At 46.3% G+C, this 57,671-nt stretch carries 49 protein-coding genes and 1 pseudogene (2 of these 50 cut by a window edge); 42 read left to right on the top strand and 8 right to left on the bottom strand.

Annotated features, from left to right (window positions below; all coding sequences use genetic code 11):
• The 11 genes from NLX78_RS17830 to NLX78_RS17780 all read left to right on the top strand — a co-directional run.
• Positions 1-1,123, top strand: partial view of a sensor histidine kinase gene (locus tag NLX78_RS17830; RefSeq protein WP_069291170.1) — the 3' portion only. The gene continues 11 nt to the left of window position 1, outside the view; 1,123 of the gene's 1,134 nt are visible here — the last part of the coding sequence; its start codon lies beyond the left edge, outside the window; it ends in the stop codon at positions 1,121-1,123.
• Positions 1,120-1,719 (top strand): response regulator transcription factor, encoded by a 600-nt coding sequence (locus NLX78_RS17825; protein ID WP_017426246.1) that lies wholly within the window; start codon positions 1,120-1,122, stop codon positions 1,717-1,719. The genes NLX78_RS17830 and NLX78_RS17825 overlap by 4 nt, the downstream gene beginning before the upstream one ends.
• A gap of 145 nt (positions 1,720-1,864) precedes the next feature.
• On the top strand, positions 1,865-2,485 hold the full coding sequence (locus tag NLX78_RS17820) for a deoxynucleoside kinase (RefSeq protein WP_254351154.1): 621 nt from the start codon (positions 1,865-1,867) through the stop codon (positions 2,483-2,485).
• Complete coding sequence (locus tag NLX78_RS17815; RefSeq protein WP_013308920.1) at positions 2,485-3,126, top strand: deoxynucleoside kinase; 642 nt, start codon at positions 2,485-2,487, stop codon at positions 3,124-3,126. The genes NLX78_RS17820 and NLX78_RS17815 overlap by 1 nt, the downstream gene beginning before the upstream one ends.
• A 197-nt stretch (positions 3,127-3,323) precedes the next feature.
• A complete protein-coding gene (locus tag NLX78_RS17810) occupies positions 3,324-4,325 on the top strand; it encodes a Gfo/Idh/MocA family protein (protein WP_302057424.1) in 1,002 nt (333 codons plus the stop codon).
• Positions 4,326-4,649: 324 nt separating this feature from the next.
• Positions 4,650-5,675, top strand: coding sequence for a methionine ABC transporter ATP-binding protein (locus NLX78_RS17805; protein WP_254351153.1), 1,026 nt, complete (start codon positions 4,650-4,652; stop codon positions 5,673-5,675).
• Positions 5,665-6,327, top strand: coding sequence for a methionine ABC transporter permease (locus NLX78_RS17800; protein ID WP_069291173.1), 663 nt, complete (start codon positions 5,665-5,667; stop codon positions 6,325-6,327). Before NLX78_RS17805 ends, NLX78_RS17800 begins: the two co-directional genes overlap by 11 nt.
• 43 nt (positions 6,328-6,370) lie before the next feature.
• Complete coding sequence (locus tag NLX78_RS17795) at positions 6,371-7,258, top strand: MetQ/NlpA family ABC transporter substrate-binding protein (RefSeq protein WP_023987134.1); 888 nt, start codon at positions 6,371-6,373, stop codon at positions 7,256-7,258.
• Between the two features lie 64 nt (positions 7,259-7,322).
• On the top strand, positions 7,323-8,531 hold the full coding sequence (locus tag NLX78_RS17790; RefSeq protein WP_254351152.1) for a M20 family metallopeptidase: 1,209 nt from the start codon (positions 7,323-7,325) through the stop codon (positions 8,529-8,531).
• Positions 8,532-8,787: 256 nt separating this feature from the next.
• Complete coding sequence (locus NLX78_RS17785; RefSeq protein WP_254351151.1) at positions 8,788-10,227, top strand: purple acid phosphatase family protein; 1,440 nt, start codon at positions 8,788-8,790, stop codon at positions 10,225-10,227.
• Between the two features lie 202 nt (positions 10,228-10,429).
• Positions 10,430-11,656, top strand: a complete 1,227-nt coding sequence (locus NLX78_RS17780) for an RtcB family protein (protein WP_254351150.1) — start codon at positions 10,430-10,432, stop codon at positions 11,654-11,656.
• 116 nt (positions 11,657-11,772) lie between these two features.
• Here NLX78_RS17780 and NLX78_RS17775 read toward each other — a convergent pair whose 3' ends face one another.
• Positions 11,773-12,663, bottom strand: a complete 891-nt coding sequence (locus NLX78_RS17775; RefSeq protein ID WP_254351149.1) for a shikimate dehydrogenase — start codon at positions 12,661-12,663, stop codon at positions 11,773-11,775.
• Positions 12,664-12,692: 29 nt separating this feature from the next.
• On the bottom strand, positions 12,693-13,883 hold the full coding sequence (locus NLX78_RS17770; RefSeq protein WP_254351148.1) for an MFS transporter: 1,191 nt from the start codon (positions 13,881-13,883) through the stop codon (positions 12,693-12,695).
• Between the two features lie 216 nt (positions 13,884-14,099).
• Here NLX78_RS17770 and NLX78_RS17765 point away from each other — a divergent pair, with 216 nt between their 5' ends.
• The 3 genes from NLX78_RS17765 to aroD all read left to right on the top strand — a co-directional run bounded on the left by NLX78_RS17765 (position 14,100) and on the right by aroD (position 17,272).
• Complete coding sequence (locus NLX78_RS17765) at positions 14,100-15,011, top strand: LysR family transcriptional regulator (protein WP_254351147.1); 912 nt, start codon at positions 14,100-14,102, stop codon at positions 15,009-15,011.
• Positions 15,012-15,141: 130 nt separating this feature from the next.
• A complete protein-coding gene (locus tag NLX78_RS17760) occupies positions 15,142-16,404 on the top strand; it encodes an MFS transporter (protein ID WP_254351146.1) in 1,263 nt (420 codons plus the stop codon).
• A gap of 103 nt (positions 16,405-16,507) precedes the next feature.
• Entirely contained in the window at positions 16,508-17,272 is a 765-nt protein-coding gene (gene aroD / locus NLX78_RS17755) for a type I 3-dehydroquinate dehydratase (protein ID WP_254351145.1), read from the top strand.
• 104 nt (positions 17,273-17,376) lie between these two features.
• On the opposite strand, the gene NLX78_RS17750 is transcribed toward aroD, so the two are convergent.
• Entirely contained in the window at positions 17,377-17,949 is a 573-nt protein-coding gene (locus NLX78_RS17750) for a shikimate kinase (protein WP_029517614.1), read from the bottom strand.
• 554 nt (positions 17,950-18,503) lie between these two features.
• Here NLX78_RS17750 and NLX78_RS17745 point away from each other — a divergent pair.
• The 4 genes from NLX78_RS17745 (at position 18,504) to NLX78_RS17730 (ending at position 21,782) form a co-directional block, all read left to right on the top strand.
• Positions 18,504-19,196: a pectate lyase gene (locus tag NLX78_RS17745; RefSeq protein WP_061830632.1), complete on the top strand. Its 693-nt coding sequence runs from the start codon at positions 18,504-18,506 to the stop codon at positions 19,194-19,196.
• A gap of 145 nt (positions 19,197-19,341) precedes the next feature.
• Positions 19,342-20,379, top strand: coding sequence for an aminoglycoside phosphotransferase family protein (locus NLX78_RS17740; protein ID WP_254351195.1), 1,038 nt, complete (start codon positions 19,342-19,344; stop codon positions 20,377-20,379).
• Between the two features lie 54 nt (positions 20,380-20,433).
• Positions 20,434-21,432 carry a glycosyltransferase gene (locus tag NLX78_RS17735; protein WP_025721310.1) on the top strand — a complete coding sequence of 333 codons (999 nt, stop codon included), beginning with the start codon at positions 20,434-20,436 and terminating at the stop codon, positions 21,430-21,432.
• The gene (locus tag NLX78_RS17730) at positions 21,420-21,782 is read left to right on the top strand and encodes a hypothetical protein (protein WP_254351144.1); all 363 of its coding nucleotides are present in this window, start codon (positions 21,420-21,422) and stop codon (positions 21,780-21,782) included. Before NLX78_RS17735 ends, NLX78_RS17730 begins: the two co-directional genes overlap by 13 nt.
• 4 nt (positions 21,783-21,786) lie before the next feature.
• Here the strand turns inward: NLX78_RS17730 and NLX78_RS17725 are convergent, their stop codons facing one another.
• The 3 genes and pseudogenes from NLX78_RS17725 to NLX78_RS17720 form a co-directional block, all read right to left on the bottom strand.
• Positions 21,787-21,939 carry a hypothetical protein gene (locus NLX78_RS17725; RefSeq protein ID WP_237166202.1) on the bottom strand — a complete coding sequence of 51 codons (153 nt, stop codon included), beginning with the start codon at positions 21,937-21,939 and terminating at the stop codon, positions 21,787-21,789.
• 19 nt (positions 21,940-21,958) lie between these two features.
• A pseudogene (locus NLX78_RS26760) lies at positions 21,959-22,111 on the bottom strand (DUF1036 domain-containing protein); the annotation flags it as partial.
• A 195-nt stretch (positions 22,112-22,306) separates the two neighbouring features.
• A complete protein-coding gene (locus NLX78_RS17720; protein ID WP_254351143.1) occupies positions 22,307-23,515 on the bottom strand; it encodes an MFS transporter in 1,209 nt (402 codons plus the stop codon).
• Between the two features lie 216 nt (positions 23,516-23,731).
• Here NLX78_RS17720 and cysK point away from each other — a divergent pair, with 216 nt between their 5' ends.
• Both cysK and NLX78_RS17710 read left to right on the top strand, forming a co-directional pair.
• On the top strand, positions 23,732-24,655 hold the full coding sequence (gene cysK, locus NLX78_RS17715) for a cysteine synthase A (protein WP_028542041.1): 924 nt from the start codon (positions 23,732-23,734) through the stop codon (positions 24,653-24,655).
• A 132-nt stretch (positions 24,656-24,787) separates the two neighbouring features.
• Positions 24,788-25,765, top strand: a complete 978-nt coding sequence (locus NLX78_RS17710; RefSeq protein WP_254351142.1) for an aldo/keto reductase — start codon at positions 24,788-24,790, stop codon at positions 25,763-25,765.
• A gap of 157 nt (positions 25,766-25,922) precedes the next feature.
• Here NLX78_RS17710 and NLX78_RS17705 read toward each other — a convergent pair whose 3' ends face one another.
• On the bottom strand, positions 25,923-26,723 hold the full coding sequence (locus NLX78_RS17705; RefSeq protein WP_069291186.1) for a WYL domain-containing protein: 801 nt from the start codon (positions 26,721-26,723) through the stop codon (positions 25,923-25,925).
• Entirely contained in the window at positions 26,698-28,023 is a 1,326-nt protein-coding gene (locus NLX78_RS17700; RefSeq protein ID WP_254351141.1) for a helix-turn-helix transcriptional regulator, read from the bottom strand. Before NLX78_RS17700 ends, NLX78_RS17705 begins: the two co-directional genes overlap by 26 nt.
• A 315-nt stretch (positions 28,024-28,338) precedes the next feature.
• On the opposite strand from NLX78_RS17700, the gene NLX78_RS17695 reads away from it, so the two are divergent.
• The 22 genes from NLX78_RS17695 to NLX78_RS17590 form a co-directional block, all read left to right on the top strand.
• Positions 28,339-29,157, top strand: coding sequence for a nucleotidyltransferase domain-containing protein (locus NLX78_RS17695; RefSeq protein WP_250267516.1), 819 nt, complete (start codon positions 28,339-28,341; stop codon positions 29,155-29,157).
• A gap of 21 nt (positions 29,158-29,178) precedes the next feature.
• Positions 29,179-30,633 carry a 3' terminal RNA ribose 2'-O-methyltransferase Hen1 gene (locus tag NLX78_RS17690; RefSeq protein ID WP_254351140.1) on the top strand — a complete coding sequence of 485 codons (1,455 nt, stop codon included), beginning with the start codon at positions 29,179-29,181 and terminating at the stop codon, positions 30,631-30,633.
• Positions 30,630-33,239 carry a polynucleotide kinase-phosphatase gene (locus tag NLX78_RS17685; RefSeq protein WP_254351139.1) on the top strand — a complete coding sequence of 870 codons (2,610 nt, stop codon included), beginning with the start codon at positions 30,630-30,632 and terminating at the stop codon, positions 33,237-33,239. The genes NLX78_RS17690 and NLX78_RS17685 overlap by 4 nt, the downstream gene beginning before the upstream one ends.
• A 20-nt stretch (positions 33,240-33,259) precedes the next feature.
• The gene (locus NLX78_RS17680) at positions 33,260-34,057 is read left to right on the top strand and encodes a TatD family hydrolase (RefSeq protein WP_254351138.1); all 798 of its coding nucleotides are present in this window, start codon (positions 33,260-33,262) and stop codon (positions 34,055-34,057) included.
• A 404-nt stretch (positions 34,058-34,461) separates the two neighbouring features.
• Entirely contained in the window at positions 34,462-35,058 is a 597-nt protein-coding gene (locus NLX78_RS17675; RefSeq protein ID WP_061830613.1) for an ECF transporter S component, read from the top strand.
• Positions 35,058-36,521, top strand: a complete 1,464-nt coding sequence (locus tag NLX78_RS17670) for an ABC transporter ATP-binding protein (RefSeq protein WP_254351137.1) — start codon at positions 35,058-35,060, stop codon at positions 36,519-36,521. The genes NLX78_RS17675 and NLX78_RS17670 overlap by 1 nt, the downstream gene beginning before the upstream one ends.
• On the top strand, positions 36,496-37,287 hold the full coding sequence (locus tag NLX78_RS17665) for an energy-coupling factor transporter transmembrane component T family protein (RefSeq protein ID WP_254351136.1): 792 nt from the start codon (positions 36,496-36,498) through the stop codon (positions 37,285-37,287). Before NLX78_RS17670 ends, NLX78_RS17665 begins: the two co-directional genes overlap by 26 nt.
• Before the next feature lie 139 nt (positions 37,288-37,426).
• Positions 37,427-38,152: a methionine ABC transporter ATP-binding protein gene (locus tag NLX78_RS17660; RefSeq protein ID WP_254351135.1), complete on the top strand. Its 726-nt coding sequence runs from the start codon at positions 37,427-37,429 to the stop codon at positions 38,150-38,152.
• Positions 38,145-38,816: a methionine ABC transporter permease gene (locus NLX78_RS17655; protein ID WP_013308947.1), complete on the top strand. Its 672-nt coding sequence runs from the start codon at positions 38,145-38,147 to the stop codon at positions 38,814-38,816. The genes NLX78_RS17660 and NLX78_RS17655 overlap by 8 nt, the downstream gene beginning before the upstream one ends.
• Positions 38,817-39,093: 277 nt before the next feature.
• Positions 39,094-39,951, top strand: a complete 858-nt coding sequence (locus NLX78_RS17650) for a MetQ/NlpA family ABC transporter substrate-binding protein (RefSeq protein ID WP_061830605.1) — start codon at positions 39,094-39,096, stop codon at positions 39,949-39,951.
• 345 nt (positions 39,952-40,296) lie between these two features.
• Entirely contained in the window at positions 40,297-40,716 is a 420-nt protein-coding gene (locus NLX78_RS17645; protein WP_235307395.1) for a hypothetical protein, read from the top strand.
• Positions 40,717-40,731: 15 nt separating this feature from the next.
• The gene (locus tag NLX78_RS17640; RefSeq protein ID WP_254351134.1) at positions 40,732-45,699 is read left to right on the top strand and encodes a DUF4132 domain-containing protein; all 4,968 of its coding nucleotides are present in this window, start codon (positions 40,732-40,734) and stop codon (positions 45,697-45,699) included.
• 230 nt (positions 45,700-45,929) lie between these two features.
• Positions 45,930-46,424: a GNAT family N-acetyltransferase gene (locus tag NLX78_RS17635; RefSeq protein WP_254351133.1), complete on the top strand. Its 495-nt coding sequence runs from the start codon at positions 45,930-45,932 to the stop codon at positions 46,422-46,424.
• A gap of 142 nt (positions 46,425-46,566) precedes the next feature.
• On the top strand, positions 46,567-47,550 hold the full coding sequence (locus NLX78_RS17630; protein WP_254351132.1) for a Gfo/Idh/MocA family protein: 984 nt from the start codon (positions 46,567-46,569) through the stop codon (positions 47,548-47,550).
• 607 nt (positions 47,551-48,157) lie between these two features.
• Complete coding sequence (locus NLX78_RS17625; RefSeq protein ID WP_254351131.1) at positions 48,158-50,887, top strand: glycoside hydrolase family 3 C-terminal domain-containing protein; 2,730 nt, start codon at positions 48,158-48,160, stop codon at positions 50,885-50,887.
• Between the two features lie 175 nt (positions 50,888-51,062).
• Positions 51,063-52,580, top strand: a complete 1,518-nt coding sequence (locus NLX78_RS17620) for a glycoside hydrolase family 30 protein (protein WP_254351130.1) — start codon at positions 51,063-51,065, stop codon at positions 52,578-52,580.
• A gap of 359 nt (positions 52,581-52,939) precedes the next feature.
• Complete coding sequence (locus NLX78_RS17615) at positions 52,940-53,320, top strand: hypothetical protein (RefSeq protein ID WP_254351129.1); 381 nt, start codon at positions 52,940-52,942, stop codon at positions 53,318-53,320.
• A gap of 264 nt (positions 53,321-53,584) precedes the next feature.
• Complete coding sequence (locus tag NLX78_RS17610; protein ID WP_061830591.1) at positions 53,585-54,586, top strand: ABC transporter substrate-binding protein; 1,002 nt, start codon at positions 53,585-53,587, stop codon at positions 54,584-54,586.
• A 93-nt stretch (positions 54,587-54,679) separates the two neighbouring features.
• Positions 54,680-55,693: a FecCD family ABC transporter permease gene (locus NLX78_RS17605; protein WP_254351128.1), complete on the top strand. Its 1,014-nt coding sequence runs from the start codon at positions 54,680-54,682 to the stop codon at positions 55,691-55,693.
• The gene (locus NLX78_RS17600) at positions 55,690-56,733 is read left to right on the top strand and encodes a FecCD family ABC transporter permease (protein WP_254351127.1); all 1,044 of its coding nucleotides are present in this window, start codon (positions 55,690-55,692) and stop codon (positions 56,731-56,733) included. Before NLX78_RS17605 ends, NLX78_RS17600 begins: the two co-directional genes overlap by 4 nt.
• A gap of 13 nt (positions 56,734-56,746) precedes the next feature.
• A complete protein-coding gene (locus NLX78_RS17595) occupies positions 56,747-57,568 on the top strand; it encodes an ABC transporter ATP-binding protein (protein ID WP_254351126.1) in 822 nt (273 codons plus the stop codon).
• A protein-coding gene (locus tag NLX78_RS17590; protein WP_254351125.1) for an IucA/IucC family C-terminal-domain containing protein crosses the window boundary here: on the top strand, positions 57,537-57,671 show its beginning. The gene runs 648 nt beyond the window's last position; only the first 135 of its 783 coding nucleotides appear in the window; its start codon is at positions 57,537-57,539; its stop codon lies beyond the right edge, outside the window. Before NLX78_RS17595 ends, NLX78_RS17590 begins: the two co-directional genes overlap by 32 nt.

The raw sequence follows: 57,671 nt of genomic DNA, 5'->3' as shown, positions 1-57,671 counted from the left end.
GTATCAGATTTTTCAAAGAAATACTGGACTTAGCCCTTATGTGTGGGTCGTCTTTTATATCCTGCCCTTTTACTACTTTAGCTCTTCATCTACAAGTCATATTATTCTGGGTACTGCTATTATTTTGGTGTTTTTTGCATGTTATGTATTGGCTTTTGTCTCGAAAGGCTGGCTCATATACTTTTGGACCAGTGTACAAATTGCCATATCGATTACCATGACACTGCTGTTTAGCTATATGTATTTTTCCATATTTATCGCCTATCTGATCGGTAATATTAAAAGTAAGGCTGCATTTACGACGCTGTATATTATTTTAATGGTTATTACGATTGGATTGATCAATTACGGTTTTGTTTCTCAGAATCCCGTTTTTATTAAACAGATTCCTTTTATCCTGCTCAATCTGATCGGTGTGATTCTCCTTCCGATTACGAATTTTAATCGCAACAAAAGCGATCGGCTCCAAGTCCAATTGGAGGATGCCAATAAGAAAATATCGGAATTGATTAAGCTGGAGGAACGGCAAAGAATTGCGCGTGATCTGCACGATACCTTAGGTCAGAAGCTGTCACTCATTGGGCTGAAGAGCGATTTGGCGGGCAAACTGATGGATCAGTACCCGGAGCGGGCTCATGCTGAAATTAACGATGTTCGTCTCACGGCGAGAAGCGCACTAAAAGAGGTGCGGGAAATGGTTACTCAAATGCGCGGTATGCGACTAGAGGATGAACTGCTACGTATTCGGCAGATTTTAAAGGCTGCTCACATTGAATTGACTCTAGAGGGCGACCCGAAGCTGGAGCATACATCATTAATGAATGAAAATGTCCTTAGTATGTGTATGAAGGAAGCAGTGACAAATGTGGTTAAGCACAGTGGAGCCACCGCTTGTTCCATCACCATTGAGCCGTCTCGTAAGGAATTAACCCTTCGGATTCAGGATAATGGAGTCGGTATTACGAGAGAAAATGGAACCTTTCGTGGAAACGGCCTGAAAGGTATGAAAGAAAGGCTCGAATTCGTGAACGGATGTATGGAGCTGCGTTCAGATCAGGGAACGACCTTGGTCATTAAAGTGCCCAATATCACTGAAAAGCCGAATGAGGAGGTGGGGCCATGATTCGAATTGTCATCGCGGAGGACCAGCGTATGCTGCTGGGTGCTCTAGCCTCCCTGCTGGACTTGGAAGAGGACATGAAAGTAGTCGGAAAAGCAAGCAACGGGGAAGAAGCTATAGAACTGGTGAAGCTGCATCAGCCCGATATATGCATTATGGACATCGAAATGCCGATCAAGAGCGGGTTGGATGCGGCTGAGGAACTCAAAGGCTTGAACTGTAAGGTGCTGATTTTAACTACGTTTGCCCGTCCCGGGTATTTTGAACGAGCGATCAAGGCGGGGACACACGGTTATCTGCTCAAGGACAGTCCTAGTGAAGAGCTGGCTTCCTCCATTCGAAGCATTATGGCAGGTCGGCGTATCTATGCCCCGGAACTGGTCGATGATGCTTATGCCGAAGTCAACCCGCTAACAGAGCGTGAAAAAACCGTTTTGGCGCTCATCGCTGACGGAAAGAACACAAAAGAGATTGCTGGTGAACTGTATTTAACGACAGGGACGGTGCGCAATTATATTTCAGTCATTCTCGATAAGCTGGGTGTCAGTAACCGGATTGAGGCAATTACACGTTTTAACGAAAAAGGTTGGTTTAAATGAGAAACAGGGACGCTATGAAGCAAAATGTAGCGCTCTGTTTTTTTGTTTTATCCATAGATTTGGTATGCCTTTAGCGTACTACCTTGTGATACAATAGGATAGTTGTCCACAGGATGGACTGGAGTACAAGGAGGAGCAGAACCCCATGAAACAAGCCCCATTTATAGCCGTTGAAGGGCCGATCGGAGCAGGTAAAACGACGTTAGCTTCGATGCTTTCAACCGAGCTACATTTGCCGATGATCAAAGAGATTGTCGAGGAGAACCCATTTCTCGATAAATTTTATCAAAATATAGATGAGTGGAGTTTTCAGCTGGAAATGTTCTTTCTCTGCAATCGGTACAAGCAGCTGGAGGATACCGGTCTGCGATATATCGAGAAAGCTCAGCCCGTTATTTCTGATTACCATATCTACAAGAATTTAATTTTTGCCGAACGTACGCTTAAGGGTGTGAAGCTCGAAAAATATCGTCAAATCTATCATTTGCTCACCGATGATATGCCTAAGCCGGACATTATCATTTATATTAGAGCAGATTTGGATACCTTGCTGGGGAGAATTCGCAAGCGTGCACGCTCTTTTGAACAGGAGATGGACCCCGCCTATCTGGAGCAATTGATCATAGATTATGATAAAGGCATGCAGTTTCTCGCTGAACAGTCCCCTTCCCCTCGTATATTGACCGTGAACGGGAATGAAATTGATTTTGTAGAAAATCAGGCACAATTTAAACAAATTGTTTCCGATGTAAAGGAGCTTATATAGTGAATAATTACAACATTCCTGCGAATGCCCTGATTACGGTAGCGGGCACAGTGGGTGTAGGCAAATCTACGCTGACTGGTGCTTTGGCCGGACGTCTTGGTTTTAAAACCTCTTTGGAGCAGGTTGATCATAATCCCTATCTGGAGAAATTTTACCACGATTTCGAAAGATGGAGCTTTCATTTGCAAATTTATTTTCTCGCGGAACGCTTCAAGGAACAAAAGAATATTTTCTTGTCTGGTGGAGGTTTTGTACAGGATCGTTCTATTTATGAGGACACAGGCATTTTTGCGAAAATGCATGCCGATCAGGGAACGATGAACCCTACCGATTATGAAACGTATACTAGCCTGTTTGAGGCGATGGTGATGACACCGTTTTTCCCACACCCTGATGTGTTGATCTATTTGGAAGGCAGCTTGCCTTCCATACTGAGTCGGATTGAGGAGCGTGGTCGCGAGATGGAGATCCAGACCGAGCGATCCTATTGGGAGCAAATGCATCGCAGATATTCCAATTGGATCAACGAATTTGATGCCTGTCCTGTACTGCGTCTGAACATTGATGAGTATGATGTACACGACCCAGCTTCCATGGATGCCATTTTGGAAGAAGTAGGAAAAGTGATATCAAAAAAATAGAGATATAACCCCAAATAAATGACAGGGACTGTGGTACAATCAGTATAAATTATGCTGATAGGCTACAGTCTTTTTTTGTCGAATGAACATGTTGAGGCATGAGATATGAATAACGGTATAGTGGACAAGTTTAGGCTGGAATGCGAGAATAGGTACATATGAATTGTAATGACTCACGGGAAGGATGGGATACTGTGATGCGTTTTGGTATTGTTGGAACCAACTGGATAACAGAGAGGTTTATTCAAGCTGCGATGGAGACGGACGAATTTTCCCTGACGGCGGTATACTCACGCACAGAGGATAAGGGCAAAGCTTTTGCTGACAAATATAACAGCCAGCCGGAGGTTTTTACAGACCTGGCGCAAATGGCCGCAAGTGATCAGGTCGATGCCGTATATATTGCCAGCCCCAATTCCTTACATGCGGAGCAGGCGATCTTATGTATGAATCACGGAAAGCACGTGTTGTGTGAGAAACCCTTTGCGTCTAATGCAGCAGAGGTGAAGATCATGATCGAAGCCGCGCGCAACAACGATGTTCTGCTGATGGAGGCCGTGAAATCCACACTGATGCCTAACTTTAAAATAATAAAGGATCATATGTATAAAATAGGGCGGGTTCGGCGTTATTTTGCAAGCTATTGTCAATACTCCTCACGCTTTGATGCTTTTAAGCAAGGTAAGGTATTGAATGCATTTAATCCGGCCTTTTCCAATGGTTCCTTGATGGACCTTGGAGTATATTGTTTGTATCCTATGGTGACTTTGTTCGGAAAACCTGAGGAGGTTCGGGCGGTTGGTGTACTTTTATCCTCTGGTGTCGATGGCGAGGGCAGTATCGTGATGAAGTATCCTGATATGGATGCTATCGTCATGTATTCCAAAATTACAGATTCCTATCTGCCTGCTGAAATTCAGGGTGAGAATGGAACGATGGTGATCGACAAAATCAGCCAGCCCTATGAGGTGAAAATTCATTATCGGGACGGCACGATTGAGGATCTGACCAAAGCTCAGACGCGTGAGCCAATGTATTATGAAATTCAGGAATTTATTGATTTGATCAAGAGTGGTGAACGCAACAGTTCCATTAACTCCTTGGAGTGTTCACTTACAGTCGCTGAAGTGATGGAGGAGGCAAGACAACAATTCGGCCTTCGTTATGAAGCAGACTTAAAAAATACTTCTGCACATTAGTCTGTGGAATGATCGAGATTGCAATGCACAAAGGGCTGCCGGTTTGCAAACTTTGCAAATATACGGTTAGCCTTATTTGGCTTTGTAGCCCTAAAAGTGTAAGCAATTGTGATGACAGGAGTCAGAAGGCTATATTCATTTTTTATTGACAGATTCTCCTTCTTGTCTTAAGGTGTTAACAATGCAATATACAGTTAAATAATCCCACTTTCGGTCAAACGAAGATTAGGGAGTTTTTTTTAGGGTATAAATCCGATTAAATCCACCGGATTACTAAAATGGGATGGAGGAATACATACATTGTAGACGTAAGGAGGAAGCAGTTTGATAAAGTTTGAACAAGTTAGCAAAATATTTACCTTACCCAATCGTAAGGTAAATGCTCTCGAAAAGGTTTCGTTATCGGTTGAAAAAGGAGAAATTTTCGGCGTGATTGGTTTTAGCGGTGCAGGTAAAAGTACGCTGCTGCGGCTTGTCAATTTACTGGAACGCCCCTCAGAGGGACGAATTGTCGTTAATGATCAGGATGTTACTCAGATACGTCCTAAGGAACTAAGGAATTTAAGAAGACGGATCGGGATGGTATTCCAAACCTTTAATTTGTTTAACTCTCGTACTGTATATGGGAATCTGGCTTATCCTCTAAAACTGGCTAAACTGCCCAAGACACAGATAGATGCTCGTGTTAAGGAGCTGCTGCAATTTGTTGGATTGGAGGACAAAGCGGATTCCTATCCTGAGCAGTTATCTGGCGGGCAAAAGCAACGGGTCGGCATTGCCAGAGCACTGGCGAATTCGCCCGATATTCTCATCTGTGATGAAGCGACCTCGGCCCTCGACCCGGAAACGACAGAAGATATATTGAGGCTGCTGAAAAAAGTAAATGAAGAGTACCAGATTACGATCTTGCTCATTACCCATGAAATGAATGTGATTCGCAGTATTTGTGACCGTGTGGCGGTGATGGAGAATGGTAGGGTGATTGAGCAGGGCAGTGTGTTCGATGTATTTGCCAATCCACAGACGAAGACGACGAAAAATTTTATTCGCTCTGTACTGAATGATCAGCTTTCACCCAAACTGCTGAACAAGATTCGGGAGCATCATGCCGGCCGATTGTACAGACTTGTTTTTCGGGGTGGGGCGACCAGTGAACCGGTGCTTTCTAGAGCGACACGGAAGCATAATCTGGATTACAACATTGTATATGGAAGTATTAATGAGCTACAGGGAGCGCTGTTCGGAAGTTTAATTGTCGAGTTAATCGGTGCAGACGATGAAGTTAACAAGGTCGTGGAGGAACTACGAACGACGGTGGAAGTCAGGGAGGTCGTCGATCATGAGAGTTAATTGGGATACATTTTGGCTCAAGGTAGTGGAGGCTACAGGGGAAACGCTTTTGATGGTTGTTGTCACGCTGATTTTTGCCAGTATTCTGGGGCTTATGATTGGTTTAGTACTGTATGTGACACGTAAAGGGAGCTTGTTTGAAAACAAATTTGTGTTTATGTTTCTGAATTTGCTGATTAATATCATTCGCCCGATTCCGTTTATCATTTTTTTAGTGGCGATTAGCCCGTTTACGCGTTTAATCATGGGAACCACGATTGGAACCTCGGCGGCTATTTTCCCAATGACTATTGTAGCGGCCTTTGCTGTAGCGAGAATTGTGGAAAATAATCTGGTCTCCATAGATCCGGGCATGATAGAAGCTGCCAAGGCACTGGGTGCGACTCCATTTCAGATCATCACGGGTGTGTTGATTCGGGAAGCGCTGGGACCTTTGATTCTTGGGTTGACGTTTATTACCGTGGCCTTGATTGATTTCTCTGCCATGGCTGGTACGGTGGGCGGAGGAGGCCTTGGGAATCTGGCAATGACCTATGGTTATCAACGATTCGATACCTCGGTCATGATTGTCACGATTGTTTTGCTGATTATTTTTGTACAGGTCGCCCAATATGCGGGGAACTACTTGTCTCGTAAATTTCTACGGCGCTAATGGAAACAGCGTATTATACATAACGATTAAAGGGGAAATGAAAATGAAAAAAATATTTCGCTTGGGTTTACTAGCTATTCTTAGTGTAGCGGTTCTATCTGCTTGCTCGGCTAACGGTTCGGGCTCAAATGCAAATGAAAAAGTACATGTTAAAATCGGGGTTTCAGGATCTGAGGACACGTATTGGGATGTGCTCAAGAAGAAAGCAGAGGCCAAAAACATTGAAATTGAGCTGATCAGTTTCTCGGATTATACATTACCCAATAAGGCGCTCGCCAATAAAGAGGTAGATTTGAATTCCTTTCAACATTTGGCCTTTCTCAGTCAGTTTAATGTAGAAAATGATGTGAATATCGTCCCTATTGGTGCAACGATTATCGCTCCGATGGCACTGTACTCTGAAAAATTCAAAAACGTATCGGATATTCCTGACGGCTCAAAAATTGCTATACCGGATGATCCCTCCAATCAGGGACGGGCTTTAAAACTGCTCCAGTCTGCAGGGCTGATTAAGTTGAAGCAGGATGCGGGCCTGTATCCAACCACGGATGAAATAGAAGGTAATCCTAAAAAGCTGGAGATTGTCCCAGTTGTTGCCCAGCAGACGCCGCGCGTCTTGTCTGATGTAGCCGCCTCAGCTGTGAACAGCGGTGTTGCTACGGATGCTGGGCTCAAGCTGGACGGAGCCATCTACAAGGATGATGCAAGCAGCGAAGAAGCGAAGCCATATGTGAACGTGTTTGCTGCCCGTGCGGAGGATAAGGATAATGCGACTTACAAAACGATCGTGGATTTGTATCATGATGCTGATGTAGCCGAGGCGGTAAAACAGGATTCCAAAGGAGCTAACGTCGTGGTAGACCAGTCTGCCGAAGAGCTACAGGCCACATTGGATAAGCTGGTAGCAGATGTTAAAGCGCAAAAGAAATAAGAATGTTGAACAGAAGTAGGGTTGGAAGCATACTAATCTATTTTCGAAACGAGGAGAGATTGCGATGAGTACAACGAATACGGTCGATACACATAGACAGCGGATTATTGAGAAAATTGAGGAGTCTCGTCAGCTTTACACGGAAACGAGCAGGTTTATTCATGCTAATCCCGAAATCGGCAATCAAGAATTTCAAGCTTCCCAGGCACTGACGGGTATTTTGGAGCAAGCGGGGTTTGAGGTAACTCGTAATGTAGCGGGACACGAAACCGGATTTGTTGCACGTAAGGCTTCTGCTAGACCAGGTCCGAAAATCGGATACTTGGCTGAATATGATGCATTGCCCGGTCTGGGCCATGCTTGTGGCCACAATATTATCGGAACCGCAAGCACGGCAGCAGCCATCGCCTTGGCGCAGGTGATCGACGAAACGGGAGGTGAGGTGTATGTGTTCGGTACACCAGCGGAAGAAGGCGGTCCTAATGGTAGTGCAAAAGGCAGCTTCGTGAAGCACGGGCTGTTCGAAGGGATTGATGCTGCACTGATGGTTCATCCATCCGGTGTGACCCGGCTGACCTCACCAAGTCTGGCAGTTGATCCGCTAGATTTTCATTTTTACGGCAAAGCGGCTCATGCCGCAGGATCACCAGAGCAGGGAATCAATGCGCTCGATGCGGTGCTACAGTTGTTCAGTGGTATCAATGCTTTGCGTCAGCAACTGCCGACCGATGTGCGTATTCATGGCATCATTACGCATGGAGGAGACGCGCCCAATATCATTCCGGACTATGCGTCGGCACGCTTTTTCATTCGGGCAAGTACTTGGCAGCGCACAGAGGAGGTTTCCACGAAAGTTCGCCATATCGCAGATGCTGCTGCTTTGGCAACAGGAGCCACTGTGAAAATCGAACGTTTTCAAAATGAAGTGCGTGATTTCATTCTGAACGATACGCTGGACGAGGTAGTAGGTCGTGAACTGGAGGCGCTAGGAGAACAGCTGGATCGTGGCCCTCGTGCCGGACTGGGTTCGACGGATGCGGGAAATGTAAGCCATGTTATCCCGACTGCACATGCTTACATTAAGATCGGTCCAGATGATCTCATCGCTCATACGGTGGAATTCAGGGAAGCGGCTGGCTCTGAGAAGGGTGAGGAAGCCTTAGTGACTGGAGCCAAAGCGTTAGCCTTGTCAGGCTTGGAGCTGCTGGTGAATGAAACACTGCTGGTTGCGGTGAAAGAAGATTTTAAGCGTACGCATTCAGTGGCACAGTAAGCCAAATCCACACAGGGCATAGCAGAGCCGTCTAATATGAGTGTTATAGTTGAAGAGGATATCCTACAGTCTGGTTGGCTGCATGGATATCCTTTTTCATTTTCTTATAAGCTGCTATCCTTGCTCCTCAATCGCTAGGTCACTCATAACCTCATTTTTACAAAGTACTATATTTCCAAAAACAACGTATTAACAATTGATTGTTATGATCATAATTATAACTTTTACATATTTAACCGCAAAGAGGAGTGTACATATGTTTAAGAAGTTTCAAAAATGGTCAGCAACATCTATGTCTATTGCTCTTATGCTAGGTTTGATTACTGGTCCGTCTGCTTCGCCTGTCTATGCTGAATCACCAGGGAACACAGATGGTATTAGCAAAGTTACAGCTACATTTTATGGAGACACAAAAGGCTCCAAAGGGTTTACCTGGTATACTTCAAAACTGCTCACGAACAGCACTGTTCAAGTAATAAAGAAAACGGATTCAGAAGCTGATTTTAAGAGTGCTATCGCATTTGAAGGTACTTCCTCTCCATCGACCAATTCTGCAGAAGAGCTTGTCCATAAAGCCGTAGCTACAGGTCTTCAAGCGAACACAACTTATTATTATCGTGTAGGTGATGCAGCACGCGGGATATGGAGCGAAACAGGTACGTTTCAAACGGCTCCTAAGAGCGGTGAATTTACCTTCATTGATCTAGCTGATACACAAGCAAAAAGCGAAGATGAAGCCATATTGTCTTCACAGACGCTCGAAAAAGCACTTCAAACTGTAGGTAATGCTCAGTTTGTAGTCCACAACGGAGATATCGTAGACACCGGTACCAAAGAAGAGCAGTGGGACTGGTTGTTGGGACATTCACAAAAAAGTCTTTTGAATACAACCATTGTTCCTTCAGCAGGTAATCACGAGGATGAGAACTACGCTTTTTATGATCACTTTAATATTAATGGACCAGCTGGTTCTGCTACTAAAACAGGAGCGTACTACTCCTTTGATTACAGCAATGCTCACTTTATCGTACTGAACTCCAATGAGGACACAGAGAAATATGCCAATTTTTCTGAAGATCAAGTTGAATGGTTAAAGAAAGATGCTGCGGCAGCCAAAAGGGCAGGTGCAAAGTGGATCATTGTTAACATTCATAAAGGTCCCTATACCACCTCTAATCATGCAACAGACTCTGACATCATAGATAGTAACGGAGTTCGTAACCAGATTGCACCTTTAATGGCTGAGCTGGATATCGACTTTGTTGTGCAAGGGCACGATCATATTTATGCACGTACGAAACCAATCAATCAAGAGGGTAAAGCAACAACGCCAACAAAAGTAAAAGATACATTAAATGAAAAGACGATTGAATATAGTGTGAATCCAGACGGAAGTATCTATGTCATCCCAGCAACCGCTGGCCCCAAAGTTTACTACAAGAACCCAAGCGAAAAACTTGGAGATAAGTACTATAATCTCTTTGAACTAGCTGAAGAGAATCATGCGGCAGTATATGGCCCAGATCCGAGTGACAATCGTAGACCTACACGAGGACAGGTACAGAATTTTGTTGGCATCACCATAGACGGAAACAAACTTACAGCCGTAACGTATGAAATTGATCAAAACAAAAATGATGCCAAACCTTTTATTGTGGATCAATTCGGAATCATCAAAAAAGATTGGTATAATTGATTTCATAGTTTCTAAATGATTATAAAAGGATATCCTACAGTCTGGTTGGCTGCATGGATATCCTTTTTCATTTTCTTAGGGGATATCTACTATTGTACTTGTAATACTTGCGCCCTGTTCGGAAGCTGGTAAAACGTACATAATGCAATTAACGACTTTACAAGTTTAAACATGGAGTGACTTACAGGAGGATGAAACGACGATGGCTTATCAAGAAATCAATGGAGTACGAGTATGGGGAGCACCTGATCCAGGGGCATTATCTCAAGCCCGTACATGTGCCGAAAACGGGAATGTGATTCAGGCGCTGCTGATGGCAGATCATCATAAAGGCTACAGTCAGCCGATTGGCGGTGTGATGGTGTATGACGGACAAATTTCACCTTCAGGTGTCGGGTATGATATCGGTTGCGGGAATAAGGCTGTAAGAACGAAGCTGTTTGCAGCGGATATTATGCCGCGTATTTCAGCCGTGATGGATGAGATTTCACGTCATATTTCGTTTGGCGTAGGCCGTGTGAATGCGATTCAGGTAGACCATGAGCTGTTCGATGACCCGGACTGGGCGGTATATGCAGCGATAGGGAAACAAGAACATGACAAACTGAAGTCCTTAGCGAGAGAACAGCTGGGTACAGTAGGGAGTGGCAATCATTTTGTTGATATATTCGTGGAGGAAGCGACAGGGCGGGTCTGGATTGCCAATCATTTCGGCAGTCGGGGCTTTGGCCACAAAACAGCAAGTGGGTTTCTAAACTTGGCCGCTGGACGAGAGTTTCTCGGAAAGGCGCCGGGAGAGCATATGGATCAGCCGCCTGTGCTGCTGGATATGAACAGTGAGCTGGGGGACATGTACTATCGTGCGATGCGTCTTGCCGGACGCTATGCGTATGCGGGACGTGACTATGTGATAGAACAAGTGCTTGGTATTATGGGAACCGAAGCGGACTTTACTGTGCATAATCACCATAATTACGCATGGAAAGAACAGCATGATGGGCGTGACACCATTGTGGTCCGTAAAGGCGCCACTCCCTCGGCACCTGGCCAGATGGGCTTTATTGGAGGAAGCATGGGCGATATTTCGGTAATTGTGCGTGGAAGAGATACGGTAGAAAATCGGGATTCCTACTATAGTACAGTCCATGGCGCAGGTCGTATTATGAGTCGTACCCAGGCAGCCGGTAAAATGAATTGGAAAACCCGTACACGGAGTGGTGGACAAATCACGGACGTACAGATGAAGGAGGCCGTTCGGAACTATGGTGTCCAGCTGCGCGGAGCCGGTACAGATGAAAGCCCGTTCGTCTACCGTAAACTGCGCGAGGTACTGGATGCTCATTCCGAGACCGTGGAAGTTATGCATGAACTGAAGCCTATTGGGGTATGCATGGCTGGGGCCAATGAATTTGACCCTTATAAGGATTAATCAAAAGACTATGCCTGGCAGAAGTGTTCATTCGCCGAGCATAGTCTTTTGAGTACATGCATGAGTATATAATAGAAGGAATTCATTGCTTAGTGCACTTGTTAGCAGCTCTATGTCTACAGCTTATCAGCAAAAAGCTGTTCTTTAATATAAGCGACTGGCATCTCTTGGCCTGTCCACAGTTCGAAGGCCAATGCGCCCTGCCACAGCATCATGCCCAGACCGTTAATGGCAGTTGCACCTACGGATTCGGCTTGTTCCATCAGCTTGGATTTAGCTGGGCTGTACACTACATCGGTTACGATCAGGTCGGAACGAAGCATGGACACATCTTCAATCACACTTTTGCCTTCCAGCGGTTTCATACCAACACCTGTACCGTTAGCGAGAATATGACTTGTGCGGATCTCTTCACGTAGCTGTTCTTGATTTTCCAATGGATAGATATTCGCCTTGACTTGGGTGTGTTTCATATCTTCATTAATAATACGGACATTCTCTTCTGCACGAGCAAAGAACTGATCGTTACGGGCAAAGATTGAAATTTCAGCCAGACCTGCTTGAGCCGCTTCAATAGCAATCGGTGTAGCTGCGCCGCCAGAGCCGACAAGTGTCATTTTCTTACCTTTGAGGTCAATGCCGTGTTCACGCAAGTTGCGAACATAACCAGATCCATCTGTACTGTAGCCTTTCAGTATACCATCTGTGTTTACGACGGTGTTGACGGCACCTGTAAATTTAGCACTGTCGTCCAGCTCGTCAAGGTACTGTAATATAGCTGTTTTGTTAGGCATGGACACGTTATAACCGCGTATGTTCAGAGCGCGCATTCCCTGTACCACTTCTTCAAGTTGTTCATTTCCTACTTCAAAGGCCATATACGCGTTATTTAGACCCAGCTTTTCAAACGCAAGATTATGCATAGCCGGGGACAAAGAGTGTCCGATTGGTGTAGCAAGCAGTCCGATTAATTGTGTTCTTCCGTCAATACGTCCAGCATTTTTCATAATATAAGCCTCCAAGTAATCTGTGTGGTTTAATGAAACACTTTTTTATATCGATAAGCAACAAACACGGCCAGCAAAATACTGATTACAGCAATCGCAATATCCAGAATGAATACCGAGGTAATTCCCAAACTTTTGGACATGCCCCCGGTAGCCAAAGGCATCAGGATGAACGAAAGACTGGCTGCTATGTTCACGAAAGAAGTCGTAGTGCCTTTGTTCTTGCGGAAAAATTCCGTCATAACCGTGAGGGCAATTTGGAATATGCCTGCGGTAGACAAGCCGATCAGGAATGAACTGATCAAAGTAGCGACAGGATTGTGCCATGTAATTAAAGCCAGCAAAGAAAGCAGGGCAATAAGCGGATATACAATCATGACAGTAATCGGTTTAATGAATCTACCAAGTACCACAGCTAACAAGATAACGGAAACCAATGAACCTATACTATAGTAGCTCAGCAGTTTAATGGCACTGGCTTTGTCCATGCCCAGGGCCTCTTGTCCAAAGGTAGGAAGCCATAGCTGTACGATCATGAACAATACAGTAGAAGTAAAACCGATAATAATCAGAGATAAACCTTCTTGCCAAAACTTAGGCTCGCTGCGGAAAGTATCTGTGGATTGGGCAGCCTCAGTTGAAGCCTTTTGTTCCTCTGCTTTGTGGTTGGGGAAAGCGGTCATAGACAAGAAGATACCGTTCAGCAGATAAATCCCTGCTGGAATAAAGAAGGAGTATCCATAGAACATGTCGTGATTAATAAAGAAAGCAATCATGAATGGAATCACAATGGCACCGATTGAGATGGATGCTTTGACCAGTACCGTTGCAGACCCGGCTTTTTTTCCGAAACCTTCAATTAGTGCAGGATACGTTCCTGCATCCATCATAGAGTTGCAAAGCCCTGCGATAATAGCAAACACGAATGCCAACGTATAGTTAGGCGCAAGCGGAATGCCGATCAGGAAGATTAAATAAGCAAATGATGCAATAACAATGAGTGGTTTTCTTCCGTATTTGTCTGACATTTTTCCGGCTACCCCGAGAGCGAGCAGCTTACCGATCCCAATCGCGGACACCAGATAGCCGATGGCTGCTTTATCCGTGTTCAATTGAACGGTCAGGAAGCTCATATTCGACGATAGAATAACATTGATCATACCCAGAAGAAAATAGTTGATGTAAAGCCCTGCTGCCATTCTGATATAAGGATTTTTCATAAGTGTAACTCCCAACTTAAATTTTAGATCAATGGCCTAGGTAGGCATCGTCCAGCTGTATTACATTACGCCTACAGATAAGTGAAATTATTCACATTCTTTCTATGTCATTATTATATAAGGAGTGTTATTATAAATCCAATGCATATTTTTATCGTTTTTCATAGTTTGGGTCTATAATTTAAAATATGAATTAAAGAAGGAGAGTACATAATTATGAACCTGAAGCACTTACAATATTTTCGTGTACTTGCGGAGATGGAGCATTTTACCCAGGCAGCTGTGCGGCTATGTATTACTCAACCCAGTTTAAGTCATGCGATTTCAGAATTAGAAAAAGATTTGGGAGTTCATCTGTTCGAGAAGCAGGGGAGAAATATTCGGTTAAACAAATACGGACGATTTTTCCTAAAGTATGTGGAGCACGCGATGGATGAATTGGAAAAGGGAGAACACCACTTACGGGAGTTAGTGAGTCCAAGCCATGGAAATATAGATTTGGCGTTCATTTACACGTTAGGCTCGCATTTCATTCCAGCAATTATTCAAGCCTTTTCAGCTCTGGATGCCCATAAAGATATCTCCTTTTCGTTTCACCAAGGGAATACGAACGATATTATCCAGGGGCTAAAGCAGGAACATTATGATGTGGCGTTCTGCTCTCACATGGAAAATGAACCGGATGTGGAGTTTATTCCGTTGGCTCAGCAGGAACTGGTTGTCATTGTTTCACCTGATCATCCACTGGCGACTCTAGACCAAATTGATCTCAAGGATACAGCCGATTATCCGGTGATCTTCTTCAACAAAAAGAGTGGGGTCCGGCCCATTATTGAAAATTTGTTCGCCAAAGCGGGTGTTACGCCACAGATTATTTGCGAGATTGAAGAGGATACAGCAATGGCAGGACTGGTGTCTGTCAATTACGGAATTGGGGTTATGCCTCGAATTTCATCGTTAGATTATTTTAACGTCAAAACATTGCCTATTGTAAATCCAGAATACGAGCGTTTTATCTACCTAGCCAGCATCAAAAATAGATATTTATCCCCGGCAGTAGTGGACTTTCGGAACTTTGCACTAAGTTACGGCAAGGAGTTCTATCTGAAAACGCATCAGCGCGTCTAGGCTGAGCTCCCGCAATATTTAAACTTGATAAATCTTAAAATGTGTTCTATACTTCATCATCGACACAGGTAATGTGAAATGATTCACATTTTTAATACTACAAGACTTACTTACAAAAGCAGGTGAATTCATGATGAAACGTTCTTCTTTTCCAGTGGCGACAGGCCTTTATGTAAACTATCTTTTGTTCGGCATGTTTAATATTATGCTAGCGTCCCACATGTCTTTTTTAACAGAGCATTTGCATACAGATCAGGCGGGCATCAGTCTCTTGGTTTCTGCGATGGGATTTGGCAGGCTGTTTACGCTGTACATATCCGGGGTGCTCTCCGACCGTTATGGTCGTAAGCCGTTTATTGTGGTAGCAGGGCTACTAATGGCTGTATTCTTGGTCGGTATACCGCTGAGTCCTAGCTTTGAGATGGCGATCGTACTGGCTGTGCTGGCAGGCGTAGCGAATTCTTTTCTTGATTCAGGTACTTATCCAGCGCTGATCGAAGCTTTCCCCCAATCCTCTGGTTCGGCTACAGTGTTGGTAAGAGGTTTTATATCCATCGGGGCGGCATTTTTGCCGTTAATGATTATCTTTTTTATGAATCACGACATTTTCTATGGGTTCTCTTTCTTTTTACCAGCCCTCATATTTGCTTTAAATGCAATTTACTTGTTCAAGATGAAGTTCCCAGACATGCGGGTTCAGTCACCCAAGAAGCCAGTTGGTGATACTTCTGTATCAAGCGCTGAGCAAACGGGAAAATTGGAGACAAATGACCGAAGTAAGCCGCGGTTTTGGCAGGAGGGGCTATGTCTTATCTTGCTCGGATTTACGGGACCTACCTTGCTTTATATTGTGCAATTATGGCTGCCTACTTTTGGACAACAGTTTATCGGTATGACCGAATCAGAGTCTCTCAGATTATTAGTTTATTACAATGTCGGTTCGCTGATTTCCGTGTTTGTATTGGTAATTGTATTAAGAAAATGGGTTAAACCTGTTCACATTATTCTTATTTATCCATGTATTTCCTTGTTGGCTTTTGGAGCGCTTCTTCTTTTCAAGTCAGGGGCGGCGGCCATTATTTGTGCGAGTGTCATTGGGTTTTCAATATCGGGTGTACTCCAGCTGACGTTAACCGTAATGAGTGAATTTTTTAGTCAACGAAAAGGACAGATTACCGGGTTTGTTTATACAGCAACCTCGCTGTCATACACGGTCATTCCTGTGTTTACAGGCTTTCTTTTGAAGCATTATCAGATATCGAGTGTTTTTATGCTAGCTATTATTGTGAATGTGCTAGGGATCGTACTGGCGGTGTTTGTTAATTTTCGGTACAGTTTAGTTTTTCCAGCAAGTCGCAAATTGTTCCCTAAAATCGTACTTGAACCCAAATAAATGACGACAGGACCTAATCATCTGCATGCTTATTCAGAATGCGTTATACTATGAATTATTGTACATGTTCGACTTGAAACTGTAATTTGGGAGTGAGATAGAGATGGCTAAAATCGTAAAGGTGAGAGATGTTCTGATCGGTGAAGGAGCGCCAAAAATTTGTGTGCCCATGGTGGGAGAAACGTTGGAGCAGTTGAAGGAAGAGGCCACTTATTTGCGTACGCTCGACCTGGATATCGTGGAGTGGAGAGTCGATTTTTTCGAGCATGTGGAGGATTTGGAAAAGGTGAAAGCTGCCTTACATGAAATTCGGTCTATTTTAGCAAATATTCCGCTCGTATTTACGTTCCGTAGCGCTCGGGAAGGCGGAGAAAAGGAGATCAGTGCGGCGAGTTATGTAGAATTGAACCGTACAGTAGCCGAAACGGGACAAGTTGAACTTATTGATGTAGAGCTTTTTAATGAGGAAGCTGATGTGAAGACGCTGGTAGAAGCAGCACATAAGCATAACGTATATGTGATTATATCTAATCATGATTTTCATAAGACGCCGTCGAAGGAGGAGATTGTGTCCCGGTTACGCAAGGCGCAGGAATTGGGAGGCGATCTGCCTAAGATAGCAGTGATGCCGACCAATACAGCCGATGTGCTCACTTTGCTGGATGCCACACGTACCATGGCAGAAGAGCATGCAGATCGGCCGATTATTACGATGTCGATGGCGGGGAAAGGTGTCGTGAGCCGCCTGACCGGAGAACTGTTTGGTTCGGCTCTGACCTTTGGTGCTGCTAAGAAAGCTTCCGCTCCGGGGCAGATTCCTGTCACTGAACTGAGAGAGATATTGATGGTGCTGCATAGCCATTCTTAAAAGATGGATAGCATTACTCGCCAGTCAGTAATATATCCGTAGTGAACCAAAAAGGAGGGCCCCATGCGGTAAGCATGCTGGAGCCCTCCTTTTTGGTGTAACTCTTAATTCAATCCGCGAGTAGGTTCATATAACTCCCAACCTAGATTCAGCGTTTGAATAATATAGTCTGCGACTTCTTCCGCATCCAACTGATCCGTATCGATCTTGGAGTGATTCACCGCGTAAATGTCCTGTCTGGAACGGAAAAGATCCTCAATTTCCCCTAAAGTCTTGTTTTGTAGATTGGGGCGGGTGTCAATCAGCATCTTAAGCCGATCTTTCCAGGAATCCCAATTCAAATCCAAGAAGAAAACAATCGATGAAGCCAAACAAGCTTGCTTCACCTCTTCCTGTAAAAATGCACCACCGCCAACGGAAATGATTTTAAGGCGTGTGTTGCTGCACAGCTTCAAAATATGCTCTTTTTCAATCTCACGGAAACGTTTCTCTCCATAAGTTTTGAAAATCTCGGTTGTTGGCATGTTGTACTCTTGTTCAATCTCCTGGTCAATATCCACGAAATCGCGATACAGCTTGCGCGCTAGATGGGAACCGATTGTTGTTTTACCTACACCCATAAAGCCGATGAGCACAATATTTTGTTCTTTTAATGGAATCTCACTATTGTTTTGCACGATAACCACTCTTTTCTCACCAGTAATGTTGAGATGTAACGCTTCAAAGCACTAAATACATTATACGTTCATCCAACGTGTCATTCAATAGTATAGATCACATCAAAAATAAGGTATAGGACGGAAAAGAGCTTGTGAATACCATTATAGTGATCTAGAGTAAGTCAACGAGACTAGATATTCAAGTCTTGTGATGCATAAATTGCTGAAAAACAACTTTGTACAAGTATAAAAAAGGCAAAATTGTGTACTTAATTGAAAAAGAGCACATATTTTGCCGAAAAATATATTGAAATTACTGGAAGCAGGATTATAATAGAATTATACAAATTGTAAATGTAATCGCTCTATTTACAATTTGTGTGCACCTGAATTTATAGAATGAAGTTACTTTGAACCAAAAACCAAGTATACATATGCAAATAGTATAATAATGCTTTATAGACATGTATCGGTCAATGGGTTCATTGTACGAAGGTGGTGATACGGTCTACGCGTTCTAGTCAACGAAGAATTGGAACAATAAAAAATATCTACGAGAGGGATGAATTGAAATGAAAACAAACACAGCTAAAGTATTGAAAAAGGGAATCAGTATCGCTTTATCAGGAATGTTGGTCGCTTTATTTGTCGGCAATTATTCTGCACATGCAGCACCAGAAGTCGTTCATAAGACCATACTTGTTAAAGCTGGAGAAGTATACGATGGTAAAGGCAAGACTGTAGTGGCTGATCCCGATACCTTAGGAGACGGAAGCCAGAAAGAGGCTCAAAAGCCTATTTTCAAGCTTGAAAATAATGCAACTTTGAAAAATGTGACCATCGCTGCCCCTGCTGCGGATGGTGTGCATGTATATGGCAACGGAACTATTTCCAACGTAACGTGGGAGGATGTAGGTGAAGATGCCTTGACGCTTAAAGAACCAGGCACGGTAAACATTACGGGCGGTGGAGCGTTCCATGCGTACGATAAAGTATTCCAAATTAATGCCGAAGGCACGATTAACATTAAAAACTTTAGAGCCGATGATATCGGAAAGCTGGTTCGCCAACTTGGGGGCTCTACATTCAGAGTGAATATGACTTTGGATAACTCGGATATTTCAAATGTAAAGGACTCGATCCTGAGATCGGATGGTCCTAACAGCAAAGCTAAAATTACGAACACTCGTTATCACAATGTGAAACAATTGTTCAAAGGCTTTAAGTCTGGTAATACGAGCGAGTCCGGCAATACTCAATATTAATCGGTATAGAATAGAGTAAGGATAGGAGTATGGATGTGATAAGGGGCTGCCAACAGGTCGTGTGATCTGCTTGGGCAAGCCCCTTTTTGGGTACAGCGAGTTGCCCCAAGATGATCTGGGCTTCGTTCGGAACGAGGACTGTGATATGATCGTGCTATTACATTTTATACAAAAAAGTTGGGTGGCTATGAATCCTTTTCATCAATATGTGAATGTTGACGGTACCTTAAATGATACGCTGGTGCGGAATCGTGAGGTTTTATATACAGGTACGAATGGCCGGCATGTGGAACGTTTTTACGTGTCATCCTCTGAAAGTTATATATTTAAACCGCTAACCAACGATGGTCAGGAAGGGCGTGAGAGATGGGTGTATGAGCATGTGCTTCCTGCGTTATCACCGATCTATCCTCGATTGCTAGCCTGGTCTGATGCAGGTGCGGATGGCGGAGGAGAATGGATGGTTTTTGAGGACCTTGGTTCGTTACATCATCTACACGCAGACGAAACTTTATTGCGAGCTGTTGGACTTGTTGCATGGTGGCATGCTTTGCCGACGGATCGTTTTGCTGGGATGCCGTTACGGGGACCAAAGCCACTTATTCAGGAGATGGTTTCCGAGCTATACACGCGCAAGCCGGATGTGTTAAAGCTTTGCAGCTCACTGGGTTTATCTAAGCAACAGATGCGGCGTATATATGTACAGCTGGAGCATGTATCTTTTTCACAGCAGCTTGTACTGTCTCATGGTGATCTTCATCCGGGGAACTATGCGCTGAGCGGGGAACGGCTTATGGTACTGGATTGGGAGCATGCTCATCTGAACACACCGCTGTGGGATGTATATCACCTGATCGATATGTCCCATCCGTTGTTTCCCCGACGTATGACGTCCGAATTGCGTATTCGTATGCTGGACACATACATGGAGCAGCTGGAGCTGTTAGGGAAAAGAGTGGATCGAACGGCATTTATGCTGGAATATGGCATGTTTGCGGTGGTATTTTCGCTCTGGATGCTGTTGTTAATCACAAGTGATTTGCAAAGGATTGGAACGAACCTGCATAGAAACGCCGACAAATGGTCAAAAGAGCAATTAGAGTCCCAGTTGGATGAAACGTTAGCCTGTTTGAACCAATGTGCAGCAATGATGGATTGGGGACAAGCCCAACAATGTAGATAGTAGCTTAAGACATAGACTGTGTTTAGTTAGCTAAAGAAGGTAGGGAATATATCCATGAAAAAAGTCGGTTTAGTCATGAGAAAAATACAATTTGCTGAAGCACAGGGTCCACGTATTTTTGCAGAGCGTCTGAAGCAGATCGGGTTGGAATTGGGGGTGGACATCGTATTTGTATCACCGGAGCGCCATGTGAGCAGCCATGACTGGCTTCCGGGTTATGAGCACGAAAAGGGCGACCTGGTCAACTATGACGTCGTACTGGACCAACTCCATGAGCAGCAGATTGAGCACGTTATTTATACGGTATCTGGCTTTACCTATTTGAATATGTTTTTTAAAAACAGCGTGCTTTTTCCGCATAGTTTTCCTGATCCGGCGCTTACAGGCTATGAGATGATGAAGCCTTTTTATCAGATCGTGGACAAGGCTATTGTACAGACTGCCTTTCTCAAGCAGGAGATGGCTTCGAAGTTTGGCGTAACCGATGTGACAGTCATCCCGATCGGATTCAATGAGCGTCTGGTGGAAAAGCATTTTGATCCCTCGCAAGTGGTAGAGAACCGGGTGATGTGGATTGGTAGAGATGAGGAGAACCGACGTCCGGATTTGGTGCTGGAGTATGCGAGGCATAATCCTGACAAGGATGTCTATATGGTATTTGGCGGTGAACGCTACAAGGAAAGTATGAAGAAGTACGATATCCCGGACAATGTTAAACTTCAATTTGCGTTGACGCAAGATGAGGTGTTTGCACTGATGAACACGGCGAAGGTGTATTGGAGCTGCTCCAAATTCGATACATTCGCAATGCCGCTGACCGAAGCGCTCGCTATGGGGAAAATCGTCGTGAAGCCAGAGCATCCTTGCTATGGACATATCAGCTCTACGCATTCTTTTTCAGGGAATGAGAAAAACTGGTTCGAGCTGGTCAATATGGCTGCCGCCTCACCGCGTCGGGTTTCTACAGAAAATCAGGCATACGCCATGGAACAGTTTTCAAGTCAGGTGATGAAGCAGGGCTATCGGGACTTTTTTGATCATTGGTTAAGCTGAACGGTGAGGCAAAATACTATGGTTGCAACAAGCGTTTGAATGTCCAGAGTGAAATAAAAATAACCCGCAAAGGGGTCACTTTTTTTAAAAAATGTCCATCTTGCGGGTTACGGTTCATCGTGTTTTTTCAAAATGGCTTTGTAGTGTTTGCAACCAGGTTGCGCCTTTTATTGGCGAATTCTTTGACTTATCGTTTGGACTTTACTGGAACTGGGGTTCCTTTTTTAAATCGAGTCGGTCTTCTCGGAATTCTGTTAATGCCGGAGTCCTCCGATTTGGAAGGTAACGCTCTACGAGTTGTCTTTGTTGTCAGTAAGCTTTGGTTGGTTCTGCTAAACTCAACAGTGTAATTGTCTACAGATGAATCAATGGCAAGGCGGCGCATCCCCACTCGTCTGGATGATCCTCTGCTATCGTTCCAACACCAATGAAAATCATGGCTAGTATTTCTCGGAAGCCATGTGCGGTACGTGCCACGCCATGTATTTCTGGAGTGATCTTCAGCATAATAATAGAATGTGGTTCCCCCTACAGACCCGCTCCATATTTCTCTCGTATCACCAGGCTCTAGCCGATACCAGCCCATTTTAGAATAATTCATGGGATGACAGTCGGAATCAGGATAAGCATAGGCAGCAAAGATCGTGTTACTCGTGTGGTTTGTAAAAAAAAGGCTCATCATACACACTTTTTTCCTCATAAATTTGTATTGCAATGCATACTATGAGGAATTTAGAAGAAGAGAGTGGACAATATCTCTCAATCTATGAAAAATGAACCAATCGTTTACGTCCAACTTGCTGTTTTTAGAGATATGCCGCCATTTATTGTTCTCCGGTTGATAGCTGTACACTGTCCAACAAACAGAACGATTCTATGACTGTATCTCCGCTGTTGCTTCAGTATGAGCCGTCTTACGATCCACAATGTAGCTAACTATCATGAGTAGCAGACCGCCGACAGTGATTAGCGATGCAACCCATGGAATAGCGGCTAGCCCCATTTGATTAATAACGACTCCCCCGATAAAAGCGCCGCCTGCGTTACCCAGATTCAATGCGGAATGACTGGAGGTAGAAGCAAGCAAAGGAGCCTCATAGGCCAGATTCATGATGCGAACCTGAATACCCGGCATGATGCCGAACGCAGCAATGCCCCAGATAAAGACGGTAATGACGGCCAATACCTGGCTTTGAAGCGTAAATGTCAGAATGGCCAAAATAATAGCCAGTACAGCATAGTTTGCGATCAGAGATGGAAGTAGTCTCCAATCCGCAAGCTTGCCGCCAACGATATTGCCGATCGTTACCCCTAGGCCAAACAGGACGAGAATCCAGGTAATGCTATGTTCGGCAAAGCCACTAATGTCCGTAAGCAAAGGCGTAATGTACGTAAAGACAGTGAACAGACTACCACAACCGACTGCACCTGTGAGCAGCATCAGCAGCACTTTTGGATTAAACAGGCTTTTGACTTCTTGTTTGAGACTGGAAGGCTTGTCCTGGTGAATTACCGGAATGTAACGAATGATACCAAAGAGAGAAATCAAGCCGATGACCACAATAGCTCCAAAGGAAGCACGCCAGCCGAGTTGTTGTCCGATAAAGGTTCCAAAGGGCACACCAATAATGTTCGCCACGGTCAAACCGGTCAGAACCATAGAAATGGCACCCGCGCGCTTGTCAGGACGAACCAGTCGGGCAGCGATCAGGGAACCGGCTCCCAAAAAGGTTCCGTGCGATAATGCAGTAGCCATACGGGCCGCAATCAGAAATTCGTAATTGGGAGCAATGACGGAAAAAAGATTGCCTAAAATGAATATGGTCATGAGTAGGCATAGCAGCTTTTTCTGCGGAACCTTATGGGTTAATACAGTAAGCACAGGCGCACCAATGGTTACACCAAGCGCGTAACTGGTGATTAACTGCCCGGCTTGCGGAATCGTAACATGAAGATCATGGGCTACATTGGGCAGAAGTCCCATAATAACGAATTCGGTCATGCCGATGGCGAAGGCACCAAGGGTCAACCATAGCAAGGAGGGGGGAAAGCGATTTGCTGTCATATTTTGTTGATTACTCATAAGTGTCTTGTATCCTCCTGGAAAAATAGTAATGCGAGTATATCATTACAGGCGATATCTGGCGACCTATTTTGCAAGAATTTTACATACTAAGCTGATGAGTTTTATGTAATTTACAAAAGCGACAGGTAGGAAGGAGCCAAGTATGTTATTTTGGTAGTATGATATTAAGATCGTAAATGACGCTGTAAGGAACGATCTAAGGAGGATACAACGATGGCACCTAAAGTGGTACATAGTATTACAGATTTAATAGGAGATACACCTTGTGTAAGACTCCAACGGCTCACAGGGCCGCAGGATGCGGAAGTGTATGTGAAGCTGGAGTATTTTAATCCAAGCGGCAGTGTTAAAGATCGGGCGGCGGGCAACCTGATTGCCGAGGCTGAAAAGGCAGGACATCTAAAGCCGGGAGGCACCATTATTGAGCCGACGAGTGGCAACACAGGAATTGGTCTTGCGATGAATGCGGCAGCTCGAGGTTACCGTGCAATTTTGGTGATGCCCTCGAATATGACGAAGGAACGGATCAATATTTTGAAAGCCTACGGGGCTGAGGTCGTACTGACACCAGCGGAAGAACGGATGCCAGGAGCGATTCGCAAGGCACTCGAACTGGGGGCTGAAATTGAAGGGAGCTTTATCCCGCATCAATTTGAAAATGAGGCAAATCCCGATATCCACCGTACGACGACGGCACTGGAAATTTTGGAACAGACGGAAGGGAAGCTGGATGTGTTCGTCGCTTCTTCGGGAACGGGCGGTACCATTACGGGAACAGGTGAAGTGCTACGTCAGCATTTGCCGGATCTGCGGATTGTTGTAGTTGAGCCGAAGGGTTCGCCAGTGCTATCTGGAGGAAAACCCGGTCCACATAAGCTGGTTGGCACCAGTCCAGGCTTTGTTCCCACCGTGCTGAATACGGAAGTGTATGACGAAATCGTGCAGGTTTCCGATGAGGATGCGATTGCAATGACACGAGCGATTGCTGCCCAGGAAGGGATTCTGGTTGGTCCCTCTAGCGGAGCTACGATATGGACGGCGATTCAGGAAGCGCGGCGTTTGGGAGCAGGCAAACGGGTACTTTGCATTGCCCCGGATACCGGAGAACGTTATCTGAGCATGGGGATATTCGGATAAAAAGATGTGGATGGGGACCAAAGTGATACACGACCGTAAGTAAGTGGTAAAATAGGTGTGTGATAGCGGTTCCACGAACTATTCATATGTGGATGAAGCAGGGAATATTTTGAGGGTTGAAGGAGGAGCAGCATGAAGATTATGCCTTTACAGAAACGTGGAATCTCCGATAGTCGGCTGGCGCTCGGTTGTATGCCTTTTGGTGGAGAATGGAGCCATGCACCGTTTACGCAGGAGCATGTCGTTGAAGCGGAAAGAGCTGTAGAAGCTGCACAATCTATTGGGATTACGATGTTCGATCATGCGGATATCTATCGTATGGGGAAAGCGGAAGAGATTTTCGGCCGGATTTTAAAGGGACAGCCGGGCTTGCGTGAACAAATCGTAATTCAGTCCAAATGCGGCATTTTTCTGCCAGATGGTACGCTCCCGGGCCGCTTTGATTTCTCATATGCTCATATTATGGAGTCCGTGGATGGTATCCTGAAGCGTCTGGGTACCGAATATTTGGACATCCTGCTGCTGCATCGCCCTGATCCGCTGGTAGAGCCGGAAGAAGTAGCGAAGGCGTTCAGTGAGCTTAAGACATCTGGCAAAGTACGGCATTTTGGCGTTTCCAATATGAATGTAAGCCAAATTCGGTTTCTGGAACGGAGCCTAACGGAGCCGCTGATCGCTAATCAGCTGGAGATGAGCCTGGCGCATCTGCATTTTGTAGATCAGACAGTACATGTGAACCAGCAGGCAGGGACAAATGTACATTTTGGCGAAGGTTTGATGGAATATTGCCAAACCGAGGATATTCAGCTCCAAGCCTGGGGACCGCTGGCGCAGGGACGTTTTAGCGGAGGTTCTTTGGAAGGGCAGCCTGAGCATGTCGTTAAGACGGCAGAACGGGTGCAGAAGCTAGCTTCTGAAAAGGAAACGACACGTGAAGCGATCGTCCTTGGCTGGCTTATGAAACATCCGGCACGGATTCAGCCTGTCATTGGCAGCGCCAATCCTGAACGAATCAAGGCATGTCAGGATGCGGAACGCCAGAGCGAGCTGATGACCCGTGAGGAATGGTATGAATTGTATGTCAGTGCGCGCGGACAAGCCTTGCCGTAACTGGTACTGCGGATCAGCTTGTTATAGCAGGCGTATGTGGATGTACGTGTATGACCTTGTTTATACGAACTGTAGTTTAATAAGGCCCTCCCTTCGTCTCATTAACAGACGGAGGGAGGGCCTATTTACATGGATGCATCTCATATTGCCTCAGTAGCTATTCCTCTTCGTAGCGTGCAAGGGCCTTGGACGTTGTTTCCTTCATTCGTGAAATCAGCCGGGAGCCTTGGACGACCTTGACACGTTTGCCAAGGAAACGGATTTTGGATAGCACATATTCACATTCGTCTGCCTGGAAGGTGAGCGTAATACGATAGGTATCTGCTTCCTGAACATATTCGACCTCTTTTTCAAAGCAGGAAAAAGCATATAAAATACGAGACATTTCACCGTTGTATATGGGAATAATTTCGATGATGCCTTGCTCTTTGCGCGACTCCAGTATATCGAGTATACGTCGGGTGAATTTTTCGGCCTCTTCGGGTAGAAGCTCATCTTCCGTGATGTTCACGATATTAGACAGCTTGGTAGACATGAGCGCGCGGTGTCTGCGGTTATACCACAGCAGGCTCCATTCTTTTTTGACCATGGAGAACTCCAGCTTATATGGAAAACCGGACATTTGCTCATGCATGCGTCCGTTGCGCAGTTTGTAGGTCATACAGATGCCTGAACGGGACCGCAGAATGGGACGCAATTCACGCAGGAGTGGATGATATACCGAGACAGCAGGGATACCTGCTTTTTCCCGCAAACTTCCATCGGCCTCCAGCGGCTCGTCGTCTGTGAGCATCTGCCGAAGCTTATCAAGCGTAGACGGGGTGAAAGCCTCTATTGCTGCCGAGTCTGTCAGCATAGATTGGAGCCAGACTCTTTCCTGTGATGTGGTAGCAAAAGCGCCCGATTCATCCAGCCGAGAGACGATCTGATAGTTAAATATTTTCTCGAACAGGCTCATAATAGGCTTGCAGCTCCTTCCATTCCTGTCTGAATTCCTTACGCAGCCGCTGGGGCTCCAATACCTCACAGCTTGATCCGAAGCTGCGAATCCACGGCTTAATCTCGGTGATTCCATTCACTGTGATTTCATAGATAAAGGATTCACTTTCTTCCTCCGCAATCGTACCCCACTGTCCCTGTGACAGCACACGTTCCCGAATAAAGTTGCGCTTCGCGCCCTCAGGATTAAAAAAACGTACCCGTACCTTCACAGGACGACCGGTATCAACAAGCCAGCTGTACCGCATTTTTTCTTCCAACACCGCTAGCAGATCGGCATGAAACTGCTCTGGTACAGGCTTGCCCTCCACCAATTGAGTCATGCCCTCCATACGAAACTTCATGATTCCTTTACCGCCTACATGACCAAGAACATACCAACGTCCATATTGATGATCATAGATGACTTGCAGGGGCAGAATGGTATGTTCACGGCCCTCCGTCTCTTTTTCAAACAGCGGGTTTGTGTTCTGTGACCCGTACATGCTTCGTTTGGATGTCGAAAAATATAAAAAAGTTACACAGCGACGTTGCCGAATGGCATGCAGAAGCGGATGAATATGGGCTTCGTCCAGAATGCGTGAATAATAGTGGTATTTATATAAAAAAGGTTCGGCCATATCCCGATCTCCGAGCTGACGGCGCATAGCTTTTTTTAGATGATCTCGCAACAGATATCCCTGAACAGAGGGAAGCTGGGTGTTGGCCATAATGTCTACAAAATCATATAAGTCCAGTAATTCCTCGTCCGTCAGTCCTGTCACCAGATCGTTGCGGACAGCATAGCGGTAAGGTCTGCCGCCGGGCTCCTTGCGAACCACGCCCACTTCGACCAGATATTTCAGATCGGAACGAATCGTTTTTTCATCTGGCAGCGAACTGTCGGAAGGCAGCCCGTTGCAGCAAGCATCCAGCAATTCCATAGTGGTCAGAGGTTGTGACTGTAGCGCTGTCAGCAGAAGAGATAAGCGGACGGTTTCTGATTCCTTGAGCGATTTAGCCCGAAACAAGAATAAAAGTAATGGGTCAGCGGATTCGTAATAATTAAAGCGCAGCATCTCATTAAAATCATGTCCTTGGTCCTCAGGCAACTGTTGTTGTACGGATTGGACGATTTCCTTGAGACGCCGGATTGTTTTATCAAAGGTATGCACTGAAATGCCCAGTCTGTCTGCAAATTGCTGCCGATTATAAGCGCCGCTGGTCAGTGTGAGCATGCGCAGGAATTGAATTTCTTTATCAAAACTCTCTCTCGCCATGATGCATTCCTCGTTTCTGTTGCCGTTCTCCGAAAGCAAGTATCCCTTTATTCTAACAGGGAAGGGATGCAGGAAAAAGGGAATTTATTCATCTTTGTAATACTTCCACCATGTTCACGACTTCCAAAATAAAGCATCATAGGAATATAAGATAGCACGATGAAATAAGAAGCAATACATAACAGAAGGGTGATGCAACATGTTTGGACGGGAGAGGAAACGGCTATGCGTCTTCGCCGCTTATTAATAGATGAACAGATGAGTCGATTAGAGAACAGATTCGGGAAATACTTTAATGATAAGGGAGGGAACAACATGACAGATGTGAAGCATGGGCAGGGTTTCATTCAACCAGAAATGCGCGAAACGATTTTGCGTGAGCTGCGCGCGTTGGAGCAGGAGGAGCAAATACGTATTATATACGCCTGTGAATCAGGCAGTCGGGCATGGGGGTTTCCTTCACAGGACAGTGACTATGATGTACGATTTATCTATGTAAGACCCATAGAATGGTATTTGTCTATTTTTGATAAGCGGGATGTGATTGAGCGGCCAATCAGCAATTTGCTGGATATGAACGGCTGGGATTTGAAAAAGGCACTCCATTTGTTTCGCAAATCCAATCCGCCTTTGCTGGAATGGCTGCAATCTCCGATTCCCTATCTGGAGCAGTATTCAGTGGCTGACCAGATTCGTGCGATATCGCCGTTAACCTTCTCTCCGAAGTCCTGCATGTACCATTATCTGAATATGGCGCGAGGAAACTATCGGGATTATTTGCAAGGAGAGCAGGTGAAGATTAAAAAGTATTTTTACGTGCTGCGCCCCCTGCTGGCCTGTGGCTGGATTGAACGTTACAACAGCATGCCTCCGATTGAATTTGGAGACTTGCTAGAGGAATTAATTCCGTCAGATACAGAACTTTATCAGGTGATCGGGCATTTGCTGCAACGTAAAAAAGCGGGCGAGGAACTGGATATTGAGCCACAGCTTTCGGTGGTGAATGATTTTATCCAGCAGCAAATTGCTTATTTTGAACAAAAGGCGCCCTTGCTTCAGCATGTGGAGAGTGGACGGGATCAGCAGTTGGATGATTTGTTCCGCGCTGCGGTGAATGAAGTATGGAAAGCATAAGCTGGGAAGGAGAAGTGGAGTATGCACATCACGCTAAAAGCAACCGGAACCCATGCAGGGATGATTTCGCATTTGCTTGCTAAGAATCCTTACAATACGTATGATCGCACAGAAAAAGGCGCACGTGTACGCATGGTGTACACCGTTTTTACCGAGGAAGAGGCTGAGATCGTCATTCAGGCCTCGCCAGATTCGATTGATTTGGTTAAAAACAGTCCAGACAGCTATGACATTACACAATATATTAATGACCGGGAGTTTGTAACCAGCAGCTTATTTTGCACTTATATTCGTGGCTCGCTTGGCACGGCCCTGAACGGCAAACCCAAGGAAGACTATGTAGGATGGGTGACGCACCCTTTCGCGCTGGAGTTATCGTTTGGGCCCGTTGCTTCGGATTTGCCGGATTCTGTGGTGGAGGGACTATTTGCTCCGCTGGGTTATCAAGTGGCCATAGAACGAGGGAAAGCGGATTATTCTTTTCAGCTGAAAAATCGAAGCACCGTCAGATATATCACGTTAAGTGGTCATCAGACGGTGCAGTATGCGTTGCGTCAGTTATTGCTGTTGATTCCGGTGCTGGATAATTATAAGCACTACTATATTAGTGAAGAAGAGTTTGACAAGCTGAGACGTTACGGTGAGGGCTGGCTGCCAGAGCATCCACTACGCGAGCTGATCATTCGACGCACGCTTCGTTTTACCAATCTGATTGAGCAATTTGAGCAATCTGATTCTGCTGAAACAACAGGCACAAAAAAATACATTGAAAAGGATACTGTCCAAGCTCAAAAGGATAAGCACGAGCAGGTTCAACAGCAAGAACAGCCACAGGAGGAAGGGAAGCAACAGCCTACTGTACGGCTGAATGAACTGCGATATCAAGCCATTATGGACGTGATTCGCAAGCTGCCTCGAAGACAGAAAATCGTAGATTTTGGTTCAGGGGAAGGGAAGCTATCGGCTCGGATGGCCCGAATGACGGGCATTGAAGAGATTTGGGCGGTCGAGCCGTCTGCGTATGCACAGGTGAGAGCCATGGAGCGTTTTGCCAAGCTAGAAAGGCATGCCGACGCGATCAGCCCTACACCCATGATGGGCTCTCTCTTTTATTATGATGAACAATTGCGGGGCAAAGATGTGATGATTCTATGTGAGGTCATTGAGCATGTGGATGAGCATCGTCTGAACCGGGTGATGAAGACGATTGTGACGGAGTATCAGCCGGGTGTGCTGATCGTGACGACTCCCAATCGTGAATATAATGAAGTGTATCGTATGAATCAGCAAGAGCTGCGGCATGGCGATCACCGTTTTGAATGGAGTAGAAGCGAGTTTCAGGAACGATGTGAGCAGTGGATTGTGGAAGCTCCTTATTCGGTAGCGCTGAAGGGGATCGGAGAAGAGGTCGAAGGCTTTGGACAACCGACCCAAATGGCTATATTTACGCGCAGAAAGGAGCAGAAGGAAGCATGAGCAATTCATCCAAACGTACGATTCATTTACCGCATGCTGGACTGGTTGTGTTGGTTGGGGCCTCCAACAGTGGCAAAACCACATTATTGGACAGGCTGGTGAGCGAAGGGATTCTATTGGAGACAGAAGTGGTATCCTCGGATCATTTTCGCAAGCTGGTCGGAGATACGGAATTTATAGACTGGAGTGGACTTCCAAGGCTGGAATCGGATGTACTGTTCTATGAGTATCAGCAAATGTCAGCCAAGGCGTTTGAGGCGATGGATACGATTCTGGCTATGCGCTGTCGCTTGAATAAACTGACGGTTGTGGATGCCACCCATTTGTATGCTGAGGATCGTCAAAAATATGTACAGCTGGCAGCCAAGGCGCATGTTCCTGTTATGGCCTGGGTACTGGATGTACCCGAAGCTGTGCTGCTGGAACGGGATTTAGGCAGGGAGCATCCGCGTGGCCGCCAACGGGTCAAGCAGCAGGCACAGCTGTTAAAGCGGAACCTGCGTGGTATCCGTGAGGAAGGCTTTAACGCTTGCTATATCCTTAAGGATATAGAAGAAATGAATTTTGTCCGCCGTGCACAGCCACTATTTCATGAGATTGGCTCAGGTATTGACATCATTGGTGATATCCATGGGTGCTACCGTGAGATGCTGGAAGTGATAGAGCAGCTAGGATATACGGAAGATACGGAAGGACTATACCATCATCCAGATGGCAGAAGACTGGTATCTGTCGGGGATGTGATGAGCCGTGGCCCAGAATCGTTACAAGCGGTGCAGTTCTGGAAAAAGCACGTGGATGCCGGACTAGCGTATATGATTGACAGTAATCATGGCTGGAAAATCGGCCGTTATCTCGATGGAAGAAAGGTGACTCTCAGTCATGGGGATGAACGATTTGCAGAGGAACTGGCCCAGTATGAACAAAAAGCGGGCAAGGTAGCGGCGGAACAGCTTAGAAGTGAGTTGAGAGATTTTCTGCTACATGCACCTTCTCATCTTATTTTTGGCAGAAATGGATTGCGACACCTAGTCGTGGCTCATGCCGGGATTAAGGATCATTTTATTGGCAAACAGTCGGCACGTATTTCTGATTATTGCCGCTATGGAGATACGGAAGGACAGGATTCGAACGGAAAACCGATCCGCAAGGATTGGTTCGTAGACCATGAATCGGGAGAAATAGTAGTATGGGGGCATGATCCGAGACCGCAGCCTACCCTTGTGAATCAGACGGTGAATATTGATCAGGGTGTGGTATTTGGCGGTATGCTGACCGCTTATCGTTATCCGGAAAAGGAATTTGTCAGCGTTCCGGCACATGAGAACTATGCGAATGATCCCGATAGCCCACTTGTCCGGTGGCAGAGAAAACGGTTTTCCCCGCCGAATTTACGCAAGCTCATCGCTGGTTACAGTGTGCTGACGGAATCGTATGGCGAAGTGCGCGTACAAGGAGAATGGATCAAATCCGCTATAGATACCGTGTCACATGTAACTGTACCCATGGAGGAACTGGTATATATTCCACCGACGATGAGTCCTGCTCCAACGGTGTCTGCAGAGGCAGGATATCTGGAGCATCCACGTGAGGCGCTGGCTTATTATCGTGGGCAAGGAGTACAAACGATGGTGGCCGAGAAAAAACATATGGGTAGCCGGGCTATTTTGCTATTATTCAAAAACGAACAGGCTGCTGTTCAATATGTAGGCTACCCGACATTGGGCACGATCTACAGTCGGAGCGGGAGAGCTTTCTTTGAACAAAGCCTTGGGAAGCAAGTGCTGGAAAAGCTAAATGTGGATCTACGGACTGCTGGATATTTTGAACGGAACCAGACGGATTTTGTGTTGCTGGATGCGGAAATTGTACCGTGGAATCTCAAGGCTCGGGAACTGATTGCTGCACAGTATGCCCATGTGGGGGAAGCAGCTCTGCTGGATCGCAGTAAGCTGGTAGACAAGCTGAAGCAGGCAGAGGTTGCAGGCCGAGAGGTTGGAGACTGGTTGGAGGAAATGGAACAGAAGTACGCGAATGCTGTAACGTTTCAAGAGGCTTTTCAAAAATATTGCTGGGATGTGGACGGTCTGGATAAAATTCGTATCGCACCGTTCCATACGCTGGCACACAGCGGAAAGACTTTTTTCGACCATTCTCATATTTGGCATATGGAGCAAAACCGGGAGCTGGCTGGGCTGTCTTCCCTGTTTATGGAGACAGAGTATCGCGTGATCACGGACGAAGCAAGCGAGGAAGAGGTCATTCGCTGGTGGAACGAGATGACAGAGGATGGTCATGAGGGGATTGTGATCAAACCGGAACGCTTTTTGATGAAAAATCGGGACAAGATGATTCAGCCTGCAATCAAGGTGAGAGGCCGCAAGTATTTGCACATCATTTACGGTATGGATTATCTTGCCTCTGAGAATTTAAAGCGTCTGAAGCAGCGTCGAACGAACAAAAAGGAGCGTCATGCCCTGATGGAAGGAGCGCTTGGTATGGAAGGCGTGGAACGTTTTGTCCGCAAGGATACGGTAGATCGTATTCATGAATGCGTCCTTGCCGCGCTATCGCTGGAATCGGAGCCGATTGATCCGAGATTGTAGTTTGCGAAGGAGGGATTGAGATGGAAAGGGGTACACCGTTAATTGATATTGGTGTGAACTTGATGCACCGTTCGTTTCATGCAGATCGGGAACAGGTGGTGGAGAGAGCCGCGGCTGTAGGGATTTCACCGCTGATTATTACCGGGACCAGTGTCCGCAGCAGTCGGGAGGCTTCTCAGTATGCAGCACGTTATCCGGGCAAGCTGTATGCGACAGCTGGCGTGCATCCCCATGATGCCAAAGACTGCAACGCAGACACGATTCAGCAGCTCCGCCAGTTGGCGGGTCAGCCGCAGGTTGTATCCATAGGGGAATGCGGATTGGACTATAACCGTGATTTTTCGCCACGTGATGTGCAGCGTCGATGGTTTGGGGAGCAAATCCAACTGACGGGTGAGCTGAATATGCCGTTATTTCTGCATGAACGAGATGCACATGAGGACTTTGTCGCTATGCTTCGGGAGTATCAACGGCTTGTCGATAAAGCGGTAGTGCATTGTTTTACTGGCACTGAACAGGAATTGCATACGTATGTAGAAATGGGACTGTATATCGGGATCACCGGCTGGATTTGCGACGAACGGCGTGGCAAACATCTGCGTGAACTGGTCAGAGATATTCCCTTGGACCGTCTGATGATTGAAACGGATGCTCCATTTTTGACCCCGCGTAATTTGCCCGTGAAGCCCAAAGAAGGGCGTAATGAGCCCGTGTATCTCGCTCATATTGCTGCTACGGTTGCCGAATGTACAGGTCGAAGCATGATGGAGATCGAAATCGCGACGACGGAGACAGCCAAACGTTTCTTCGGATTATAGGATTGTCAAAGCCATAGATGTGGTATATATTATAGTGAATTAAAAGAGCATTGTCGGGAGCTTGAGAAAGTCAGGCTGAGAGGGTGGCCCTTGCCACTGACCGTGAAATCTGATCTGGGTAATGCCAGCGTAGAGAAACCAAGAACACTATACAGGAATGCCGCTTGTTTTGCGGTTGTCGATAGATTCAATGTATGTCCTAGCATTTTACTTTGACCCTGGCTTTGGCTTGGTATCAGTGTAGTAGCTTAGACTACTGGTTATATAAGGCATATCGACGAATGATGTTTTGTATGGTGCTTCACCTTTTACTGCGCATAAAGCTTGCCTGGAGATTCAGCTCCAGACAAGCTTTTTTTTATGGCCAAGAGGCCAATTATAAGGAAAAAGGGGAGCACGCAATAATGAATACTGCTGTAAGAGCGTCCAAAGGGTTGAAGCTGACTGATATTTTGGTCACGATTGTGATATCTGTTGTGTTCGGGTTGGTCTACAAAATATGGGGACCTGCCTATGATTTGATGAAACCATTTGGTCTACACGCCGAGCAACTGATGTATGGCATGTGGTTTATGGCAGGCACGTTTGCTTATCTCATCATTCGCAAGCCGGGTGTTGCGATTTTGGCAGAGGTGGCAGCGGCAACGGTCAGCGCTTTTTTGGGAAGCGAATGGGGCATGTCCACCTTGTACTATGGCCTGCTGCAAGGCTTGGGAGCGGAGCTGTTTTTTGCAGCTTTTCTGTATCGGAACGCAAACCTGTGGGTTGCTTCGTTAGCTGCGGCCGGGGCGGCTGTCACTTCTCTGATTTTAGACTTCAGTTACGGGTATATTGATCAGCTATCGACCTGGAACTATGTTTTGTATATTGGATTTCGGATGATTGGCAGTATTGTGATTGCCGGGGTATTCGCGTTCTATCTGGCTAAGGCATTGGAGGTAACCGGAGTTACACGAAGTTTGAGACCTGCAACGGAACAAGATTATAAGGGGCTGGATTGATGAGCCGGGCAACCGAAGATGTGGTGGCTTCGATCACCCGTCTACGGTTGAAATTCCCTGGTGAGCAAGAGCTGCTTTTTCACAATATGTCTTTGTCTGTCCACAAGGGGGAAAAGCTGCTGCTACTGGGACCGAGTGGATGCGGTAAATCAACACTGCTCCAAGTGTTAAGCGGTCTGATTCCACGCACGATAGAAGTGCCCATGAAATGCGATGCTGCTGTAATCCCAAGTGTCTCAGGTATTGTATTTCAAGATCCTGATACGCAGTTCTGTATGTCATATGCAGACGAGGAACTGGCTTTTGTGTTGGAAAATAATCAGATTCCCCGGGAACAGATGCAATCCCGTATTCGCGAGCTGCTGATACAGGTTGGTCTATCGACGGATGATATACACATGCCCATTGGCAACATGTCACAGGGAATGAAGCAGCGTCTGGCGATTGCGTCTGTGCTGGCTATGGAGCCAGAAGTGCTTTTTCTGGATGAGCCGACGGCTTTGTTGGACGAGGAAGGCACCACACAGGTGTGGGACACCATTCGCAATATTTCGGTAGACCAGACACTGGTGATCGTAGAGCATAAAATTAATGAAATCGTCCATGATGTGGATCGGATTGTGGTGCTTTCTGCTCAAGGGGAGATCATTGCGGATGGAAGGGCAGAAGAAGTATTTCATGTGCATCGGCAGGCATTGTCTGAGTATGGCGTGTGGTACCCGGGAGTATGGAATGAATCGTCTTCGCCGCGTTGGAGTGAATCAGTGACACAGCAGAATGGTACGGGGAATGGTACGGAGATTGATTTGCTGGAGCTGAAACATTTTAGTGGTCTCCGCGGTTTAAGTTCAGTGATTTATGTGGAGCATGCGCAGGTGAAGCCTGGTGACTGGATTGGCGTGGTCGGTGAAAACGGGGCTGGCAAAAGCTCGCTGCTGCTCTCCATGATGCGCTTACTTCGCACACAGGGACGCTATAGCGTGCGCGGAATTGAGGCAGGCAGTACGGAACAACTGGCAGAGCGTATCGGGTTCGCATTTCAAAATCCCGAGCTGCAATTCGTAGCGCATACCGTACGAAAGGAACTAGAGTATTCGTTACCCAAGAGCTTGTTTAGTGCTGAACAGTGCCGGGAGCGGGTGGATCGGATGCTCGTACAGTTCGGATTGGAGCGGCTGGACGAGCGTCATCCGTATCAGCTTTCGTTAGGCCAAAAAAGGCGGTTGAGTATTGCTACGGCCATGATCCGTGAGCCGGAAGTGTTGCTGCTGGATGAACCGACTTTTGGTCAGGATGCGCAAAATACCTTTGTCATGCTGGATATGTTGGAGCAGTTGAGAGCGGCAGGCACGGCCATTGTGATGGTCACGCATGACCCGGAAATTGTCCGTCGATATTGTACCGATATATGGCGGATTCAGAAAGGGGAACTACAGTATGAACCTGTCCTTTCCCCATCATAAAACATGGCTGCATCGCGTGAATCCGGGCTTAAAGCTCGTGTTGTTTTCCATACTGTTTGTGGTCGTTATAGTCATTCATGATCCGAATGTCATGTTTAATGTTGCGTGTACTATGTTGCTGCTGCTTGTCTGGTCAGGCCATCCATGGAAGAGGCTGCTGCTGTACGGTTCTCCCTTTATATTGGTGTTTATTTCAACTTCAACGGGCATGATGATGTTCGGCAAAGGGGGGACGACCTGGTGGTCATGGGGCTTGATCCATGTGACGCAGGAAAGCTTTTACCGAGGCATGCATCTGGGCTTTCGTGCGCTGAGTATGGCTGCGGTAGGGTTGCTGTTTGGTTTAACGACTCGTCCGGTGGACCTTTTTTATTCACTGATGCAGCAATGGAGGCTCCCTCCGAAGTATGCGTACAGCTTCTTGGCAGCCATGCGGTTAATGCCCATGATGGTGGAGGAATTCCAGGCATTGAGACAAGCACACCGCATTCGAGGCTTACATCAGCATGTGTCCAAATGGAATATGTATGCCACACTCCGCAGATATGCGATTCCGCTGCTCGCTCAAAGTATCCGGCGTGCGCAGCGCATTGCTATTGCTATGGAAGCCAAGGGTTTTGCTAATGAAACCAAGCGCACGTATTATTATGCGATTGGCTATTCGGCTGTAGATATTTTATTTGTTTTCTATTTTGTGGTGATGCTTACGCTGGCTTGGGGACTCGGTATCCGCTTTCCTTATGTAGGGGTATGGGATGTACGTTAATTGTTGTCAAAATGCTTTGCCCGTTTTCTGCTCTGTGGTATATTAATGCAATGGGAATTGACGGCTCGTACAGACCCGCCCGGGCTGGCGGGCTTATTACATTTTCCCGCAGAAATGGATCATCAGGAGGCCAAGTTTCATGATTACGCTGCATCAGGTAAGCAAGCATTATACCACCTCAAGCGGCCAATTTCATGCGGTTCAATCCGTGTCCCTTCAAGTGGAGGAGGGGGAAATTCACGGTATCATAGGTGCCAGCGGTGCCGGTAAGTCTACGTTGCTCCGGTTGATGAATGTATTGGAAAGGCCGGATGAGGGAAACGTGGTTGTAAACGGGGAAGATCTGACTCGCATGCCGGAAAAACGTCTCCGAGAAGCGCGGCGATCCATAGGGATGATTTTTCAGCATTATCATCTTGTTCACAATCGGACGGTCAGTGGAAATGTGGCAATGCCGTTAGAACTGGCAGGTGTCGCGAAAAAAGAGAGATCGGAACGTGTGCGCGAATGCCTGCAATTCGTCGGTTTAGCTGATAAAGCAGAACAGTATCCGGCACAACTGAGCGGAGGCCAAAAGCAACGTGTGGCGATAGCCAGAGCGCTGGCGAATCGACCTGCGGTGCTGCTGTGTGATGAGCCAACCTCGGCGCTTGATCCGCAGACGACCGCGGATATTTTGGGCGTGTTACGGGAGATCAACCGTGAACTGGGAGTTACCATTGTAATCGTAACGCACGATATGGATGTGGTACGCAATATTTGTACCCGTGTATCAGAAATGCGAGATGGGCAGCTACTTTCAACGCAGCGTGTAGCTGACACAGCGGTAGGTTCAACAGCGGGAGCAGGTGAAGTTGATGAATGAAATGCTGAGCATCATTGCGCAATATCAGTCTGAGATATGGAAAGCCATCGGAGAGACGTTTATCATGGTGGGGATTTCTATCGCAGCAGCTGTACTGTTAGGGCTTCCGGCAGGAACGATTTTGTATTTGTGTGGTAAAGGGCAAAAATATGAAAATCGACTGCTGTTCACCCTATTGAACAGTGTGGTCAATGTTATCCGCTCATTCCCGTTTTTGCTGCTCGTCGTGTTTATGATTCCATTTACACGTCTGGTCGTAGGGACGGCGCTGGGCACGATGGCTGCAACGGTTCCCTTGTCAGTGGTGGCCATCGCCTATTATTCGAGGCTGGTGGAGCAATCATTGCTCGAGGTGCCCAAGGGTGTAATTGAAGCCGCTACTTCTATGGGGGCATCCACCCTCCAGCTTATTTTTAAATTTTTGTACGTGGAGGCTCGTTCCGGGCTTGTACTGGGTTTGACCACGTCCACCATTAGCTTCATCTCCTACTCCACGGTGATGGGCATTGTCGGCGGCGGCGGGGTAGGTGATTTTGCCATCCGCTACGGTTACCAGCGTTTTGAAACAGGCTTGATGGCGTTCACCATCGTTGTCATGATTATTTTCGTACAAACGATCCAGTTCACCGGAAGCACCATATCCCGCCGGATCGACAAGCGGTAAGGTGGAATTGTAACTTTCACTATACTTGCACAACTCACTATGGGAAATAAAAATGACTTTACAGTACCTCAAAAGCGGAGCGGGCAGAATTGTTCTGGAGAAGCGTCAGTGTTCGCCTTTGAAATGGGATTCTAACCTATAAATTGTGTTACAAATCAGAGAGAATCCCATTTCAACAGCGATCAGAAGAACAATCTGCACGTGAAGCGGCTGCGGCTCCCACTGTAACTCATTTTTTATCTTCCTAATCACAATTTACTTGGAGGTTCCTCATCAAATGAGTCGGAAAAACAACATGAAAACGAACTTGAAATTACTTACACTATTTGCTGTCGTTATGCTACTGGTTGCCGGATGCGGTGGTCAAAAGCAGGCTGCTCCAGAAACACAGTCTAAAGAAGCAAATTCCCAAAAAGAAGTGACCTTGAAAGTAGCAACGCTAATCCCACCGATGACAGATGTGCTGGATATCGTGAAGCCGCTGCTTAAACAGGACGGAGTCAATCTGGAAATCGTCGTGCTTTCAGACAATATCCAACCGAACAACGCATTGGCAAGCCGGGAAGTAGATGCTAACTTCTTTCAGCATGCTCCTTTTATGCAACAATATAATGAAAGCAACAAGTCTGATTTGGTGGCGATAAAACCTATTTACAACGCCATTTACGGCGCGTACTCTAAAAAATACAAGAACGTTAAAGACCTGCCGGAAGGTGCGACTATTGCCATTGCCAATGACCCGGCCAATACTGGACGTTCTTTAGTAATGATGGAGCAAAACGGTTTGATCAAGCTTAAAGAAGGCGTAGGCTATAATGCTACACAGGCTGATATTATTGAAAATAAGAAAAAATTTGTGTTTAAAGAAGTGGATTTGTTGATGCTGGCGCGGTCACTGGATGATGTGGACATGGCTGCCATGTATCCCGCATATGCCAAGCCGCTCGGTCTGACACCGAAGAAGGACGCGCTGATTACTGAAAAAGACGATACGCACTTTGCCATTAATCTGGTAGCGCGTAAGGATAATGCAGATTCCGATGCTATTCAAAAGCTGGCAAAGCGAATGACTGGACCGGAAGTACGTAAATTTTTTGAGGACAATTACAAGGATAGCGTTGTTCCAGCATTTTAAATAAATAAGTAAGTTGAAACATCGTTTTATGATGAAATACGACCTGTATAATGGAAGGAAGTCTGTGAAGAACAGAGGATCTCCCTTGTGCAGGTCTTTTTTTCATCCTTAATATGGAAAGGAATTATCGAAAACAGGGTATAAAGTCTTATTTTTTAAGGTTTTAGGGTGTTGCACCGCTGCGAATTTTGGTCATAAAGGGCGATGGAGTAATGATAAGGAACATATTAAAATAAAAATACGAACAAACATTCGATTTCGATTTCGTTAACGGTGTTTTTATATGGGTCAAAAAATTCAGCTGACAACGGGCCAAAAGCGTGAATAAAAAGGAAGGGGAACGACATGAAGCTGTTTGTAACTGTAAAAAGTCTGGGGAAGCGCAAGCCCGCACTCGCACGACAGGAAATAGAGCTGAGTCCTGCTCCAGAAACATTGCGAGATTTGATTACTGCAACCGTTGCTCTGAATGTTCAAAAGCTGCGGGAAAAGCAGGAGAGTGTCGCGCTGATTCCGTTCCTTACGGGAGAAGAAGTACAGGCACAAGGCGAGATAGGCAAAGTAGGATTCGGTTCCATATATAATGATGGTGTCCCGGATATGAAGGATGCCGTGAACACGGCGATGCAGGCATTTGAAGATGGTTTATACAGAGTTTTTGTATGTGACGAGGAAACTATTGAACTCGATACTCCTTTGTCACTTAAGGATGGGAATGAGATTGTATTTATACGCTTCACAATGCTAGCTGGAGGCCTATGGTAGAGGGGGAAATGAAACATGCATCAAGAGAACAATGAGCAAGAATATTTCACCACACTGAAGGAGCGCGCGGCGCAACTGGATGGACCACAACAGGAGTTAGCTCAGTATGTTGTGGAACTGGGTAAGCTTCATTACATACAGGAGAACGAGGAGCCTTTTAACGAATGTCAGCGAATATTAAAAGAACGGGCGACAGAAAGCGGAGAGTCACTGTTTAAGCCACTGACAGAGGTATTACATGCTCTAATTGGACAAACAACGGGCGACGTATTCGCACATCTAACGGAGCATGTGACTGAATATCCATACAGCACAGGGTATGCGCGAAAACCGTTTCGCACTTCGGATATTACGGCCCATACTTCCCGGGTTTATAAAAAAATGGTGCAGTTGATCCGAATGGACTGTATGGGGTTCTCCGTAATGGATTATTTAACAAAAAAGGATTATGAACCAGGCAGAGATTACCGGATTCAGGAAACGATTGGTGACTGGATTGCTTATGAGCTGGATCACGGTAATTCACAGGTACTTGAGGCGTTAAAAGCTATTATTTATGGGGATAATCAGGCGGCGTTACTTACGCGCAATATGATTAAAGGCATGCTCCTGAGTCATCAGGAGGAGAATTATCGCATGATCGGCGAAATCTTGGCAGCCGCCAAACTCCAGGAGGGATTGCGCCAAAGTATCGTGGAACAAATGGATGAAGGAACCCCGGAGGCTCTAATATATCTGTTGAAGGTAATCATCGACCAAGGCTTCATTCGTTACAGTTCAGTGGTGCGGGCGCTTGCAGTATGGACGGGAATGGGCTTGGAATCCGCCAACCAGCGGGTCGTTCGTCAACTGATCGAGCAGGCATATGAAGCATTGACTCGTAGTGAACTGCGCCAGGAATGGCTGACCAGCTCAAATGCTAATGAAGTTTATATGAGTTTGTGGGCTACGGCAGTACATGAGGAACGTGATTTGTATGGACAGGTTCGGAAACTCATGGAACAAGGAGTAACTTACCAGAAGATCGTAGCACTGTATGTACTGTCTAACAGTGACAACAAGGATGTGCGCCTCGGAATTGCGAGAGAATATCTGGGTGAAACGGACCAAGAGCTTCAATATTGGATACTGACGAACTATACAAGCAATTATTTTTATGAATGGGTAGAAGGCGGGACGGTCGCGGATCGGATCGTTAAAGTGGTGCGTACTCCTTTGCTGGAGAGCAAAGAGGAGCGGCGTAAGGATTTTGAACGACTTCATAACCTGTTTGTACATATGAAAAAGGGTGAGTCCACCGAGCCCTCCAAGGTGCTGGATTTTGTTAATCTGTATCACCGCTCAGATGCACCTATTCAAAAAATGCTGTATCTCGCTGGTTATGATATGGATGCTTCCTGGATTGGGGAAATCATAGCCTTAAAGGAACAGATTAGCCCTAATCTGCGTGGTGAACTGTTGAATCATTTTGTGCAAAAACCTGAGGATGCGGTACAACGTGATTTTATTTTTTCCAGTTTGTCTGACAAAAGTATGAGTATCCGTGAGTTCGCTGTGGCCAAGGCACGTAAGCTGACGCTGTCGGAACCAGAAATGCAACAAATGGAAGCCTTATTAAAGCTCAAGACGGGATCGTTGCGCCAAAGTGTCATTGGTGTGTTGCTCTCACAATCGGAAGAGCCGCTCGCTGGCTCATTGGAACGCTTGCTGCGTGCTAAGGCGGAGCTGCAACGATTGGGTGGACTGGAAGTATTGACGAAGATATATGCAGACCCGGATCGTGCCGAACAGTATGAAAGCCTGCGGACTTTGGCGGATATCATTCAGCAACCTACAGCCAAAGAGGAGCAACTGCTGTCCAAGCTGGGACAGGAGGATGCTTATACAGGGGCTAACGGTTTTGGACTGTACGATCCGAATGTCAAGGAAGCTTGGTTGGAAGAGAAAGTTGATCTGGGTGATTTTCGATTGGCCGATATTTTTGTTAGTCCATTGGAGAAGCTCAAGCAGTTCTTGAGTGGACTGGACGAGCTTGTTCATCATCATCGTGATGTGGAATATACTGCGGAGTATTATTCGGGCTACAAAGATACATTGCTTATCGGGACGAACCTTCGTCCTCTACGGTTGGTTCAGGTCGATGAAGAAGTAGATTCCAGACTATCTTTATATCCTCTCTATGAGGAGTGGGACCGTTATTTGCAGGAAAGCGGCATGGAAGCGCGTGAACTGCTGGAGCTTGTTTTTTATGACCGATTAGAGCCTATGGACCGAACGCTGGATCGCTATTATCGATACTTTTCTTTTAACATGGACTATTCAGAACAAAGCAAGCACAAGCTGCTGGAAGGATGGCGTAAAGATTTCGCTGAGCAAATGTATCCTTTGGATCGCATTAACGAGGTACAGAAGTGGATAGCAGAACTGACCTATTCCGATCAGGTAAGCACATTAGTTAATGCTTATTTTATGGACACATCCGGTGACCAAACGTTTGACGTAATTGACCTTGCTTTAAATTCACTAATGCAAGGCATGCCTAAGGACAGACCTGAAGAGGATATGGGAATGCTCCATCTATTGTCTGGCCCGTGGGTGGCACTGGAGAAGGGGCAGGTCCATGATGATGAGTCCTTTAAGCGCTTTTTCCATACCTTTGTGAACTACGCAGAACTGCCAGGAGCGGAAAATCGTTTTTATTCTCCGCTGGATCTGGAGGATTACTTCAAAGCATATGAAAAAGGGTTGATTGGTGTAGGTGAAGTGTATCGGGAGCTGCTGGCTGGTAGTGAAAGCAGAAGACATATGAGTTCTTTAACCAATGCCCGCAATACATGGATTTCTAGCAAATCAGAATTTTTGGAGATACGCCGTACGGTTATTGATCGACTGCTAGAGATTGAATTGGTTCGAGGCGATTTGCCTACCGAGGCTACGCCAAAGGTTATGGGCTTGAGCCAATTTGAAGGTATGGATTATTTCATCCGTATTCTGGAGGGTCTCGACAAGGAAACGTTTGTGCGTGGTTATGTGTACGGCTACGGTGATCGTATTACCAAAAAGGAATCGTTCAGCCACTTGCTCAAGGCATGTTATCCGAGTGATGGCGAGGATGCCACGTTGCTCAAGGAAAAGCTGAAGAACACTAAAATTACAGATAAACGTCTGCTGGAGGCGGCTATGTATGCACCGCAGTGGATTGAGATTGTAGCAGACTATCTCGGTTGGGAAGGGCTTCGCAGTGCGGCATGGTATTTCCATGCGCATATCAATGAAGGTTTTTCGGCCGAGAAGGAAACGATTGTAGCTCATTACTCGCCGATTGCTCCACAAGATTTTAATGATGGTGCCTTCGATATTCACTGGTTTCATGAGGCCTATGAGACGTTGGGCGAGGAACGTTTTGACCTGCTGTACGATTGTGCCAAGTATATTTCGGCTGGAGCCAATCATCGTCGATCCCAGTTGTTTGCAGATGCGACGCTGGGTAAGCTCAAACGGAGTGAAATGGAAAAATCAGTGGAGGACAAGCGAAACAAAGACCATTTGCTGACCTACAGTCTGATTCCACTTGCTCAGCCGCCTGAACCAGATATACGCGAACGTTATGATTTTATCCAGAGGTTTCTGGAACAAAGCAAAAAATTCGGCGCACAGCGTAAGGCCAGTGAGGGACTCGTTTCACGGATTGCGCTCGGGAATTTGGCACGTAACGCAGGCTATGATGACGTAACCCGTCTCGTATGGGATATGGAAGCTCGTAAGCTGGATGATCTTCGGTCTTATTTTGAGCCACATGCTTTGGACGAGGCTACAACGGTGCAGCTCGTCATTGATGCTGAAGGAGCGGCAGATATTGAAATTGTCAGCAAAGGCAAGACGCTGAAATCCATTCCGGCTCGTTTCAAGAAGGATGAGTATGTTACGTCGCTGAAGGAGCTTAAAGGAGATCTAGTGGATCAGTACCGCAGAGCTCGCAAAGAATTGGAACGCTCTATGGAGTCTGGTACGACCTTTATGGTGAAGGAATTGAGAGGATTACTGGGTAATCCTGTGCTTGCTCCATTGGTGCGGACACTGGTTTTCAAGGCTGATGATCACCTCGGATATTTTAATGAGGAAACGTTGGTATTGACGGCTCCTTTTGCTGAACAGCATACTATAGGAGAAGAGGATAAGCTGATTATTGCCCATCCCCTTCATTTGTTCGAAAGTGGTCGTTGGAGCGAATTCCAGAAGGACTTATTCGACCGCCAGATACGCCAGCCATTTAAGCAGGTGTTCCGTGAGCTGTACTTGCTGAATGCTGATGAACGTGCAAATGCGACCGTTTCCCGTCGATATGCAGGACACCAGGTACAGCCGAATAAAACGGTATCCCTATTGAAAGGTCGCCAATGGACAGTCAGCTATGAGGACGGACTTCAGAAGGTGTACTATGCTGAGAATCTGATTGCGAACCTGTATGCTATGGCGGACTGGTTCTCACCAGCGGATACCGAGGCTCCTACACTGGAGACAGTGCAGTTCTTTGATCGGACAACGTATAAGAGCGTACCGTTGGACGAAGTTCCTCCTGTTCTGTTCTCCGAAGTTATGCGGGACGTGGATCTGGTCGTCAGTGTTGCCCATGTAGGTGGCGTTGATCCAGAGGCCAGTCTGACGACCATTGAAATGCGTAGGGTTATTGTGCAGGAATCACTTCGCCTGCTGAAAATTAGCAATGTACGCTTGGATGGGAATTATGCACGTGTAGATGGGACTCTTGGCGAATATGCTGTGCATCTGGGAAGCGGGGGTGTCTACAAGCAAGCGAAGGGAGCACTGCATATTATCCCGGTGCATTCGCAGCATCGTGGACGCATCTTCCTGCCGTTTCTGGACGAGGACCCAAGAACAGCTGAGATTCTATCCAAAGTTGTGTTGTTGGCCGAGGATCAGAAGATCAAGGACCCGCAAATTCTTACACAGCTTCAAGCGTAGAATAGAATTCTGATATATATAGATTCATAATTAACTCAACGTTCGCACCTAAACAATGATTTCGCATCCTCGACTGTGTAGGTGGAAACTTAGTTTAGTTGCGGAGGTTGAGTTATTTAATATTGAGCGTTTATCGAGCACGAATAAGGAGATATGGGTAATAATTTAGGTTCTGTAGTTTGATGGGAATCTAACAGTATAACAATTGACGATCATAGGAGAACACAACGATGTTTAATAATATCTTTCTAAAAGAGTACTCAACCGAGTATCAACCACAAGTTGTTGATTTAATTTTACATATTCAAAAAGATGAATATGGTATCGCCATAACCAAAGAAGATCAGCCAGATTTGCTTGATATTGAAAACTTTTATCAGCGTGGTAACGGCAACTTTTGGGTGGCTCTTAGTGAAGGAAACGTAGTAGGGACTATAGCTTTGTTAGATATTGGGAACCGTAAGACAGCACTCAGAAAGATGTTTGTAAAACAAAACTATAGAGGTAAAACATTCAATGTTTCGAATCAATTATTGCATCATGCCATAGGATGGGCTAGGGAAAGGTCTATTGAAGAAATCTATCTTGGAACAACACCACAATTCGTAGCAGCTCATCGTTTTTATGAGAAGAACGGCTTTGTTAGTATAGCTCCTGGAGAATTGCCGATTGGTTTTCCAGTCATGAAAGTGGATAAAAAGTTTTACAGATACGTCATTCAATAAGTGGGTATAAATGAAGATGCTGCTAGGCCACAAAAGAAACCGCCGTCTAGCAGATGCTTCTTTTGTTTAGGACAGGCGTTTGCTAGAATAAAAGGGTATGTTGTAAGTCAACGTTAACCAAATTGCTGGGAGGGACACAAGTATGAGCAAAAAGATTAAATGGGGAATTGTCGGCACAGGCTGGATCTCAGATCAATTTGTGGCGGATTTGGCGCATGTTACGAATGGAGAAGGGTATGCTGTTGGATCACGCACTATTGAAAGCGCTACCGAATTTGCAGCTAAGCATCAAATATCAAGGGCTTACGGGAGCTATGAGGAATTAGCACAAGATCCCGAGATAGATGCTATTTACGTAGGGACTCCTCATCCTTTTCATAAAGAGAATGTTCTGATGGCTCTTCGGGCGGGGAAAGCGGTCTTGTGTGAGAAACCCTTCACCGTCAATAGTAAAGAATTGGAGGAACTGATCGGCTTTGCACGTGAGCGTAAGCTATTCCTGATGGAAGCAATGTGGACACGTTTTTTGCCTCCGATTCGCCAAGTGCGGGAGTGGATACATGCGGGACACATTGGTGAGGTAAAGCTGGTTAAGGCGGAATTTGGTTTTCGGATAGATTGGAACCCGGAGGGGCGGCTTTTGAACCCTGAGCTGGGCGGAGGTGCTCTATTAGATGCAGGAATTTATCCGGTTTCTTTTGCTTCAATGGTCTTCGGCCCTGAACCTGAGCATGTATGGAGCACTGCTCATATCGGGGAGACAGGCGTTGACGAGACATTTTCGATCTTGCTGGATTATGGAAAAGGACGCACGGCTATGCTTAACGGGGCAGTCCGTCTCGGATTGACGAATGAGGCATACATCCATGGAACAAAGGGCTATATCCACATTCCGTCATTCCTGAACAGCACATCGGCTACTTTAGTTGTGGACGGTGAAGAGGCACAAAACTTTCAGGATGACCGATCCTCTACAGGCTATGCCTTTGAAGCAGAAGAAGTCGGGCGTTGCTTGAACGAAGGCTTGCTCGAAAGTTCTACTATTTCTTTGGATGAATCATTAGGAATTATGAAACTGATGGATCAGATTCGTTCACAGTGGGGGCTTCGGTATCCGTTTGAATAATCACGTTAATTCCAGGGACCTTTCAGGTTCTCTGGAATTTTTTGTTTGTGGGCGTTTTTTTATACCAGGATTTTGCAAAATTCGATTCCAATCGCTCCGAAGTGCAATATATAGACGAACTAAACCATTCCGATCTATATCTTGTTCATTGGAAGTCGCTTATGGGATTTTTGAAAAATTCTTATACATAATTATTTCCAATTCCCAAATAGCGACTTTGGTCGCACGATAGGTAACGCCATATGAGTCAATCAAGAGTGGGACATATGAATCATTTTTTGTAATTTAAATTAGTTAAAAAATAGTCATTAAAAAGTTACAAAAGTGTAATTTTATTATCAGTTAAGTGAATTGTGAGCGCTCTCTTTTTATGGAGCAGAATGAAGGTCCTAGTGCTGTACTTCCAAAAACTTTCAATGAAATTTTCGAAAATGTACGGTAGGGTGGTAAACGTGTCACTTGAGCCATTGCGGCTTTTGCTGACTTGCTTGCTTATCCCGTAGCTCTCGATTCTTGTCGGAGCTCGCAGGATCGAGAGCCTTTGCAAGCCTGTGAGAGTTGAATAGACATTCACCTCATGACCTAACATCAAGGAGGAGTTACAAACGTGAAAGTGAAATCAACATGGTTGTTCCGTATGGTGATGATGACAGTTATCGCGGCTGTTGTGATCGGACCTATGAATATTGCAGGAGCGGCAGGAAGCCAGACAGATCGGCCTTGGATGAACACGGCCCTGTCGGCTGAGAAACGGACAGCGTTGCTGCTGCAAGAAATGACGCTGGAAGAAAAAATAGATTTGGTGACTGGTAAGGTCAACAATTACTATGGATTTTATAATAATTCGATGGGGCGGTTGGGTATTCCGGCGCTGACGATGGCAGATGGACCTGCGGGTGTGCGCATCGCCAATCCAGATGTGCAGGACAAGCAATCTACTGCGTTGCCTGCTCCAATTGCGTTGGCTGCAACGTGGGATACCCAAGCTGCCAAACAGTATGGTGATTTGATCGGAGACGAGGCTTTTAATACAACTCATAATGTTGCGCTTGGACCGGGGATGGATATTGCCCGTATTCCATGGGGATCGCGAAACTTTGAATCTATGGGTGAGGACCCGCTACTGCAATCGCAAATGGCGACCGCTTATGTCAAAGGTATACAAAGCCACCCTGTTTTGGCGACTGCGAAACATTATCTTATGAATAATCAGGAAACGGAGCGCTTCACGACGAATGTCAAAGTCAGTGACCGTGCGTTGCATGAGATTTACATACGCCCGTTCCAAGAAGTCATCGCCAAGGCAGATTTGGGAGGGGCCATGTGCTCCTTTAACAAGGTCAACGGCGAGTCTGCTTGTGAGAACAAAACTCTTTTGACGGACCTCTTGAAGAAGGAGCTGCAATTCAAGGGCTTCGTGATGAGTGATTACGGTGCGAACCTGAGTACAGTCGAATCAGCAAATAGCGGATTGGACCTGGAAACACCGGGGACACCATATGGTAAATGGGGAGATCAGCTGCTGGCGGCTGTTAAGAATGGCAAGGTAAGTGAAAAAACGATTGATGATAAGGCTGGGCGCATTCTGGTGCAAATGTTCAGCAAAGGTTTATTCGATCGCCCGGCTCAAAATAATCAAATTGATGCCCGTGACCATGGCAAAACAGCCCGTCAATTGGCTGAGGAAAGTATGGTACTGCTTCAAAATAAAAACAATGCATTACCGTTGTCTAAAGATAAACTCAAGTCCATTGCTGTGATTGGCCCCGATGCAGATAACGGCACTGTGGCAGGCGGAGGCAGTTCGTTGGTGAACCCGACGTATACCGTGAGTCCGTTAGAGGGCATCCGCAATCGTGTCGGCAAAGGAGTTACCGTCCAATATGCACCGGGCACAGACCCGATCTCTGCAGGAGACATTATGCCAGGGCCATCTGCTGTTCCGTCTTCACTGTTGACTACATCTGATCAGAAAGAGGATATCAGTGTTGGATATGCGACTTATGGAGATGGCGAACAGGGGCTTCGAGGCGAATACTGGAAGAATAACAAGATGGAAGGCAATCCGATTCTTGTACGCAATGATGACCAAGTCAATATGAACCTTGGATTTTATAATTATCAGGGCTTCAATGCGAAGTCCCCTAAAGTTCCCAATACACCAACGACACTGAACGGCTTGATATCTGCACGCTGGACAGGGGCAATTGCAGCTCCCAAGGATGGTGACTATGCATTGTCATTAACCAGTTTGGGATCAAGCAAGCTGTATCTCGACGATAAGCTATTCGTGGATAATCAAGGTGAAAAGCTGGGCACTACGAAGAAAAACATCTCCCTTAAAGCGGGTGAAAAGCACAAGATACGTATTGAATACCGCGCTGATTATCCGACAAATGGTCGTGATTCCGGTGGTATGGTTCGTCTGGGCTGGGAACCTCCAGCAGATACGTCAGATAAGTTGATTGATAACGCTGTGAAATTGGCGAAAAAATCGGATGTTGCGATTGTTGTTACGCGTACGTATGAGAGCGAAGGATATGTTGAGCGTTCCGATATGGAACTGCCGAACAATCAGGATCGGCTGATCCGTGCGGTTGCGGCTGCAAATCCGAAAACCATTGTCGTACAAATGAGCGGCAGAGCCGTGCAAATGGATACCTGGCAGGACAAAGTCCCTTCCATCGTACAAGCATGGTTTGCTGGACAAGAGCAAGGAAATGCTATAGCGCGCGTCTTATTCGGTGATGTGAATCCTTCGGGTAAATTGCCGGTAACTTTCCCGGTTAACGAGCAGTCTACACCCGTGTCCTCACCAGAGAAGTTTCCAGGCGTGAACGGTATAGGTGACTATTCAGATGGTATTTTTGTAGGCTATCGTGGGTATGAGAAATCGGGTATTCAACCAGCGTTCTCCTTTGGACACGGTTTATCCTATACGACATTCGGATATAGTGATCTGAAAACAAAACAGCATGCGAGTGGAAAAAAATCCGATCGTACGAGTTCCGTCGAAGTTTCGCTAAAATTGAAGAACACTGGCAAAACAGCCGGAGCTGAGGTTGTACAGGTGTACAGCGGTAAGCTTCCGACAAACGTAGAGACTCCATCCCGTCAACTGGCAGGCTGGTCCAAGGTAGAGTTAAAGCCGGGTCAAGAGAAGAAGGTACGCATAGAGCTCGACCCGAAAGCTTTCTCTTATTGGGATGAAAAGTCCAAAGCATGGGTTATGCCAGCGGGTGAAGTGCCCATTTATGTGGGCAGCTCCTCACAGGATTTACGACTGACAGGAAGTGTTACGATTCCGGCAACCTCTACAGAAAAAGCAAAAAAGTAATCCCGTTACATTTGTTTTAAAATGGTTATATTCAAGAGAGCACGGGCACAAGCACCGGCTCTCTTTTTGCTATCGGTATGTAAACGTCCAACAGGTATGCAAAGGGAAACCCAAGTGAAAGCTGAAATAGTAGGGAGGATGGGGACGGGATAATGATGGGGAGAGGAGGATATAGATGAAAAAACTCCAAAAGCAACGACGTACTGACATCTGGCTGCTTATAGCTGCAGTAGCCATTTTGATCTGTGCGGTCCTGGCCAATATGGCTATACGGAATGTTCCGGGGCCGAAAGCAGAAAATAACGTCAACATGTGGCTAACAACACCCGATCCGGCGAATCGCCTAACCCAACAACCTCCGATCCGTTGGGATAAGGATAACAGTAAAGAAAATGCAGCGAATGCGGATACACTGACGATTGAGATTAAGCCAGATATTCATTATCAGACGATGGAGGGATTTGGCGCAGCGGTGTCCGGTTCGTCCGCATACCTGATGAATCATGGCATGTCTGCCAATCAGCGTGATCAGCTGTTAAATGATTTGTTTACAGCCAGTGGCATTCAACTAAGTTATATTCGCCATACCATTGGAGCCTCAGATTATTCCGTAGATGAACAGGGACAGCCTGGTAGCTATACCTATGACGATGTGGCAACAGGCAAGGACTATGAGCTGAATCATTTCTCTATCGCCAAGGATCGGGATGTGATCGATGTGTTGAAGCAAATCCTGAGAAGAAACCAGGATTTAAAGATCATGGGAACCCCATGGACAGCTCCGCCCTGGATGAAATATGGGGAGCAGATTTATAACGGCTGGTATTTGGACTATACCGATCCGCGCGTCTACCAGGCGTATGCTGACTATTTTGTTCGTTATCTACAGGCTTATGCGAACGAGGGAATTCCGATTCAGGCGATTTCCATTCAAAATGAGCCAGAATTCACGACGCCCAAGTATCCCAGCATGAGTATGGGAGCAGCAGAACAAGCGAATTTTATTAAACAATATCTGGGTCCCACCCTAAATCGAAACCATTTATCTACTCACATTATTGCCTTTGACCATAACTGGGATACAGGGAGCGAATATGCCAAGACCGTGTTAGGAGATGAACAGGCTCGAAACTATACGCACGGAACGGCCTTCCATTGCTACAAAGGAGAGCCCACAGCGATGACAGATGTGCATAATGCTTTCCCTGATAAGCCTGTATATATGACAGAATGTAGTGGGGGAGCGTGGAGTCCGGGCTTTGGAGATAATTTGAGCTGGGATATGTCCAAGCTGATCATTGGTGCACCCCGAAACTGGTCGCAAAATGTCCTCTTTTGGAATATCGCACTTGACCCGTCCGGGGGTCCGACCAATGGAGGTTGCGCCAACTGTAGAGGTGTAGTAACCATCGACCCGTTAAGCGGTGCAGTTACGAAAAATGTGGAGTACTATGCGATTGGGCACGCCAGCAGATTCGTCCGTCCAGGTGCGGTACGTATTGATTCTACACATTATAGTGGAAGTATTGAAACGGTCGCTTATCGCAACCCCGACGGTACGCTTGTTCTGATTGCTGCCAATACGGGAGAGAACACAAAGACATTTAAGGTTCGGCAGGGAAATAAGGTTTTCAAATCTACCCTTCCATCCAAGTCCGCGGCTACCTTTCAATGGAATTCTACGGCTTCCTGACACGGCCTGTACATCAACGTTTTAGAGCGCTTAGCCCATCTGGCTGAGCGCTCTTTTTTCATTTGTTACAAAACCCAGACTGCGAAAAAAAATTTTAATATTGTTCAGAATTGGTTCAGAGGCGGATGATAAGATCTTTTCACTAATAACAAGAATGAACCGTTTACGGGGGATAGTCTGATGAATCAAGAAACGAATAAAAAATGGAAAAAAAAGTGCTGATGGTGACATTTATGGCAGGTGTGGCATGTGAACACCATTATTTGACTTTTTTAAGAGTCCAGCTTAAGTAGGTCGTAGGAGTTGCTGGCAGAGCGACTATATTTCAGGTTCATCAAGAACCACAGGAGGCATTTCTTTTGTTTTTTTCACAATATGTCGATGGTGGAGACGGTCGCATCGTGCTGCAATTGTTTTACAACCGAGAATGTGACTTCTCTCATAAATTAGAAGGATATGAGCTGGAGGTTCACCAATTCATGAAAAACACGAACCGTATGAACGTATCCAGCATAGCACTATATCCGGTTAATCCAGTAATACCGTATCTGATCATAAATAGCTCCTTTTACGATTTCATGGATGTGACGAATGTTGCCTATTTTAATCAAGAGGGTCATTTCTATAACCCAAATGAATTTAATACGGTCGCATATGTACTCAAATATCATGAAACTATACCCGAAAGGTACTTATCAATATGTAGGCAGGCATACACCTTAATCGGTGTGTTTGTCTGAGCTCGTTGTCTTTTGAAGACAGGTCATGAATTCTTATAAAGGTGTAACCCATCAACTATCGTGGGTTACGCCTTTTTGAATACTGAGCATTTTGTATTGATCCAAGCCTTTACTGTACAAGGAGATTTTCAACATGAAACCAGGGGCATGGGGAGTTCTTCCGCAGCAGTATCAATATGCTTGAACAATGTACCCAACTGAATTACAATACAATTGATAATGATTTTTAATATCAATTAGAATGAAAAGGGGGAGTTGGACTACATGTTTGGATTGACCAAAAAGCTACATATTTATACAGCACTTATTCTGTTGATATCGGTGCTGGCTGGTTGTGCCTCGGGTGGAACTACAGGGACAACAGACCCTTCAAGTAAGTCTGCAAGTGGTAATGAGAGCAATGCAGCAGGCAGTGGTGCGGACGAGCAGACCAGAGTTATCAAACATGCCATGGGTGAAACAACAGTTAAGGGAACTCCGAAGAGGATTGTAACCTTGTTCCAGGGTGCCAATGATGTTGTTGTTGCACTTGGTGTTAAGCCAACGGGTGTTGTGGAATCCTGGGTTCAGCAACCCGTATATAAATATTTGAGAGATGATCTGGATGGTGTGACGCAAGTAGGTCAGGAATCACAGCCGAACCTGGAAGAGATCAACAAATTGAAGCCGGATCTAATCATTGCCACCAAAACAAGACATGAGGATATCTATGATCAACTGTCCCAGATTGCTCCAACGGTAGTTACCGAGACTTTGTTTGACTGGAAAGAGACGGTAAAGACGGCTGGTGAAGCGATGAATATGAAGGAACAGTCGGACAAGTTGCTTGCTGATTGGGATGCAAGGGTAGCGGATTTTAAAGGCAAAATGGGTGACCGTCTTCCCATTGAAGCGACTATTACGAATTTTAGAGCCGATCAGGTTCGCATTTTCTATATGGGATACGCCGGAAAAATATTGAAAGAGCTTGGATTTACCAGACCGCCTGGACATGATGAAGACACCTGGGGGGTGGAGTTGACCTCGAAAGAGAACATCCCGGATATGAACGCAGATATGATCTTCAACTTTAATTCAGGCACGGAAACAGAAGCTATTGAGAAAAACTATAAGGATTGGACCAGCAGTCCGCTCTGGAAAAATCTCGATGCGGTGAAGAATAATAAGCTAGTACAGGTTGATGAGGTGGCCTGGAACATGGGGGGCGGATACACATCGGCCAACATGATGCTGGACGACCTATACAAGCAGTTCAATCTGAACTAATGGGAGCAAGACCTGCCATGTACCAGGACATTCGTATACGAAGCGTATGGGCAGGCAGGTCTTTTTGCATTTCACGGATGAAAGAGTGAGAATATGTTTCCCCTTTTTACGAAGGCAAGTACGAAAATTTATGGACTATCCGGCTTATTCATTTTGTTATTACTCGCCTGTGCAGCCAGCATGATACTGGGACGTACACACATAACATTTCAAATAGCAGTGAATGCACTACAACACTATGACGAAAGCTCAGTGGAGCATGTCGTACTTCTGACGGAACGTTTGCCACGCACAATTATTGCCGCTGTTGTTGGTGCAAGTTTAGCGGTGGCGGGAGGACTCATGCAAGCGCTAACTCGTAATCCGCTCGCTTCACCAAGTGTGTTTGGGATCAATGCGGGCGCCATCTTTTTTATCGTTATTGCCATTGTGGTGCTGTCGGTGTCCTCGCTCAGTACGATGATGTGGTTTGGTTTTGCCGGGGCAACCATTGCAACAGTGATTGTGTACGCGCTTGGGTCCATCGGTCGTGATGGTCTGACTCCCATCAAGATTGTGCTGGCGGGTACCGCTATCTCTGCACTTTTTGCTTCGTTCACACAGGCAATCCTGGTGCTGGATGGAACGGGATTACAGGACGTGTTGTTCTGGCTTGCAGGTTCAGTGAGCGGTCGAACACTTGACATGCTGTATCCTGTACTGCCATATATGACGGTTGCCGCTGTGATATCCCTGTTTATGGGCCGGGCGATCAATCTGCTTTTGACCGGTGATGATATCGCCAAAGGCATGGGACAGAACGTGCTATTGGTTAAGGTACTTATGGGAGCCGTTACAGTATTGCTGGCCGGTGGTTCTGTTGCGGTGGCCGGTTCGATTGGTCTGGTAGGATTAGTCGTACCGCATATCATGCGGGCGTTTGTAGGCAACGACTACCGCTGGCTTGTTCCCTACTGTATTCTGGGCGGCGCCATTTTGTTATTGGCGGCGGATGTGGTTGCACGGCTGATCATCATGCCGCAGGAAGTTCCGCTTGGCGTTATGACTGCGCTCATTGGTGGTCCCTTCTTCGTCTATATTGCCCGCAAAGGGGGGACGAAGATATGAGGAAGATGATTACTTTTCGCAATAAAAAAGATACGCTATCCTTGCAAATGGAGCGCAAATCGCTGCTCATCATCGGAATCTGTATGGTTTTGATATTGATTGCATCCATTGCAGGAACCAGTGTGGGTAATGATTTCATATCTCCGCTGAATGTGCTGCAGACGATTTTCGGTCTGGGCGCAGGTGATCATGACTTTGTCGTGTTGACGCTAAGGCTGCCGCGTGTGCTGTTATCGTTGCTTGTGGGTGCAGCACTAGGCATGTCCGGTGCCCTCTTGCAGGGGATTATCCGTAATCCGCTCGCTTCACCGGATGTGATCGGGATAACGGGAGGAGCTGCCGTTGCCGCTGTAGGTTTTGTCACCCTGCTGGGTGGAACCATCAGTATCAAGCTGTTGCCGTTGTTTGCCATTATGGGGGCGATGATTACCGCAATCATCATTTATCTTCTTGCCTGGAAAAAAGGAGTTAGCCCGATTCGACTAGTGTTGATCGGAATCGGAGTGTCAGCCATTACGGGGGCCGGGACGACCTTCATGCTGATCCTTAGTCCATTCTATACGGCTGGCCAGGCGTATATCTGGCTGACAGGGAGTGTGTATGGCGCATCGTGGACCGATGTTAGAACGATCATCCCGGTGATTGTAATCGTGCTTCCGTTGGCGATCTGGTTTGCCCGGAGTCTGAACGCACAGGAATTCGGGGATGATCTGGCCACCGGGCTGGGGGTCACTGTACAGCGTCATCGTTCAGCGCTGCTACTGTGCAGTGTACTGCTGGCCGGGGCTGCTGTAGCTGTCGCGGGGACGATTGGTTTTGTCGGTCTGATTGCGCCGCATATTGCCCGGAAGCTGGTAGGGCGCATGTTTGGCGGCATGCTCATCGTTTCGGGACTGGTCGGTGCCCTGCTTGTGTTTGCTGCTGATCTGATTGCCCGTACAGTATTTCTGCCGCTCGATGTTCCGGCAGGGGTATTTACCGCCGGGGTAGGAGCACCGTTTTTCCTGTATCTGTTGTTCAAGAATCGAAATCAGTTTTGAGGAGGAGAATGCTGTGAGTATTCTGGAAGCCAAGGACCTTACGATCGCCTATGGCGCAGAGCCTATTATTGAGAATTTGAACCTGACTATTCCCAAGGGGAAAACTACTGTCCTGATTGGCAGCAACGGTTGCGGGAAGTCCACCTTGCTGCGAACGATGGCGCGACTGCTGAAGTCCAGTTCAGGCTCGGTACTGCTGGATGGCGAGGAGATTGCAAAGTTGCCTACCAAGGAAATTTCAAGACGTATGTCCATTCTGCCGCAAGGTCCTTCTGCTCCAGAGGGACTGACGGTAAACCAACTGGTTCGGCAAGGGCGGTACCCACACCAGACATGGCTGAAACAGTGGTCCGGTGAGGACGAACGCATGGTCAGGCTTGCGCTGGAATCCACACATCTGACTGCTCTGGCTGATCGGCCCGTGGACGCATTATCTGGCGGACAACGCCAGCGCGCCTGGATTGCGATGACACTCGCACAGGGAACAGAAACCCTGCTGCTGGATGAACCAACGACTTATCTGGATATGACCCATCAGATTGATATTCTGGATCTGCTGTTCGATTTGAATGAACAGGAGGGGCGCACCATAGTGATGGTTCTTCATGATCTGAATCTTGCGTGTCGCTATGCTCACCATATTGTGGCTGTCCACAACAAGTCCATCTACGCGGAAGGAAAACCGGAAGACATTGTTACGCAGGACATGGTCCGCACGGTCTTCCAGATGGAGTGCGACATTGCGGTTGATCCGCTGTTTGGCACACCCATGTGCATTCCGAACGGGAAGGGAAGGAAGTTAAATGAAACCACACGCTACAGCCACTTGGCTTGATGATCAAGAGATGCAGGCCTTGGCTGCCGAATATCGTCTGACCTGGGAGCCCTCGACAGATCGTACATTTTCGATGCCATTTACGGACTTGCTGGACCCGTCC

It is taken from the genome of Paenibacillus sp. Lou8.1 (genome assembly GCF_024213565.1).
GTDB classification, from domain to species: Bacteria; Bacillota; Bacilli; order Paenibacillales; family Paenibacillaceae; genus Paenibacillus; species Paenibacillus polymyxa_B.
This window is presented reverse-complemented; position numbering and strand designations above follow the sequence as displayed.

Coding starts and splice junctions, on each gene's coding strand:
- NLX78_RS17720 (WP_254351143.1), bottom strand. CDS start 23,515: ATGAGTAATCAACAAAATATGACAGCAAATCGCTTTCCCCCCTCCTTG.
- NLX78_RS17660 (WP_254351135.1), top strand. CDS start 37,427: ATGATTACGCTGCATCAGGTAAGCAAGCATTATACCACCTCAAGCGGC.
- cysK (WP_028542041.1), top strand. CDS start 23,732: ATGGCACCTAAAGTGGTACATAGTATTACAGATTTAATAGGAGATACA.
- NLX78_RS17735 (WP_025721310.1), top strand. CDS start 20,434: ATGAAAAAAGTCGGTTTAGTCATGAGAAAAATACAATTTGCTGAAGCA.
- NLX78_RS17685 (WP_254351139.1), top strand. CDS start 30,630: ATGAGCAATTCATCCAAACGTACGATTCATTTACCGCATGCTGGACTG.
- NLX78_RS17740 (WP_254351195.1), top strand. CDS start 19,342: ATGATCGTGCTATTACATTTTATACAAAAAAGTTGGGTGGCTATGAAT.
- NLX78_RS17800 (WP_069291173.1), top strand. CDS start 5,665: ATGAGAGTTAATTGGGATACATTTTGGCTCAAGGTAGTGGAGGCTACA.
- NLX78_RS17630 (WP_254351132.1), top strand. CDS start 46,567: ATGAGCAAAAAGATTAAATGGGGAATTGTCGGCACAGGCTGGATCTCA.
- NLX78_RS17675 (WP_061830613.1), top strand. CDS start 34,462: ATGAATACTGCTGTAAGAGCGTCCAAAGGGTTGAAGCTGACTGATATT.
- NLX78_RS17760 (WP_254351146.1), top strand. CDS start 15,142: ATGATGAAACGTTCTTCTTTTCCAGTGGCGACAGGCCTTTATGTAAAC.
- NLX78_RS17650 (WP_061830605.1), top strand. CDS start 39,094: ATGAGTCGGAAAAACAACATGAAAACGAACTTGAAATTACTTACACTA.
- NLX78_RS17690 (WP_254351140.1), top strand. CDS start 29,179: ATGCACATCACGCTAAAAGCAACCGGAACCCATGCAGGGATGATTTCG.
- NLX78_RS17705 (WP_069291186.1), bottom strand. CDS start 26,723: ATGAGCCTGTTCGAGAAAATATTTAACTATCAGATCGTCTCTCGGCTG.
- NLX78_RS17605 (WP_254351128.1), top strand. CDS start 54,680: ATGTTTCCCCTTTTTACGAAGGCAAGTACGAAAATTTATGGACTATCC.
- NLX78_RS17635 (WP_254351133.1), top strand. CDS start 45,930: ATGTTTAATAATATCTTTCTAAAAGAGTACTCAACCGAGTATCAACCA.
- NLX78_RS17790 (WP_254351152.1), top strand. CDS start 7,323: ATGAGTACAACGAATACGGTCGATACACATAGACAGCGGATTATTGAG.
- NLX78_RS17695 (WP_250267516.1), top strand. CDS start 28,339: ATGACAGATGTGAAGCATGGGCAGGGTTTCATTCAACCAGAAATGCGC.
- NLX78_RS17640 (WP_254351134.1), top strand. CDS start 40,732: ATGCATCAAGAGAACAATGAGCAAGAATATTTCACCACACTGAAGGAG.
- NLX78_RS17610 (WP_061830591.1), top strand. CDS start 53,585: ATGTTTGGATTGACCAAAAAGCTACATATTTATACAGCACTTATTCTG.
- NLX78_RS17645 (WP_235307395.1), top strand. CDS start 40,297: ATGAAGCTGTTTGTAACTGTAAAAAGTCTGGGGAAGCGCAAGCCCGCA.
- NLX78_RS17770 (WP_254351148.1), bottom strand. CDS start 13,883: ATGAAAAATCCTTATATCAGAATGGCAGCAGGGCTTTACATCAACTAT.
- NLX78_RS17820 (WP_254351154.1), top strand. CDS start 1,865: ATGAAACAAGCCCCATTTATAGCCGTTGAAGGGCCGATCGGAGCAGGT.
- NLX78_RS17600 (WP_254351127.1), top strand. CDS start 55,690: ATGAGGAAGATGATTACTTTTCGCAATAAAAAAGATACGCTATCCTTG.
- NLX78_RS17780 (WP_254351150.1), top strand. CDS start 10,430: ATGGCTTATCAAGAAATCAATGGAGTACGAGTATGGGGAGCACCTGAT.
- NLX78_RS17810 (WP_302057424.1), top strand. CDS start 3,324: ATGCGTTTTGGTATTGTTGGAACCAACTGGATAACAGAGAGGTTTATT.
- NLX78_RS17765 (WP_254351147.1), top strand. CDS start 14,100: ATGAACCTGAAGCACTTACAATATTTTCGTGTACTTGCGGAGATGGAG.
- NLX78_RS17680 (WP_254351138.1), top strand. CDS start 33,260: ATGGAAAGGGGTACACCGTTAATTGATATTGGTGTGAACTTGATGCAC.
- NLX78_RS17795 (WP_023987134.1), top strand. CDS start 6,371: ATGAAAAAAATATTTCGCTTGGGTTTACTAGCTATTCTTAGTGTAGCG.
- NLX78_RS17700 (WP_254351141.1), bottom strand. CDS start 28,023: ATGGCGAGAGAGAGTTTTGATAAAGAAATTCAATTCCTGCGCATGCTC.
- NLX78_RS17745 (WP_061830632.1), top strand. CDS start 18,504: ATGAAAACAAACACAGCTAAAGTATTGAAAAAGGGAATCAGTATCGCT.
- NLX78_RS17725 (WP_237166202.1), bottom strand. CDS start 21,939: ATGCTGAAGATCACTCCAGAAATACATGGCGTGGCACGTACCGCACAT.
- NLX78_RS17710 (WP_254351142.1), top strand. CDS start 24,788: ATGAAGATTATGCCTTTACAGAAACGTGGAATCTCCGATAGTCGGCTG.
- NLX78_RS17775 (WP_254351149.1), bottom strand. CDS start 12,663: ATGAAAAATGCTGGACGTATTGACGGAAGAACACAATTAATCGGACTG.
- NLX78_RS17655 (WP_013308947.1), top strand. CDS start 38,145: ATGAATGAAATGCTGAGCATCATTGCGCAATATCAGTCTGAGATATGG.
- NLX78_RS17665 (WP_254351136.1), top strand. CDS start 36,496: ATGAACCTGTCCTTTCCCCATCATAAAACATGGCTGCATCGCGTGAAT.
- NLX78_RS17785 (WP_254351151.1), top strand. CDS start 8,788: ATGTTTAAGAAGTTTCAAAAATGGTCAGCAACATCTATGTCTATTGCT.
- NLX78_RS17825 (WP_017426246.1), top strand. CDS start 1,120: ATGATTCGAATTGTCATCGCGGAGGACCAGCGTATGCTGCTGGGTGCT.
- NLX78_RS17620 (WP_254351130.1), top strand. CDS start 51,063: ATGAAAAAACTCCAAAAGCAACGACGTACTGACATCTGGCTGCTTATA.
- aroD (WP_254351145.1), top strand. CDS start 16,508: ATGGCTAAAATCGTAAAGGTGAGAGATGTTCTGATCGGTGAAGGAGCG.
- NLX78_RS17670 (WP_254351137.1), top strand. CDS start 35,058: ATGAGCCGGGCAACCGAAGATGTGGTGGCTTCGATCACCCGTCTACGG.